Raw genomic sequence first — 55,152 nt, forward strand, 5'->3', positions numbered from 1 at the left:
TGGCTTGCATCCTGCTCGCTCTTTTGCGACTTGGCGAAGGTGGTCGGGTTGACCGCCTCGATCACGCGGACTTCTTCCGGCACGCACTGGCGGGTGCCGAAGGTCACGCGGCGCGGATCGACCAGCAGCGTGGCATCTCGCGGCAAGTCGGCCAGCGCCCCGGCGATGGCGCCGTAGGGGGCGACATGGATATCCTGCTCCGCCAGTTGTTTAACCAGCTCGGCGGCGATTTTGCCGTCGGCGACGAACAAGGTCGCACGGGTCGGCGTAATCAGCGCGTGCGCCAGGAAGACCGGATTGAAATTGACGTCCGCGCCGCGCAAATTGAATAGATAGGCGATATCGTCCAAGGTGGAGATCAGGTGCCGGTCTGCGCCCAGCCGTTGCATCGCGTCGCGCAACTCGGCCAGTTTGGCGGTGCGGCTTTTCGACGCGTACGGCGGCTGGTGTTCGTAGACCGGCGTCGCCGGCAGAGCGGGACGATCGGTCCAGATCTCGTCGAGCGGATCGAGATCGGTGCGCAAGGCGACGCCTTTCGCGTCCAGCGCCTGCCGCAGCAGGCGCGCGATCGCCAGGCCCAGTACCGCGCCGTCCACGGCCAGGGTCTGGCCGGCTTGCAGGTTGGCGGCCAGCCAGTCGACATACTGCACGCTGGCGCCGGAGGCGAGCTTCATCAGCCCGATAGCGGTGCCGGCCAGTTCTTGCTCGGCCTGGGTCCAGTAGCGCGCGTCGGTCCAGACGCCGGCAAAATCGGCGGTGACGATGAAGGTGCCGACCGAGCCGGTGAAACCGGACAGCCACTCGCGGCCCTTCCAGCGGGCCGGCAGGTATTCGGACAGGTGGGGATCGGCAGACGGCACCAGCAGCGCGTCGATCCGGTGCCGGCGCATCGCCGCCCGCAACAGCGCCAGGCGCTCGGGGACGTGGGTGGTATCTGAAATATCCATGGGTAGCTTGAATCCGGTGCGCCGCCGGTGCGGCATAGCTTGTCGCTATGATACCGCGATTGCCTTAGCGCTGGTTTGCCGTCACCGTTGAACCATGTGGGGCGCCACACCGAAATCGGCATTGCCCGTTTTCTCGACCAGAAAGTCGATAAACACCCGCACGCGCTGCGGCATGTGGCGCTGGTTGCGGAAAATCGCGTGGATCTCCTCGGTGTCGCCCGGATTGAAACCAGGTAGCACCTCCACCAACCGTCCAGCCCCGATATCGTGGCCGATGTGGAACAGCGCCAGACGCGCGACGCCCAGGCCGTCGATAGTCAACTGGCGCATCGTCTCGCCGTTATTGGTCAACATGCCGCCGCCGACCTGGCGATATACCGTGTGCCCGTCGATGAGGAACGGCCACTCGTCCAGCGCGCGCCGAAAGTTAAAGTTAAAACAACGATGGAGGGCTAGGTCGTCGGGATGGGCGGGGGTGCCGTGCGCGGCCAGATAGGCCGGCGACGCCACCACCGCCAGCCGGCTCCGCCCCAACGGGCGGGCGCGGAAACTGGCGTCCGCGAGCGGTCCCATGCGAATCGCGACATCGACCCGCTCGCGCTGCAAATCGACCAGGGCGTCCGTCAGCGACAGATCCAGCGTGATATCCGGATAGCGCCGGCTAAATTCCGGGATGACCGGCAACAGCTGATGCGTGCCGAACGGCAGCGACACATTCACGCGCAACAAACCGTGCGCGGCCACCTTGCCCTGGGCGATGCCCTGCTCCGCCTCTTCGATATCATCCAGGATGCGCACGCAACTGTCGTAGAAATGCCTCCCCTCGCTGGTGACGGCGAGCTGCCGGGTTGAGCGCTGCAACAACAGCACGCCGAGGCGCTCCTCGATGCGCGTGACGAGCTTGCTGACCGCCGACGGCGTCAGATTGAGGAGCTTGCCGGCGGCGGAAAAACTACCCGTTTCGACAACTTTGGCAAACACCAGCATCTCACCGCTGCGGCTATCCATGGTCGATCACTTGTGAATTGAATTCACAGATCATATTCCATTATGGTGTCTTATCAAAGCATTCCGCGCTGACCATACTGCATGCATACCAACTAAAGGAATACATCATGCATCTGAATCTGGAAGGTAAAACGGCGCTCGTCAGCGCTTCGACGGCCGGCATCGGCCACGCCATCGCGCTGCAACTACTGCAAGATGGCGCGCGCGTCATCATTAACGGACGCAGCGACAACACGGTCATGCAAACCGTGACGGCTTTAAACCGGCAATTCGGCGATGGTCGCGCATTACCCCTGGTGGCGGATATGAGTGTGGCGGGAAGCGAAAGCACAGCGGCGGCGCATTATCCCGAAATCGATATCCTGGTGAATAACATGGGCACCTACGCGCTGAGCGATTTCTTTTCCACGTCCGACGAGGATTGGCAGCGCATGTTTGAAGTGAATGTCTGGAGTGGCGTCCGCCTGGCCCGCACTTATTTGAAAGGCATGCTGGAACGTGGCAATGGACGGGTCATATTTATTTCCAGCGAAGTCGCATTGACGCCCATGGCATCGATGGCGCATTACAGCGCCAGCAAGGCGACGCAATTATCGATATCGCGCAGTCTGGCTGAATTAACCAAGGGAACGAAAGTAACGGTTAATTCGGTGCTTCCCGGTCCGACTGAAACGGAGAGTTTAAAGGGTTTTATTTCGTCGGTGAATCCAGAACTGTCATATGGGGAAGCCGAGCGCAAGTTCATGGCGGAGAATCGGCCGTCTTCCCTTATTTACCGGCTGGCTAAACCGCATGAAGTCGCCAACGTGGTCACCTTCCTGGCCAGCGAGCGTGCGGCGGTGATCAACGGCGCGGCCATCCGCGCCGAAGGCGGAACGGTGCCGACCATCGCGTAACAGGCATTTGCCACGCAATTGCCCGCTATCCGTGCTAAATATTGGCGTGTATTCGCCAATTTCCGGCACGAGGGCTCAGGCTTCGTAGCGCCGCAGGCCTTCCAGATCGAGTATGCGGATGCCGCCGTAATCGACGCGCAGCAGGCCTTGTTTCTCCAGCAGATGCAAAGCCTGATGCGCGCGCTGGCGCGATGCGCCGGAAAGAAGTCCTAATTCCTCCTGCGATATTTGAATCAGCTTTTCCAGGCCGGGATAAAGGTGGGAATTAAACATCGATGCAAGACATCGTGCCACTCTGGTATCGGGATTGAGCAATCTGTCGTTTTCCACCATGCCGATAAATTGCCCGAGACGCTCGTTCAATTGCATCAGCAGGAATCGGGTAAAAGGCAAACTCGAATCCAGCAACCACATAAATGTGGAAGCCGGCATGCGCGCGATGCGGGCATCGCGCAATGCCATCGCATCATATTTAAGAATCTCGTTCTTTAATATCGAACCCTCGCCGAACCAGCCGCCCGCCGGCACACCGGTAAATGTCACGCTTTTACCGGAGCGCGAGAAGTTATTCATCTTGACCATCCCGTCGATAATACCGAGCCAATTCTCGACCATATCCCCTTTGCGGCAAACATAACCACCCTTGGGGACGAAGGTTTCAAAGGTATCGGCCTCGACGCGCGCCATTTGTTCCGGCGTCAGGCTTTGCGCCCAAATGGCCGTCCGCAGTGCTTCTTTCAGAGAACAATGTTGATCAGGCATTATTGCGTCGCACCATAGAAAAGTCGGTCAATTGTCGTCGAAACGACAACGCAGGTCTTTGTGTCAGGCTAATATCATCACACAAGAAGCTGTACACAAGTACAAGAAAAGCAACCGGAGACAACTGGTGCAAAACAATCAAGAGACTTTTCCTCGCCGCCTGCTCGCGCACGGCCAGGTCAGACCCGGCAAACCCGCGTTCCGCGAAAAATACCTTGGCATCTGGCAAAGCTGGAACTGGGCGCAGGTGAACGACGAAGTTCGCGCGCTCGCCTGCGGGCTGGCCGCGCTGGGGTTCGAACGCGGCATGAACCTGGCCATCATCGGCGACAACCGTCCGCGCCTGTACTGGGCGATGCTGGCCGCGCAGTGCCTCGGCGGCGTGCCGGTGCCGCTGTACCAGGACGCGCCGGCCGCCGACATGGCCTACGTGCTGGAAAACGCCGAGATCCATTACGCCATCGTCGAAGACCAGGAGCAGGTCGACAAGTTAATGGAATTGCAAACGTTGTACCCGCATGTCCGCCACATCGCCTACGACGACGAGCGCGGCATGCGCCACTACCGCCAGCCGGGATTGATGTCCTTCGCCCGCCTGCAGGAGCTGGGGCGCGACTGGGACAAGGCCCATCCCGGCATGTTCGACGCCGCCGTCGATGCCGGCCAGGGCGGCGACAACGCCATCATCCTCTACACCTCGGGCACCACCGGCAAGCCGAAAGGCGTGTGCCAGACCCACGCCGCGCTGATCGCGGCCGGCATCGGCGGCGTCGGTTTCGAGAACCTCACCGACGCGGAGGACATCCTGTCCTATCTGCCGATGGCGTGGGTGGGCGACTGCCTGTTCTCCTTCGCGCAGGCGATGACGGCCGGTTTCACCGTCAACTGCCCCGAATCCGGCGACACCGTCATGACCGACATGCGCGAAATCGGTCCCACTTATTACTTCGCCCCGCCGCGCGTGTTCGAGAACATGCTCACTACCGTGATGATACGGATGGAGGACGCCGGCGCCATCAAACGCGCCATGTTCCATTACTTCATGGCGGTGGCGCGCCGCAGCGGCGCGGCGATTTTGGACGACAAACCGGTGCCGCTTGCCGACCGCCTGTCGTATGCGCTGGGCCGTGTGCTGGTCTACGGGCCGCTGAAAAACGTGCTCGGATTGTCGCGCGTGCGCGTCGCCTACACCGCCGGCGCCGCGATAGGACCCGATCTGTTCCGTTTCTATCGCTCCATCGGCGTCAATCTGAAGCAGTTTTACGGTTCGACCGAAACCTGCGCCTACATTTGCCTGCAACCGGACGGCCAGATCAAATTCGACAGCGTCGGCCTGCCGGCGCCCGGCGTGGAGGTCAAACTGGCCGACAACGGCGAGGTGCTGGTGAAATCGCCAACACTGATGGATTGCTATTACAAGCGCCCCGACGCCACCCGCGAGGCGATCGACGCCCAAGGTTACTTCCACACCGGCGACGCCGGTGTGTTCGACCTGGAAGGCCATCTGAAGATCATCGACCGCGCCGCCGATGTCGGCCGGATGAACGGCGGCGCCATCTTCGCGCCAAATTACATCGAGAACAAACTCAAGTTCTTCCCGTTTATCAAAGAGGCGGTAGCGTTCGGCCATGAACGCGACGAGGTCTGCGCCTTCATCAATATCGACATCGAGGCCGTGGGTAACTGGGCGGAGCGGCGCGGCATCGCCTATTCCGGCTACACCGACCTGGCGGCGCATCCGCAAGTCTATGGTCTGGTCCGCGACTGCATCGAGCAGGTCAACGCCGACCTGGCCGCCGAGCCGATGATGGGCGACACGCAAATCCACCGCTATCTGGTGCTGCACAAGGAGCTCGATCCCGACGACGACGAGTTGACCCGCACGCGCAAGGTGCGGCGCAAATTCATCGCCGAAAAGTACGCGGTGCTGATCGCCGCGCTCTATGGCGGAAAAACGTCGCAATACATCGAGACGCAGGTAAAGTTTGAAGACGGCCGAACGGGCCTGGTGGCGGCGGATCTGAAGATAGAGCGCTGCAAGACCTTCCCCGCGGTCCAAGCAGCGGCATGACGGAGAGCGCGACCATGCAGATGAACGAACCAGACGCCCATTTCGGCGCCGACATCAACAGCGGGCGACGCGTCATCGGCGACGTGATCCTCGACCTGAAAAACATCTCGTTGTCGTTCGGCGGCGTGAAGGCGCTGACCGACATCTCCTTCGATGTGAAGAAGCACGAGATCCGCGCCATCATCGGCCCCAATGGCGCCGGCAAAAGCTCGATGCTGAACGTGATCAACGGCGTCTATCGCCCGCAACAGGGGGAGATCGTTTTTCGCGGCCGGCATAGCAAGAACATGGATTGCCATACCGCGGCCAAGGCGGGCATCGCGCGCACCTTCCAGAATATCGCGCTGTTCAAGGGGATGACGGTCCTCGACAATATCATGACCGGCCGTAACCTGAAGATGAAGTCCAACTTCCTGATGCAGGCGCTGTACTGGGGACCGGCGCGGCGCGAGGAAATCGAGCATCGGGTCAAGGCCGAGGAGATCATCGATTTCCTGGAGATCCAGGCGATCCGCAAAACGCCGGTTGGACGCCTGCCATACGGCCTGCAAAAACGCGTCGAATTGGGCCGGGCGCTGGCCGCCGAGCCTGAGGTCCTGCTGCTGGACGAGCCGATGGCCGGCATGAACGTGGAGGAAAAGCAGGACATGTGCCGCTTCATCCTCGACGTCAACGACCAATTCGGCACCACCATCGTCTTGATCGAGCACGATATGGGTGTGGTGATGGATATCTCGGACCGCGTGGTGGTTCTCGACTACGGCCGCAAGATCGGCGACGGCACGCCGGACGAGGTGCGCGGCAACCAGGATGTGATCAACGCCTACCTCGGAGTCGCGCATTCATGAACATCAACTTCTTCTTCGAGGTGCTGATCGGCGGCCTGCTGTCCGGTGTCATGTACGCGCTGGTGGCGATCGGCTTTGTGCTGATCTACAAGGCTTCCGGCGTGTTCAATTTCGCCCAGGGCGCGATGGTGTTCTTCGCCGCGCTGACCTGCGTCGGCATCATGGATAAATTCGGCGTGTCGCTGTGGGTGGCGATACCGCTGACGATCGTGGTGATGATATTGCTAGGCATCGCGATCGAAAAGGTGGTCCTGCGGCCGCTGGTCAACCAGCCCGAGATCACGCTGTTCATGGCCACCATCGGCCTGGCCTTCTTCATCGAGGGACTGGCGCAGCTGATGTGGGGCAATCAGGTACACAAGCTGGAACTGCCGATCGAGGACGTGCCATCGGAGTACCTGATGGAGAATTTCAACCTGCTGGTGTCGCAGTTCGACATCATGGCGGCGGCGGTGTGCGGCATCCTGGTTACCTCCCTGGCGCTGCTGTTCTCCAGGACCAAGGTGGGCCGCGCGCTGCGCGCCGTCGCCGACGATCACCAGGCCGCGCTGGCCGTGGGTATTCCGCTGCAACGCATCTGGGCGGTGCTGTGGGCGGTGGCCGGCGTGGTCGCGCTGGTGGCCGGTCTGCTGTGGGGCGCGCGAAACGGCGTGCAGTTCGCGCTGACCTTCGTCGCGCTGAAGGCGCTGCCGGTGCTGATCCTCGGCGGCTTCACGTCGATGCCCGGCGCGATCGTCGGCGGCCTGATTATCGGCGCGTCGGAAAAACTGGCGGAGGTGTATATCGGCCCGCTGGTCGGCGGCGGCATCGAGGGCTGGTTCCCGTACGTGCTGGCGCTGATGTTCCTTCTGGTGCGGCCGGAAGGCCTGTTTGGCGAAAAAATCATCCGCAGAATTTAAAAGCGAACCATAAAAGGCGCCCCATGCTCTACCGCGAAGCAGGACAATTCAAGACCAGCTATCAGGCCGACAGCCAGATCTTCCCCATCTTGCAGGACCGCATGGCGATGCTCGCGCTGCTGGTCGTCGCCATCGTGGTGGTGCCGCTGGTGGCGTCGCCCTATGCCCTGTCGGCGATCCTGATTCCGTTTCTGATCTTCTCGCTCGCCGCGCTGGGGCTCAACATCCTGACCGGCTACGCGGGCCAGCTCTCGCTCGGCACCGCCGCCTTCATGGCGGTGGGCGCCTTCGCCTCGTATAACTTCGTCGCCCGCATTCCGGGCATTCCCGTGCTGGTGGCGTTCGTGCTCGGGGGCCTGAGCGCGGCGGCGGTCGGCATCGCCTTCGGCCTGCCGTCGCTGCGGATACGCGGCTTCTACCTGGCCGCGTCGACCCTGGCCACGCAGTTCTTCGTCATCTGGTGCCTGACCAAGATCCCCTACCTGACCAACTACAGCGCCTCCGGCGTCATCACCGCACAGAAAATCGTCATCCTCGGCTACCAGTTCGATACGCCGGACCGCAAATACCTGCTGGTGCTCGGCGTGGTGGCGGTGATGGCGCTGCTGGCCAAGAACATGGTGCGCTCCAACGTCGGCCGCTCCTGGATGGCGGTGCGCGACATGGACGTGGCGGCGGAGGTGATCGGCTTCCGGCTGATGCGCACCAAGCTGCTGGCGTTCGCCGTCAGCTCCTTCTACTGCGGCGTGGCCGGCGCGCTATACGCCTTCGCTTACCTCGGCACCGTGGAACCGGAGGCCTACAACCTCGATCTGTCGTTCCGCATCCTGTTCATGATCATCATCGGCGGCGTCGGCTCGATCCTCGGCTCCTTCCTCGGCGCGGCCTTCATCGTGCTGCTGCCGGTGCTGCTCAATATTTTGGCACACAGCCTGTCGCTGCCGAACAGCGTGGCGTCCAACCTGGAGTTGATGGTGTTTGGCGCCTTGATCATATTTTTCCTGATCGTCGAGCCGCACGGCCTGGCACGTTTGTGGCAAATCGGTAAAGAGAAACTGCGCCTGTGGCCATTCCCGCACTGAGCGTAGTCACACCCAGCGTAGTAAACCAAGAGGAGACAACAATGAAAATCATCGCATCGTTCGCACTTGGAGCCGCCCTTGTCGCAACCATCGCGCCCGCGTTGGCGCAGCAGGCCGCCGGACAGTACGTCGCCCTGCCTTCGTACCGTGTCGGGCCTTATGCGGCGGGCGGTTCCGGTTTCTACGGCGGCATCATCGACTACTTCAACCTGGTCAATCTGTCGGGCGGCGTCAATGGCGTCAAGATCGCCTGGGAGGAATGCGAGACCGAATACAACCCGTCGCGCGGCGTCGAATGCTACGAGCGGCTAAAGACCAAGAACGGCGGCGCCACCCTGGTCGAACCGCTGTCCACCGGCGTCGCCTACGGTGTGCTCGACCGCCTGCCGACCGATAAAATCCCGATGACGATGATCGGCTACGGCCGCTCCGACGCCGCCAACGGCAAGGTCTTCCCCTACGTCTTCCCGCTCATCACAAGCTACTGGAACCAGGCCGCCGGCATGATCAAGTACCTGGGCGACAAAAACGGCGGCATGGACAAACTCAAAGGCAAGAAGATCGTGCATCTGTACCACGACTCGGCCTTCGGCAAGGAGCCCTTGCCGGTGCTGGAGGCGCTGTCCAAACAATACGGCTTTGAACTGATCAAGATCCCCGTCACGCCGCCGGGTAGCGAGCAGCAATCGCAATGGCTGCAGATCCGCCAGGCCAAGCCGGATCACGTGATCCTGTGGGGCTGGGGTTCGATGAACGCAGTGGCGATCAAGACCGCGCAGCGCAACGGCTTCCCGCGCGAGAAAATGCTCGGCGTCTGGTGGGCGGGATCGGAAGAGGACACCGTGCCGGCCGGCGACGCGGCCAAGGGCTACAGCGCGATGACCTTCAACACCCCCGGCAACTACCCGGTGATGGACGACATCAGAAAAAAACTCTACGAAGCCGGCAAGGGCAATCTGGCGGACCGAGACCGCATCGGCTCCGTGTACCATATGCGCGGCGTCAGCGCGGCCATCCTTTGGGTCGAGGCCATGCGCACCGCGCAGGAGAAGTTCGGCAAAGGCAAAGCCATCACCGGCGAGCAAATGCGCTGGGGCCTGGAGAACCTCAACGTCGACGAAGCGCGCCAAAAAGCCATCGGCGCGCTCGGCATGCTACCGGTGGTAAAGACCAGCTGCGACGACCACGAAGGCTCCGGCGCGGTGAAAGTGCAGCAGTGGGATGGCAAAAAATGGAACGCCATCACGCCCAACTGGGTGGTCGGCGACAAGGCGCTGACCCGCAAACTGCTGGAGGAAAGCTCCGCGACCTACGCGGCCGAGAAAAAAATCACGCCGGCCTGCGCAAAATGACGCCCTACCTCTCCGTCAACAACGTGGAAGTGATCTACGACCATGTGATCCTGGTGCTGAAAGGCGTGTCGCTCCAGGTCCCGCAGGGGAAAATCGTCGCGCTGCTGGGGGCCAATGGCGCCGGCAAGTCCACCACCTTGAAGACCATCTCCACCCTGCTGCGCGGAGAGCGTGGCGACGTCACCAAGGGCGACGTCCAGTTCAAGGGCGAACGCATCGACCAGCTCACGCCCAATGAACTGGTCAAGCGCGGCCTGTCGCAGGTGATGGAGGGGCGCCACTGCTTCGGGCACCTGACCATCGAGGAAAACCTGCTGACCGGCGCCTACACGCGCAGCCTGTCGCGGGCGGAGCTCAAGGAATCGCTGGACAAGGTGTACCACTACTTCCCGCGATTGAAGGAGCGCCGCACCAGCCAGGCCGGCTACACATCGGGCGGCGAACAGCAGATGTGCGCGATCGGCCGGGCGCTGATGGCCAAGCCGTCGATGATCTTGCTGGACGAGCCGTCGATGGGCATCGCGCCGCAAATTGTCGACGAGATTTTCGGCATCGTGAAGGACTTGAACGGCAAGGAGAACGTGTCCTTCCTGCTGGCCGAGCAAAACACCAACATCGCGCTGCGCTACGCCGATTTCGGCTACATCCTGGAAAACGGCCGCGTCGTGATGGAAGGCGCGGCCGCCGACCTGGCCAGCAATGAGGACGTCAAGGAGTTCTATCTAGGCGTGTCCGGCGCGGGCCGCAAGAGCTTCCGCGACATGAAGTTTTACCGCCGCCGCAAACGCTGGCTGGCCTGAGGACCCTCGCGCATGCATATCAATCAAGAGATCGGAGGACGGCAATCATGACGGATACCCTGGACAGCCTGGAAGTACGCACGCCCGAACAACGCGAGCGCGAACTGATGGCGCGCCTGCCGCAACTGGTGGCGCGCGCGAAGGCTGCCGCCGGCTGGTCGCGCATCCTGCGGGACGTGAACGCGGCCGACATCACCAGCCGCGCCGCGCTGGCGACTTTGCCGGTGACGCGCAAATCCGAACTGCACGCGCTGCAAAAGATGCAGCCTCCGTTCGGAGGCCTGAATACGACGCCGGTGGGACAATTGGCGCGCCTGTACATGTCGCCCGGCCCGATCTTCGACCCCGAAGGCAAGGGCCAGGACTGGTGGCGCTTCGGCCGTCCCATGTACGCGGCCGGCGTGCGTCCCGGCAGCCTGCTGCAAAACTGCTTCTCCTATCATTTCACGCCGGCGGCTTTCATGGTCGAAGGCGGCGCCGCACGCATCGGCTGCACCGTCATCCCGGCCGGCAGCGGCCAGACCGAGATGCAGGTGCAGGCGATCAGCGAGCTGCGGCCGGACACCTATGTCGGCACGCCCTCCTTTCTGAAGATCATCATCGAGAAGGCGCAGGAGATGGGCGCCGACATCAGTAGCATGACCAAGGCGCTGATGGGCGCCGAGGCGCTGCCCGAATCGCTGCGCGAGTGGTTCGCCAACAACGGCGTGCCGCATGTGCTGCAAACCTACGCCTCGGCCGATATCGGCAGCATCGCCTTCGAAACACGCAGCGGCGACGTGCGCCATCCCGGCATGGTGCTCGATGAAGACGTGATCCTGGAAATCGTCCGTCCCGGCAGCGGCGAGCCGGTGGCGGACGGCGAAATTGGCGAGGTGGTGGTCACCGTTTTCAATCCCGACTATCCGTTGATCCGCTTCGCCACCGGCGACCTGTCGGCGGTGTTGACCGGCGTGCCAGATTCGCCGTGCGGCCGCACCAACACCCGCATCAAGGGCTGGATGGGCCGCGCCGACCAGACCACCAAGGTGCGCGCGATGTTCGTCCATCCATCGCAAGTGCATGAGGTGACGCGCCGCCATCCGGAAATCGTCAAGGCGCGGCTGGTGATCTCCGGCCGGATGGCGCAGGACGTGATGACCTTGCACTGCGAGGTGGCCGATCCCGGCGCCGCCAGCGACGCTGCCATCGTCGAATCGATCCGCGAGCTCACCAAACTGCGTGGCGAGGTGCGTTTCGCCGCCATTGGCAGCCTGCCGAGCGACGGCAAGGTAATCGACGACGTACGGGATTACACGTAGGGCCGCGGCAAATCCTGTGGCGGGATAGCAACGGTGAGCGGCGGGAGGGGATATGGCGGATAATAGCGTTCTTCCACATGTTTTTAAAAGCCGAAGAAGACCATGCAAGACTTCCACCACAACCGCGCCCGCGCCCTGCTGGAGAACGCGGAAGAGCTGTTCAACAAAGAGACCGTCGACGGCGCCGTCACCGCGATGGCCGACACCCTCAACGCCCGTTTCAACCAAGCCGACAGCGAGGAGTTCCCGCTGGTGCTGGGCGTGATGGGCGGCGCGGTGGTCTTCACCGGGAACCTGCTGCCGCAGCTGACCTTCCCGCTCGAATTCGACTACATCCACGTCAGCCGCTACGGCGACGACGACCAGGGCGGACAAGTGGTGTGGAAAGTGGTGCCGCGTTCGAACGTGGCCGGCCGCGTCGTCATCGTGTTGGATGATATCCTCGACGAAGGCGAAACCTTAGCGCACGTCAAACAGCGCCTGCTCGACATGGGCGCGGCCGAAGTGGTGCTGGCCGTCTTCGCCGACAAGGCGATCGGCAAGCCCAAGCCGGTCAAGGCGGACATCGTCGGCATCACGATTCCGAACCGCTTCGTGGTCGGATTCGGCATGGACGCATACGGCTACTGGCGCAATCTGCCGGGACTGTGGGCGATCCAGACCGAGAACCAATAACGAAATCTAGGGCTGCAATCCCCACGTATCGACGAATTTGCGTATGCCGTTGGGATGCGCCTTCTTCCACGCCTCGAACTCGGGGCGGTAGGATTCCTTGTACCGCAATATCAGAAGCCCCGCCTCCAGCTGATCCGCCTTGGCCAGTGTGTGCATGGCGATCAGGCCTGGATCGGTGAGCGCGCCGCCACCATTGGCCGCGATTTCGTCTGCCACGTTCATGGCCGCCTTCCAAACCGCCAGCTCCATCGCGAACGGCGTGGTGGTGGTCTTTTCCTGACGGTCCTTGAGGCGGATATTCGCCTCGCTCACCCCCACCATCAGCCACACCGCGCCATCGGGTTTCTTCTGCTCGGCCGGATCGCTGAATGCCGGATCGAGCCTTACCGTTCCCTTTCCGGTAGCCGGATCAAGCAAGGCGCTGGCCTTACGCACCAGGCCCAAAGGCTGTAGCGGCGTGCCGTTCGCCGCCCGCAGGTGCGCCAGCTTGCCCCAGTTGGGCATCTGGCTCGGTTGCGCGGCGATCCCGTTCAGCAGCGCCTCCTCGGCGGCGGCGCGCTTGCCCTGATATGCCAGCGCATCCGACAAGAAGCGCCATCCCTGGCTATTGAGCGGCTCGATCGTCACGCCCTTGCGGAACAGCTCCTCCGCCTCGGCATATTTTTTCTGCGCGAAGTAGCAATCGCCGGCGTAAATCCAGGCGGTGGAATACAACGGGTCGGCCTGCGCCGACTGCATGTACTTTTCCCGCGCCTCGTCCAGTTTTCCGGCGATGAAAAGCTGCTCGCCTTCGTGCTTCAGATTCAACGCCTGCTCGGTCGGCTCGTGCAGCGGCGCCGGCTTTTCCTCGGACAGCATCCGCAGCACCTCCTGCGCGATCGGATCGCGCGGCGCCAGCTTCAACGCCCGCTGCGCGAACGCCTCCGACTGCGCGCGCCATTCCAATTTTTTCGCGGCGTCGTTCTGCAGGATCGATAAAAAATAGAGCGCGTTGGCCAGCTTCGACAACGGCACCGAGGATGTCGCATCGGCCTTCATCGCCGCCTCATAGCTGCGAATCGCCTCGGCGGGCTTGCGCTGGAAGAGCTGCGTGTCCCCCTCCTGCACCAGCGCGGCGGCGGCGTCGTTGATGGGCACCTGCGCGGAAGCCATGGGAGCAAAGCACAGCAGCGAGAACGACAAAGACAGAGACAGCGACAGCGCGCGCAACTTATTCATCATTCAATCCCATTTTTTGGCAAGGTTGAATTTATTATAAGTGCTTTCGCCAGCAAGACGGGGATCACCAAGACGGGGGTCAGGTCCGACATTCGGACATTTGGGAACTTTTAAGCGTTGAAAAAGTTCCTCATTTTGGCCTTTTGTCCGAATGTCGGACCTGACCCCGGGGTTGTTACAGCGACAGGCGTGCGCGGGCGGCGTCGTATTCGGCTTTCAGGCGCGCGACCATTTCTGCGGTGGTCGGTACGTCGTCCATCAGGCCCACGCCCTGGCCGGCGCCCCAGATGTCGCGCCAGGCCTTGGCGCTGCCGGAGCCGAAGTTCATCGAGCTCTTGTCGGCCTGCGGCAACGCGTCCGGATCGAGGCCGGCGTTGATGATGGATTTCTTCAGGTAGTTGCCGTGCACGCCGGTGAACAGGCTCGAATAGACGATGTCGGCGGCCGACGATTCGACGATGGCGTCGCGGTAGTCGTCGCTGACGTTCGATTCCTTCGTCGCCAGCCAGCGCGAGCCGATGTAGGCGAAGTCGGCGCCCATCGCTTGCGCCGCCAGGATCGCGTCGCCGGTGGCGATCGCGCCGGACAGGGCGATCGGGCCTTTGAAGAACTTCCGCACCTCGCCCACCAGCGCGAACGGCGACAAGGTGCCGGCGTGACCACCGGCGCCGCTGGCGACCAGGATCAGGCCATCGACGCCCGCTTCCAGCGCTTTTTCGGCGTGGCGGATCGATACGATGTCGTGCATGACGATGCCGCCATAGCTGTGGATCGCGTCCAGCATCTCCTTCGGCGGCGCGCGCAGCGACGAGATGATGATCGGGACCTGGTGCTTGACGCAGACTTCGACGTCATGCGCCAGGCGGTCGTTCGATTGGTGGACGATCTGGTTGACGGCGATCGGGCCGACGCGCTTGTCCGGATTGGCCATCTGGTAGTCGGCCAGTTCCTTTTGCAGGTCGGTCAGCCAGACGTCGAGCGTTTCCGCCGGGCGGGCGTTCAGCGCCGGGAACGAGCCGACGATACCCGCCTTGCACTGAGCCGCCACCAGCGCGGGGCCGCTGGCGATGAACATCGGGGAGGCGATTACGGGGAGTGAAAGATTTTGCAACGCTGCAGGCAGGGCCATGGCGAACTCGCTGACGTAAGTTGATCGGGGTGTGACGGTCTCAGACGATTATAAGCCGGAAATAGTACGATCGTGCCAAAAATAGGTGGATTGCTCTAGAGTTTGTACCAGGCCGGCGGCGGCTCGGTGGCCGATTACGCGCTTCGCGCTAATCCGCCCTACGTGGATCGCGTGGTATTCGAGGTCGGGGGGAAAACTACGCACACGGCCACCGGCCGAGAATTCGGCGCGGATACACGTAGGGCGGATTAGCGCAGCGTAATCGGCCAAGTTCCGCCAGCGACTCATGCATTAAGTAAGTACTCACCCTCAATGCGGGCCGCGAGGCTTCTTACCAGCTGTTTTACCGCCCATGCTCCCAGCGCCTCCGGCGTCTCCTTCAAAAACCGCGCGTTGGCGGTCTCGAACACCGGCATCGCCAGCAGCAGCGCCGGCACCTCTCTCAACGCGATCCGCTGCCGCTCCAAAAGCAAAAACTTCAGCAGCACCTTGATCGCGTTCTGGGCGTTGCGCACCGGGTCCGCCTCCAGATACGCCAGCCGCGACCTGGCCCGCGCCAGCGCGCCCGCCACGTCGCTGAACGGCCGTCCGTGCCCCGGAATCACCAAGCGCACATCCAACGCCGCGATCACGTCGAGCGTGGCCCGTTCCTCGGCAAAACCGGATTCGCCATCGAGTTCCGGGAAGATCACGCCGAAGCCGTTCTCCCACAACGCGTCGGCCGACACCAGCACCCGCTCCGCCGGGCAGTAAAAAATCAGCGAATGCGGATCGTGCCCCGGCGCGCCCAGCGCCCGCCACTCCATGCCGCCCAACGCCAGCACCTCGCCCGGGGCGATGGTGGTGTCGAAGGTGAATCGCTCGCAGCGCTGGCCCGTGGCCTTGAAACTGAGCGCGTCGACGTCCCAGTCCCGCACCTTGTCCGCCTCGGCGGCCGGAACGGCGACGCGGCTGCCATAGTGCGCCTGCAGCGTGGCGTTGCCGCCGCAATGGTCGGAGTGTAGATGGGTGTTGAGCACCTGGTCGAGATGCCGCCCTTGCAGCGCGTGCCGCACCAGTTCCAGCGTTTGCGGCGCGTGGGTCAGGTAGCCGGTGTCGATCAGGGCCGTGTCGTCGCGTCCCAACAACAGCACGTTGTTGGAGGACAGCCAGCCCCGCTCGAACACCTGGATCGAGGCCGGCAGCGCGTTCATTGCTGGAAATCGTCGTCGAAATCGACCGTCAGCTCGCGCCGGCGGATCTCGGCCCAGACGCCTCGCTTGTAGTCGTCGTCCGCCTTGGACCAGTTGACGATTTCTTCGATGGTGCGCAGGCATCCCATGCAATAACGGCGCTCGGCATCCATCTTGCACAGGCTGACGCAGGGCGACGGGACGGGGGTGGCGAGCTCCGGAGCCGCGCCCGGGACTGCTAAGTTAGTTGGATCACTCATGGCGACATTATGGACCGAATGCGCTTGACTTGGGGAACGCGAAGCCTATACTACCATCCATGTAGATGGTAACCAGATGGAGACGTATGGCTAAGCAAGAACTAAAACTGAAGACCGCCGAGTCGGAAAAGATCACGATCAACCTCGGTCCCATCGACCTTGGGCAGATCGATTTGCTGGTGCAGGAGGGGTTTTACTCCAATCGCACCGATTTGATCCGGACGGCGATCCGCAATCAGTTAAACGAGCACGCCGAAGTGGTGAAGCAAACGGTGGCGCGCAAAAGTCTGGTGCTCGGAATGCAACATTACACCCGCTCCGATCTTGAAGCGGTGCAGGCGGCCGGCCAGCGGCTGCAGATACAGGTACTTGGTTTGGCCAGTATCGCCAGCGACGTTTCGGTCGAACTGGCGCTGGCGACCATCGATTCGATTTTTGTATTAGGTTCGCTACACGCCAGCGCCGTGATCAAAACCGCGCTGGCCCAACGGATCCACTAAAGGACAGCTATGAAATTACCGTTTATGTCGAGCGTGCGCAGTGCCGCACAAAAGCTCATTAGCAAGGGCGCCACGGCCGCCGTGCAAAAAGCCATGGAGAGCATGCTCGAACTGCAGCAAAAACAGCAGCAACAAAGGGCCGCCGGGCCGCAACCGGCATCGCCGTCGGCGGCCCAACCGTCGGCGCAACCCCATATGCGTGACATTAACCCGCCGCCCGAATACGTGGCGCCGCGTTCCGCGCCCCAGCCGGACGCCGACAGCGCCCGCGTGCACGCCGAATCGACGGCGAAACCGGCCGCGAATCAGAATGCGAAGGCTGCTGCCGAACCGCAGCCGCAGGCCGCGCCGGCGAGCACGCCCAATCCCGCCACCAGTCCGACCGAATACGCGCAGGATATGCTGAACCGGATGGGCATCAAGATCGATCTGCAGTCCAACTTCGGCATGGACATGGGTTCGATCATGAATCCCACCCAGGCCGCGCCGCTGCCGGAAGGCGCGAAGTTCATCAGCGGCAGCTACGCCAACCACGCCGGCAGCCGCAATTACAAGTTGTATGTGCCGTCGACCTACACCGGCCAGGCCATGCCGCTGCTGGTGATGCTGCACGGCTGCACGCAGAACCCCGACGATTTCGCCGCCGGCACGCAGATGAACCAGGTGGCCGAGGAAATGGGCTGCTTCGTCGCCTATCCGGAGCAGACCGCCGGCGCCAACCACTCGAAGTGCTGGAACTGGTTCAACGCCATCGACCAGCAGCACGGCCAGGGCGAGCCGTCGATCATCGCCGGCATCGCGCAGCAGATCATCGACGAGTATCCGGTCAACGAGCGCCAGGTGTATGTGGCCGGGCTGTCGGCCGGCGGCGCGATGGCGGTCATCGTCGGCACCTTGTATCCCGAGCTGTTCGCGGCGGTGGGCGTGCATTCGGGCCTGCCGTTCGCCTCGGCGCAGGATTTGCCGTCGGCGCTGAGCGCCATGAAGCGCGGCGCCAAAAGCTCGCCCAAGGCCGGCAACGGTTCGCAGCCGATCATCGTGTTCCACGGGGACAGCGACACCACGGTCAATCCGCGCAACGGCGAGCAGGTGATCGAGCAGCGCCTGCACAGCCACAAAGGGGCGCCGTCGATCCAGTCTGGCAGCGTGCCGAATGGATATCGCTACACGCAGACGACGCACACCAAGGCCGACGGCTCGCCGCTGGGCGAGCATTGGGTGGTGCACGGGGCGGGCCACGCATGGTCGGGCGGCAGCTCCCACGGCACGTACACCGACGCCAAGGGGCCGGACGCCAGCCGCGAGATGTTGCGGTTTTTCCGGACCGTGAGTTAGTCGGTTGATTGGCCCCCATCGGCCCGGGAATGGTCGGCGATGTGCTGCTTCAGGCACGCCGGGCACCAGCAACTGGCGCCCGGCGCCGACGGCACCGGCAGCGATGCCGGCAGATAGGTGCACCAGCAGGGCTGCGCGGCCGCGGCGGGATCGGCGTCCACCATGGCGCACGAGAATTCAGCGCCGCAGCGCGAGCAGGTACTCATAGGGCGGCAAGTTGACTGGTCATGCGGTTCAGCGTATCGGATGATCTCGGAAAATACAACCGGATAGCCCTATAATGCGTAACTGATCGCAGCGATCGCAGCCGCAGGCTGTAAAATTGCACAAAATTTTTAACCGGACTCGCCATGACCCAACTGACTAACCTTAACTTAGGCATGAATGACGACTTGACCGCGGTATCGCCGCAGATCAAGGCGCAGATCCTGGCTGAGGCCCTGCCCTACATCCGCAATTTCCATGGCAAGACCATTGTCATCAAATACGGCGGCAATGCGATGACCGACGAGCGCCTGAAACACGGCTTCGCACGTGATGTCATTTTGCTCAAATTGGTGGGCATGAATCCGGTCGTGGTGCACGGCGGCGGTCCGCAAATCGACAACGCGCTGAAAAAAATCGGCAAGCAAGGCACCTTCGTGCAGGGCATGCGCATCACCGACGAAGAGACCATGGAAGTGGTGGAGTGGGTGCTCGGCGGCGAGGTCCAGCAGGACATCGTGATGCTGATTAATCACTACGGCGGCCAAGCCGTCGGCCTGACCGGCAAGGACGGAGGCCTGATTCGCGCCAAGAAGATGGCGATGCCGGACAAGGAAAACCCGGGCCAGTTCCTCGACATCGGCTTCGTCGGCGAGATCGACGCGATCAACCCGGCCGTGGTCAAGGCGCTGCAGGACGACGCCTTCATCCCGATCATTTCGCCGATCGGCTTCGGCCAGGATGGCCAGGCTTACAACATCAACGCCGACGTCGTCGCCGGCAAAATCGCGGAAATCCTGAAGGCCGAAAAGCTGATCATGATGACCAACATCGCCGGCGTTCAGGACAAGCAGGGCAATCTGGTGACCGACCTGTCCGCGCGCGAGATCGACGAGATGTTCGCCGACGGGACGATTTCGGGTGGCATGCTGCCTAAAATTTCATCAGCGCTGGACGCCGCGAAGTCCGGTGTCAACACGGTTCACATCATCGATGGGCGAATTGAACACTCTTTGTTGCTCGAGGTGTTGACCGAACAGGCATTTGGAACTATGATCCGGTCTCACTGAAAAAACGGCGATGCACGTTTAGCCGCGTTTTTGAGTGCATCGCCACACCAGTACGCCCTTTTAGCTCAGTGGTAGAGCACTCCCTTGGTAAGGGAGAGGCCACGTGTTCAATCCACGTAAAGGGCACCACTTCCCCGGTTTCACCCCTCCCCCAGCACCCTCCCCCGCTTGTCTTGACTATTTAATAAATCCGCTCCACCGTCATGCCGCGTTGGCGCAGCAGTTCCGGCACGCTCCCCTTGCCGATCAAATGCAGCACGCCGATCGCCGCCACGCTGTTGTTTTCGCGCGCCATCAGCTTGATCATGCTGTCGGCCAGCGCCGGATTGCGTCCGTCCAGCAGCACCTTCTGCACGAAGCGGCCGGAGAAGCTGTCGTCGCGCTCCGCCTGGGCGGCCAGCGCGTCGAGCGCCTTGGCGTCGGCGTTGCGCCAGGCCTCGGCGATCTCGCGCGCCTGCTTGACCTGTTCCTTGTCCTCGATGCCGGCGATGGTCTCCTGCAGGAACAGCAGCTGCTCTGCCGGCGACAGATTGCCGAACAGGCCCATCTGGCCCTCGGGCGATTCCAGCTCGATGACTTTCTGGCCACGGTCGTGCGCCTGTTTGGCCAGGTGCGCGTCGACCGCCTGCGCGGCGTCGTAGCCCTGGCTGGCGAATTCGCTCACCGTCAGCAGGCTGGCGAGCAGCCATGGCTTCATCGCCGCCACGGTCTGCGGCTCGATCTGATACTGCTTGAGCAAAGCGTCGAGCCGGCGCCGCCATTCCGGCGACAATGCCGGCGCCGCCGCGCCGGGGCCCACCAGTCCATACTTCTGCACCGCCCGCGCCAGTTTTTGCGGATCGCCCAACGGATCGATTTCCAGCGCCAGCACGGGGGCCTGCTTCAACACGCCGGCCACGCGCGGCTCGAGCGGGTAGAACTCCTTCGAGCCGACGTGGATGGTGCCGAACAGGTATAGCGCATGTTCGCCGTTGCGCACCTTGAACAGCGCGCCGCGATTGGGCGCCTGCCTCTGGTCCGCCGCCTGGTCCGCCGCCCACGCGGGGCCGAGGGCAAAGCAGAACAAACTGCAGAACATCACTATAATCTGGCGTCGCATGGCTTCCTTTGTTGATTGGTCTCCCGTGAATATTACTCGTAACCCGCCCGTGTGGTTGTTCGATCTCGACAATACACTGCACAACGCCTCCCACGCCATCTTCCCCGCGATCATGGCGAACATGAACGTCTATATCGCCCGCGTGCTGGGCGACGGCGTCACGCCGGCCGGCGAGGACGTGGTCAACGCCGCGCGCACCAAGTACTGGCGCCGCTACGGTGCGACGATACTGGGACTGGTCAAGCACCACGGCGTGATCCCGGCCCATTTTCTGCACGAGACCCACGCGATCGCCGAGCTGACGGAGATGATCCGCGCCGAGCGCGGACTGCGCCAGCTGATGCGCCGCCTGCCCGGGCGCAAAATCCTGCTGACCAACGCGCCTCACCGCTATTCGACGCAGGTGCTGCGCCATCTGGGCCTGCACCGCGAATTCGGCCACCACGTCTCGGTCGAGTCGATGACCGTGCACCGGCAGATGCGTCCCAAGCCGTCCAAGCTGCTGTTGCGCAAACTGATGCGCCGCCACCGCCTGGCGCCGGAGCGCTGCATCCTGGTCGAGGACACGCTGGCCAATCTGCGCAGCGCCCACGCGCTCGGCATGCGCACCGCGTGGATCACCCAGTACCTGACCATCGGCGACACCGCCGGCCTGGCGCATCCCCAAAAAAGGTTAATTCGCCCCGCTTATGTCGATGTCAAAGTAAAATCTGTCAGGAATCTGCCGGCACGCCTGCATCATCTGCGCTGATTCACCTCTTTTTTCGACACCTATCCGCGAGATCACATGGCAAGCACACCGCCGGGCCAGCGCCGCCTTGAAATCCTCCGAGCGCTGGCGGAGATGCTGGAACAGCCCAAGGGCGACAAAATCACCACGGCCGCGCTGGCGCGCAAGCTCGAGTTTTCCGAGGCCGCGCTGTACCGGCATTTCGCCAGCAAGGCGCAGATGTTCGAGGGACTGATCGAATTCATCGAATCCACCGTCTTCGGCCTGATCAACCAGATCGCCGAGCGCCAGGCCGACGGCCTGACGCAGGCGCGCGACATCGTCGGCATGCTGCTGCAATTCGCCAGCCAGAATCCGGGCATGACGCGGGTGCTGATCGGCGAGGCGCTGGTCAACGAGGACGAACGCCTGCAGCTGCGCATGAACCAGTTCTACGACCGCATCGACCTGGCGCTCAAACAGGCGTTGCGGCAGTCGGTGGCGGAGGGCCAGGCGCACGAGAACGAGGTGCAGGCGCGCGCCGGCATGCTGACCAGTTTTGTCATCGGCCGCTGGCACCGTTATGCCAAGAGTGGATTCAAGAACAACCCGTCGCAGGACGCCCCGCTGCAAATCGCGCTGCTGTTATCGTAATGGAAATGAACGCTGGATGTTTCGCACTGCTGGACGACGCCAGTCCCGGCAACGGCCGTGAAGGAGAGGCTGCGCAATCCGCGCCCTCGCGTTCGCGCCTGTACACCGTCCATCTGGGCACGCTGCGCTGCGACGACATCGGCCAGTGGCCGCAAGTGCTCGAACAGATGCGCGCGGCGCTGACGCGCGGCGAGTACGCGGTTGCCTTGTGCGCCTATGAGCTGGGCGCGCAGCTGCTCGATATCGGCACCTCCCCGCCGGCCGGCGCGCCGCTGGCGCCGCTGGCGCAAATACTGCTATTCAAGGATTGCGCATCGCTGACCAACGCCGAAGTGGGCGACTGGCTGGCCGCGCGCTCGTTCCCGATCGACCGGCCGGCCGGCATCGCCGACATCCGCGCCAACATCGACCGCCAGGCCTTCGACGCGGCGCTGGCGCGCATCCACGACTACATCGAGGCGGGCGACACCTACCAGGTCAACTACACCTACCGGCTACGCTTCGACGCCTTCGGCGGCATCCACGCGCTGTACGCGCGCCTGCGCGGACGCCAGCCGGTGCCCTACGGCGCGCTGGTGGGGCTGGAGGACGGCTCGGCCATCCTGTCGCTGTCGCCGGAGCTGTTCGTGCGCCACGAGGACGGCGTGCTGACGGCGCGGCCGATGAAGGGCACCGCGCCGGCCGCGCCGCCGGCGCAGGCGGCCGAGAACATCCTGCGCGCCACCGTGCTGGCGGCCGATCCGAAGAACCGCGCCGAAAACCTGATGATCGTCGACCTGCTGCGCAACGACATCGGCCGCATCGCCCGCACCGGCAGCGTGAAGGTGCCGGCGCTGTTCGAGGTGCACCGCTACAGCAGCGTGCTGCAAATGACGTCGACCGTGACCGCCGAACTGCGCGACGACGCCTCGCTGGCCGACATCTTCGAGGCGCTCTATCCGTGCGGCTCGATCACCGGCGCGCCCAAGCGCCGCACGATGGAGATCATCGGCGAGCTGGAACCGGACCCGCGCGGCATCTACACCGGCGCCATCGGCTGGTTCGATCCCGACAAGGAAGGCAAGGTCGGCGACTTTTGCATGTCGGTGCCGATCCGCACGCTGGCGCTGGGCGCGCCGGACGGCGTCGACGGTGTGCGCCGGGGCGAAATGGGCGTGGGCGCCGGCATCGTCTTCGACAGCGACGCCGCCGGGGAGTACGCCGAGTGCCAGTTGAAGGCGCGCTTCCTCACCGGCCTGAAAAACGACTTCGAAATCTTCGAGACGATGTACGCCACGCCCCAGGGCGGCGTGCGCCACCGCGCGCGCCACCTGAAGCGCCTCGCGGCGTCGGCCGCCTACTTCGGCTACGCGTGGGACGAGGCCGCGGCCAACGCCTATCTGGACACGGCCTGCCACATGCTGGCCGACGACGCCCACCAGCCGCCGGCGGCCGGCACCGCCTATCGACTGCGATTGGCATTGGGTTCATCGGGAGCGTTCTCGGTGCAGCACGCGCCGCTGGCGCCGTTGACGCAGCCGGTGCGCGTGCTGCTGGCCGGCGACGCCACCGCCTCCGGCGACCTGTTCCTGCGTCATAAAACCAGCGTCCGCGCCCGCTACGACGCCGCCTGGCGCGACGCCGAAGCGCAGCGCGGCTTCGACACGCTGTTCTTCAACGAGCGCGGGGAACTGACCGAGGGCGGACGCAGCAGCGTCTTCGTGCGCATCGACGGCCGCTGGCTGACGCCGCCCCTGGCCTGCGGCGTGCTGCCCGGCGTGATGCGCGGCGTGCTGCTCGACGATCCCGAATGGAACGCCAGCGAAGCGGTGATCACGCGGGCCATGCTGGAGCGCGCGCAGGACATCGTCGTCTGCAATGCCCTGCGCGGCGCGATGAAGGCGACGCTTTAGAGATCGACGATCATCTCGAAACCGCCGTAGATCATGCGCTTGCCGTCGAAGGGCATGCTCTTGGGGTCCATGAATTCGGCCAGGCGCGGATCCTTCATGACCTTCTCGTTGATTTCGTCGCGCTTGGCGCGCGACTCGTAGACGATCCAGGAAAACGCCACCACTTCGTTTTCCTTCAGGTCCACGCTCATCGGAAATGAGGTGACCTTGCCGGGCGGGACGTCGTCCCCGATGTTCTCTCGAAATTCCAGCGCGCCGTATTCCTTCCAGACCGCGCCGCAGGCCAACGACATTTTTTTGTACGCTTCGATGTTCTCCTTGGGTACCGGAATCACAAATCCATCGACGTATGCCATGATTGTCTCCTAGTTATTGGGTGAACAATCAGATTAGTCAACTAACCACCAGATGACAAGCGACATAGCTTAGGGTGAATCAATACGGCGATATATATCAGGCGACGTCGACAAACCGCTTCCGATAGGCGCCCGGCGTGGTCGCGGCCAGCCGGCGGAAATGATGCCTCAGGGATTCCTCGGAGCCGAAACCGGCCCGCTCGGCGATCTGCGCCAGCGGCACGTCCGGCACTTCCAGCATCTCCTTGACGATCGCCACCCGCTCGCGGATCAGCCACTCGACCGCGCCCATTCCCGTTGCCTGTTGGAACTGACGCTGCAAGGTGCGCGGACTCATCGCGGCGCGCTCGGCCATGCTGGCGACCGTGTGCGGACGCTCCGGATGGCTGCGCAGCCAGTCCATCAGTTTCGATAGCCTGCCCTGCCCGCCCTGCGCCATCGGCCGCGGCAGGAACTGCGCCTGTCCGCCCTCCCGGTGCGGCGCCACTACCAGCCGCTGCGCCACCAGATTGCCGACGCGGGCGCCGTGGTCGCGCCGCACCACGTGCTGCAGCATGTCCAGCCCGGCGGCCGAGCCTGCGGCGGTGATGACCTGGCCGGTGTCGACATACAAATGGTCCGGCTGGACGTCGATGTCCGGATAGCGCTTGGCCAGCTTGTCGGCGTAGCGCCAGTGGGTGGTGGCGCGCCGCCCGTCCAGCACGCCGGCGGCGGCCAGCACGAAGACGCCGGAACAGATCGAGCACAGGCGGGCGCCACGGCGGTGGGCGGCACGGATCAGCTCCAGCAGCGCCGGCGGCGGCGGTTCGTCGGCGTCGCGCCAGCCGGGGATGACGATGGTGTCGGCCAGCGCCAGCAACCCGGGCGCATACGGCGCCTGTACGACGATGCCGCCAGCCGCGCGGATCGGCCCCGGCTCGACGGCGCAAACGGCGAAGTCGTACCAGTCGACGTCCAGCTCGGGGCGCTCGAGGGCGAACAGTTCGACCGTGCAGCCGAACTCGAAGGTGCACAGCCGGTCGTAGGCCAGTGCGACAACGAGATGTTTTTTCATGGCGTGATCTTAACGCAGAATGGCGGATGCGCCACTGACGGCGGTGACAGGGCGGGCGCAGAATGTCGTTGCCGATTCAAATTACCAATGAACCAAGAACTCATTCACCAAGGAGATAACAATGCCAACCAAATCCCTCGTCAGCGCCATCCCGGCCGCCCCCAGCGCCGCCGCCCTGGCCCACTTCGAAGCGAGCTTCAGCTACGAAACCGATTGCTGGGACGTGCACGACGCGCTCGCCGGCGGCAAGCAGGATTTCGTGTTGCTGGATATGCGCGGCACGGAGAAGTACGCGGCCGGCCACGTGCCGGGCGCGCTGGATCTGGCGCACCGCAAGATCATCGGCTCGAAGGTCGCCGAATTCCCGGACGACACGCTGTTTGTCGTCTACTGCGCCGGCCCGCACTGCAATGGCGCGGCGCGCGCCGCCGTGCGGCTGGCGCAATTGGGGCGGCCCGTCAAACTGATGGCGGGCGGCATCACCGGCTGGCTCGACGAAGGCTTCGCCCTCGCCACCGCGCCGGCCGGCGACCCGCACGAGGATTGATTACATCGCCAGCGCTTTTTCGACCGCGCCGACCAGCTGCTTGTCGTCCGGTTTGACTTTGCTGCCGAAGTTATCCACCACCTTGCCGTTGCGGTCGATCAGGTATTTGTGGAAGTTCCAGGCCGGCGCCTTGCCGGTCGCCTTGATCAGGCTGGCGAACAGCGGATTCGGCTCCTTGCCCGACACCACCGACTTGGAGAACATCGGGAACTTCACGCCATAGGTGTTGTAGCAGAAATCGGCGATTTCCTTGCTGCTGCCCGGCTCCTGTTGGCCGAAGTCGTTGGACGGGAAACCCAGCACCACCAGCCCCTTGCCGCCGTACTTGGCGTACATGGCCTCCAGGCCCTCATACTGGTTGGTGAAGCCGCAGTACGACGCGGTGTTGACCACCAGAATCACCTTGCCCGAGTACTGGCACAGGTCTTGCGGCGCCTCGTCCTGCAGACGCTTGAACGTTTGCTTGAGGATGGCCGGGCAATTGGCCGGCGCGGCCGTTGCCGCCGGCGCGGTCCCGGCCGCGACGGCGGGGGCTTGCGCGAACGCCGAGGCGCCCGCCAACAAGGTCAGCGAGGAAACTACGCACAACTGGGCAATGATCTTGGACATGGTCGAGGTCGCTAAGAGTAAAAAAATCATTCTATGCCAATCCGCCGGACCTTGCCTGAAGAGCATGCGAAATCGCAAACATCGCGCAAACATCGGCATTCCTTTGACCGGGATTAAGCGAGCGCGACCCTAGTAACCCACACTGGGTATCCGCTTTAAACTGGGCCGGATAGGAGGTGAACATGCGTACTTTCTGCTTAGCACTGCTGCTATTTGCCGCCGCCCAGGCCATGGGCCCGGCATGGGCGCGGGCGCCCGCGTCCGCACCGTCGGTCGCGTTGCCGTACATGAAAGCGGAACAGGTCACGGTCTCGGGCATCTCCTCCGGCGCCTACATGGCGGTGCAGTTCCAGGTGGCGTTTTCCAGGACGGTCAAAGGGGCCGGCATCATCGCCGCCGGCCCCTATTTCTGCTCGCGCGGCAATGTGCTCACCGCCACCACCGTCTGCAGCTGCACCAACGACGTATTCCCGTGCCGGGTCGCCCCGGGCGCCACCCGCGTGCGCGAACTGATCGCGGTCACCGACTGGTTTTCCGCGCTGCAAGCGATCGATCCGACCAGCGCCATGGCCGGACACCGGATCTGGATGCTGTCGGGCGGCGCCGATACCGTCGTGCCACAGGCGGTCGTCGACGACCTGCAAAGTTTCTACCAGCACTACGTCGCGGCGAATCGTATTTTCTACAAGCGTGATTTGCCTGCCCAGCACGCAATGCCGACGGACAACTTCGGCAATGCCTGCGCCACGCTGGCTTCGCCGTTCATCAACAATTGCGGGTTCGACGCGGCAGGGGAATTGCTGAAGTGGATCTATGGGCCGCTGACGGCGCGCAACACCGGCCGCCCGGCGGGCCGCTTCATCGTTTTCAACCAGGCGGAATTTCTGACGCATCCACGCTTGCACGGCATGGCCGAGAGCGGCTATCTGTATGTGCCGCCGGCCTGCGACAACGCCGGCAACAACGGCTGCCGGCTGCACGTGGCGTTCCACGGTTGCCTGCAGGACCTGGAGGAGATCGGCACCACCTTCGTCGAGCGGGCCGGCTACAACGCCTGGGCCGACAGCAACAAGCTGATGATCCTGTACCCGCAGGCGGCCTCGATCGGGCAGTACAGGAACCCCAACGCCTGCTGGGATTGGTTCGCCTACGACGATCTGCGCTACCCGCAGAAGGGCGGCCGCCAGATGACGGCCGTCAAACGCATGGTCGACCGGTTGACGGGCGGGCCGGCGGCCATGATACCGACGGCGCCGGCGGCGCCGCCCGCTAGATGCCGCCTAGGCAAATGTACTTAACCACCAGGAACTCATCGATGCCGTGGTGCGACCCTTCGCGGCCCAGGCCCGACTGCTTGACGCCGCCGAACGGCGCCACCTCGTTCGAGATCAGCCCGGTATTGACGCCGACGATGCCGCATTCCAGTCCCTCGGCCACGCGCCAGATGCGGCCGATGTCGCGCGAGTAGAAGTAGCTGGCCAGGCCGAACTCGGTGTCGTTGGCCAGCGCGATGACTTCCTCGTCGGTCTTGAAGCGGAACAGCGGCGCCAGGGGGCCGAAGGTCTCCTCGCTGGCGACCAGCATGTCCTTGCCGATGTCGGCGATGACGGTCGGCTGGAAGAAGCTGTGGCCCAGCGCGTGGCGCTTGCCGCCGGTGAGCAGGCGGCCGCCCTTGGACAGCGCGTCGGCCACGTGCTCCTCGACCTTCTGGACGGCCTTCTCGTCGATCAGCGGGCCTTGCGTGACGCCCTCGTCGACGCCGTTGCCGACCTTGAGTTTTTCGACGGCGGCCACCAGTTTTTCGGCGAATTGTTCGTACACCCCGTCCTGCACATACAGGCGGTTGGCACACACGCAGGTCTGGCCGGCGTTGCGGTACTTGGAGGCGATCGCGCCTTCGACGGCGGCATCGAGGTCGGCGTCGTCGAACACGATGAACGGCGCGTTGCCGCCCAATTCCAGCGACAGCTTCTTGATCGTCGGCGCGCTTTGCTCCACCAGCAGCCGGCCGATGGCGGTCGAGCCGGTGAAGGTCAGCTTGCGCACGATCGGATTGGAGGTCATTTCTCCGCCGATGTCCCTGGAGGCGCCGGTCAGCACGCTGAACACGCCCGGCGGCACGCCCGCGCGTCCGGCCAGTTCGGCCAGCGCCAGCGCGCAGTACGGCGTCGCCTCGGCCGGCTTGAGCACCATCGGGCAGCCCGCCGCCAGCGCGGGGCCGGCCTTGCGGGTGATCATCGCGATCGGGAAGTTCCACGGCGTGATCGCCGCGCACACGCCGATCGGCTCCTTGGTCACCAGCAGGCGGCGGTCCGGCCACGGCGACGCCAGCGTCTCGCCGGCCACGCGCTTGGCTTCCTCGCCGAACCATTCGATGAACGAGGCGCCGTAGGCCACCTCGCCGCGCGACTCGGTCAGCGGCTTGCCCTGCTCCGCCGTCATCAGCAGCGCCAGGTCGTCGGTGTTTTCCAGGATCAGGTCATTCCACTTGCGCAGAATGGCGGCACGCTCCTTGGCGGTCTTTTTGCGCCAGGCCGGCCAGGCGGCGTTGGCGGCGTCGATGGCACGCCTGGTTTCGGCCGCGCCCATGCGCGGCACGGTGCCGATTTGCTCGCCGGTGGCGGGATTGGTCACCGGATGGGTCTCGCCGTTGTCGGCGTCGCTCCAGACGCCGTTGATGTAGGCTTGCTGGCGCAGCAGCGTGGGGTCTTTCAGTTGCAGCATCGGTCGGTCCTCCTCATGCAAAGAATGACTATGCCATAGACCGCGCCGGCGTGATTTACACTACGGTGAACGAGGACAGGTCCGGGTGCGGCGGCGGATAACTCAGATTCATGCCTTCCAGCGTCTCCAGCAGCAGGCTGGCGATCACCAGGTTGCGATGCGTCTTGGAATTGGCCGGCACGATGTACCACGGCGCGTGCGGCTGGTCGGTCTCGCGGATGGCTTGTTCATAGGCGCGCTGGTATTCGTCCCATTTCTTGCGCTGGTCGATGTCGGTGGGGGCGAACTTCCATTGCTTGTCCGGATCGTCCAGCCGCTCCTGCAGGCGCTCGCGCTGCTCCTCCTTGGAGATATGCAGGAACACCTTGACGATGACGGTGCCGGTTTCGGCCAGCATGCGCTCGAAATCGCGGATCTGCGCGTAGCGGCGCTTGCACTCCTTCTCATCGATCATGCCCTGCACCTTGGTGATCAGCACATCCTCGTAGTGGCTGCGGTTGAAGATCGCGATCTGCCCCTTGACCGGCACATGCTGGTGCACGCGCCACAGGTAGTCGTGGGCCAGCTCCTCGTCGGTCGGCGCCTTGAAGGCGGCCGCGCTCACGCCCATCGGGCTGACGCCGCTGAACATCGCGCGTATGGTGCCGTCCTTGCCGGAAGTGTCCATCCCCTGCAGCACCAGCAGCACCTTCTGTTTGCGCTGGGCGTAGAGCATGTTCTGCAGGTCGGAGATGCGTTTGATCAGCGCGTCGGTGCGCTTGATGTCGAGCGCCTTGCCCTTGGACTTGCTCAACTCGGGATTGGCGGCGCGGCTGGAGAAGGCGCTGTCGCCGGCGTCCTCCTCGCGCAGTTTTTGCTTGGCGGAGGCGCGGAAGTGCTGGCGGGCGTTATGTGTCATGGCGTCGATTCGGTTTATATGGTTTAGCTAGAATATCATTTCGCCGCCAGTCCGGCTGCCCGGTAGCCCCACCACGCCGCCTCCTCGAACACCGAGAAGCCCGACAGGTCGGCATGGGCGAACAAAATCGGGCCGTCCACCTCGCGCAAGGCCTTCATGCCGGCGTTGGCGCGGAAGTTGGGCCATGGCGCCGCCATCGCGTGGCCGCGCAAAGTGATATCCACCCGCTCGACGCAGGACGCGAACCGCGCGCCGTAGGCGGTTTTGAGGTCGGCGCTGGCCAGCGCCAGCAATTCCTCCGGCTTGGCGGCCGCCATCCAGTGCCGGGCGCTGCTCGGTTTGCGGTCGGACAGCGCGATGTAGGCGCTGAAGACGGTCTTTTCCGGCGGCCGCACGCGGATATCCTGATGGGTGGAGACGACATAGCCCAATCCCGGCTCGCTGTAGACGACGTTGTCCCACGACAGCGGCGGCGAATGCGGCCCTTCCTGCAGCTCCTGCGGAAAACGCTTGAGCAGGAAGTTGGCGACCATCCACGGCGCGTATTCCGGGATATGTTTGGCCGGATCGAAACCATAGGCGGCGATGTTATCCACAACCCGCGCGGCCACATACACCGGCATCGCGCAGATGGCTTTGCGCGCGCGCACCAGATAGGTGGACGGTTTGCCGTTTTCGAGCTTGAAGCACAGGGCCTCGACGCCGTCCGCCGTTGTTTTCAGCGACACCACGGTGCCGGCCACCCGCTTGATGCCCGAGGCGCGCTCCATGCCGGTGGCCAGCGGTTGCAGGCCGCCCGGCCACGTCAGCCAGGTGCCATTGCCGGCATTGGCGGCCTGTCCCCAGCGGCTGCAGTAGTAGTGCAGGCCGGCCCAGGCCGAGACCTTGTCGTAGCGGGTGCCGTAGTCGTCGCGGCAGCAGTAGTTCAGATACCAGTGCAAGGTCGGCGAGCGATAACCGCTTTGCTCCAGCCATTGCTTGAGCGTGATGCGGTCCAGCGCCTGCCATGTCGGGTCCTCGGACGACATCACCGTTGGGAACACGAACACCCGCCGGCCATCGGCGCCGTGGGTTTGCCGCAGGCGTTCCACTTCGGCGAAGAAGCGCGTATGCTCGTCGATCTCCCATTGCGGCACGCCCTCGGTCGGCATGAAGCCTTCCTGCCACTGGCCGTTGTATAGCAGCCGCTCCTCCGGCGCGTGCAGGATGAAGCGCTCGTCGTAGTAGGGCTTCTCGCCCATCGGGTCTTTTTGGATGATGCCCAGATCGGCCAGGATCTCGCGCACGTGCACCGATTCGGGCGACGGCAGCGGCAGGTAGTGGGCGCCGGTCGGATATTCGAACTCGCCGAAGGCGCCGCCGGCGGCGTTGCCGTGCGGTTGCGGGCCGTCGACCATCAGCATGTCGGTCTTGCCGAGCTTCTTGAGCTTCCACGCGGCGGTCAGGCCGGCGATGCCGGAACCGAGGATGGCGATATCGGTTTGCAGCACCTGCGACGGCGGCGGCAACGGCTTGCGGTCTCTTAGGAAATGGCCCTCGTCGCGGCCCGGATAGTGCAGCGTGGGCGTGATCTCCTGCCAGCGCTGGAAAGCCGCGACGCTGCCCGCCCCCGCCAGCCCGGTGGCGCCGGCCCACACAAGGAAAGATCGGCGCAGCATCAGCGTATCACCCGTCGCCAGTCCTGCTCGAACTCGTGCACCAGCGATTGCGTATTGAGCCGGTTGGGCTCCATCGGCAGCCGCTTCATATCGGGCGGGAAGATGAACATCTCGCGCGTGGTGTCGGCGTTCAGGTAGCGCATCGGCAAACGGTACTCGGCGGGCGGCGTGTATTGCGCCTGGGGCGTGGCGAGGATGAAGCCCCATTCGCCGAACGACGGCACGTAGGCATGATAGGGATAGGTCTTCATGCCGACTTCGCGCAGGGTGGCGTCGATGGTCCAGTAGGCGTGCGGCGCGAAGAACGGCGACGTCGATTGCACCGTCATCAGGCCGTTGGCCGCCAGGTGCTTGCGCACCATGCCGTAGAACGGCACCGAATACAGCTTGCCCAGCGCGAAGCTGGACGGATCGGGGAAGTCGACAATGATGGCGTCGAACATATCGTCGTTCTCGCGCAGCCACAGGGCCGCGTCGGCGTTGACCACGCGCACCCGCTTGTCGCTGAGCGAGCCGCCATTCAGCTTGACCAGCTCCTCGCGGTTGGTGAAGGCGCCGGTCATCGCCGGATCCAGGTCGACCAAGGTCACATGCTCGATATTCTTGTAGCGCAGGATCTCGCGCAACGCCAGGCCGTCGCCGCCGCCCAGCACCAGCACCCGCCTCGCCCACGGCAAGGGCTGCAGCACCGGATGCACCAGCGCCTCGTGATAGCGGTACTCGTCGCGCGACGAAAACTGCAGATTGCCGTTGATGTACAGACGCAGATCGTCCTTCCAGCGCGTGACCACCAGCCGCTGATACGGCGTGGTGGTGGCGAAGACGATTTCGTCGCCGAACAGGCCATGCTCGCCCCAGTAGGTCAGCTTGTCGGCCGACGCGAAGCCGGCCACCAGCACGAACATCACGGCCGACGCGCGCAGCATGCGGCCGGTGACGTTTTTAAGCTCTGTGCGAAACACGCGAATTGTCCACAGGGCGACGCCGACATTGAGCATCCCGAACAGGAAACCGGTGCGCACCAGGCCGAGGGTCGGCGCCAGCACCAGCGGGAACAGCAGCGACACCGCCAGCGCGCCCAGATAGTCGAAGGTCAGCACCTTGCTGACGATTTCGCTGAAACCGGTCTGGCGCGCGTTCAGCGCGCGCATCACCAACGGCACCTCCATGCCGACGAAGGCGCCGATCAGGAACACCATCACGTACAGCATGGTGCGGAAAGGCGCCGCCATCCACGAAAACGTCAGGAACAGGATCGCCGCCGACATCCCGCCGACGAGGCCGACCGCCAGTTCGATATCGACAAAGCGCGCCAGCACATCCTCGTCGAGCACATACTTGGAAAAGTGGGCGCCGACGCCCATTGCGAACAGGTAGCATCCGATCACGGTGGAGAACTGCAGGATGGAGTCGCCCAGCAGGTAGCTGGACAGGGCGCCAGCGATTAATTCGTACGCCAGGCCGCAGGAAGCGACCACAAACACGGACAATATAAGAATCTTTTTGTTCATTTGGCTCTTTTGCACTAATATGCTTCAGCGTTAGTAACTTAACCACAAGGTCAACACTTTACCCCACTGAGAGCGCGCCGTGCCCGCCATCCTAAACTATCTGATACACCTTCTACTGGCCGCCGTGCTGCTGGCCGTCTTTTTCGTCGTGTACACGCGCACGACGCCGGCCAACGAGGTGCTGCTGATCCGCCAGGGCAACCAGGCGGCGGCGCTATCGCTGGGCGGCGCGTTGATCGGTTTTTCAATCACCGTCGGTTCGGCGCTGATGCATACTGCGAATTACCAGGAGTTCTTCGCCTGGGCCTTCGGCGCGATGCTGGTGCAGGTGCTGGCCTATGCCATCACGACGCGGGTGCTGAACATGTCCAAGGACCAGATCGAGGCGAACAACACCGCCTTCGGCGGCCTGCTGGGGGCGATCTCCATTTCCATCGGCGTCATCAACGGCGCCTGCATTTCCTAATTTAGTCAAACCAAAGCGAGGACCATCATGGGCATCGGCAGCTTTATCAAGAAGCAGTTTATCGACGTACTGCAGTGGAACGAGGAAGTCGACGGCGTACTGGCCTGGCGCTATCCGATGCAGGATTTCGAGATCCAGAACGGCGGCGTGCTGGTGGTGCGCGAGTCGCAGATGGCGGTGTTCGTCAACGAGGGCCAGGTGGCCGACGTCTTCGGCCCCGGCACCCACAAGCTGACCACGCAAACCTTGCCGATCCTGACCAACCTGAAAAACTGGGACAAGCTGTTCGACTCGCCGTTCAAGTCGGATGTCTATTTTTTCAGCACCCGCGTGCAGACCGGCCGCAAATGGGGCACGCCGCAGCCGATCACGATCCGCGACAAGGACTTCGACATGGTGCGCGTGCGCGCCTTCGGCATGTATTCGTACCGTGTGGCCGATCCGCGCCTGTTCTTCAAGGAGATCAGCGGCACGCGCGAGGCCTACACCCGCGACGAGGTGGAGGAGCAGCTGCGCGGCATCCTGATGGCGACCATGGCCAGCTCGCTGGGCGGCGCCCAGGTGCCGTTCCTCGACATGGCGGCCAACCAGGCGCTGATGGCGCAGCAGGTCAAGGGCGACCTGTCCACCGCATTCGGCCGCTACGGCATCGGACTCGACGAATTCAACGTCGCCAGCGTCAGCCTGCCGGAGGAACTGCAGGCCGCGCTCGACGAGCGCATCTCCGCCGGCATGAAGGGCGGCATGAGCGCCGACAAAATGGCCGGCTTCACGCGCTACCAGGTGGCCAGCGCGATCCCGATGGCGGCGTCCAACGAAGGCGGCCTGGCGGGCATCGGCGCCGGCCTGGGCGCCGGCATGACGGTCGGCCAGATGATGGGACAGGCCATGGGGCAGACGCTCGGCGCGGCTCCGGGGGCTCCCGTGGCGCCGGCGGCGGCGGCGCCGGCCGAGGACTCGATCGAAAACCGGCTGGAAAAGCTCAAAGGACTGCTCGACAAGGGCCTGATCTCGGCCGCCGACTACGACAGCACCAAGGCCGAACTGCTCAAAAAACTGATCGGCTGATAAGGACACATGCAAATCGTTTCCTGTCCCAGCTGCGGCGCGGAGGTCAAATTCCGCTCGCACGCCTCGGTCATGGCCGTCTGCGAATACTGCGGCACCAGCGTGCTCAAAGACGCCGACTCGGTCAAGGACCTGGGCAAGATGTCCTCCGTGCTGGAGGACTATTCGCCGATCCAGATCGGCGCCTCCGGCGTTCTCGGCAAGCGGCAATTCAACGTCGTCGGCCGCATCCAGCTGCGCTATTCGGCCGGCATGTGGAACGAGTGGTATCTGCTGTTCGACGACGGCGCCACCTCGTGGCTGGGCGATTCATCCGGCATGTACACCATCACCGCCGAATACAAGGGCAACGGCATCACGCCGCACGAGATCAACGTGCCGGAGTTCGAGCGCCTGCGCCCCGGCGCCAGCTACGGCATCAACGGCGCGCCGTATATCGCCGCCGAGATCCGCGTGGCCGATTGCATCGGCGGCCAGGGCGAGCTGCCGTTCAAGGTCGGCGAAGGCTATCAGAGCAAGGTCGCCGACTTCCGGCGCGGCACGGAATTCATCACCCTCGATTACTCGGATTCGCCACGCCCGGTCATCTACACCGGCATGGCCGTCACGCTCGACAGCCTGCGCATGCAGCTGTTGCGCGACGACGAGACCATCCATCGCTCCGCCGGCCGCTATCGCGGCAAGCTCGATGCGCTCGATTGCCCCTCCTGCGGCAGCGGCATCAAATACCTGCCGGGCGTGACGACGACGCTGGTCTGCCCCGCCTGCCAGACGCAAATCGACGCGGCCGGCACCGAGGCGACGGTGCTGGCGGCGGGCGAGCGCGTGACCGCCGCGCGGCCCACGCTCGACCTGGGCGCCACGGCCAACATCAACAAACAGGACTTCACCATCATCGGCATGATGCGGCGCGTAGACGACGAGGGCGCCGAGTGGACCGAGTACCTGATGTACGGCGCGCGCGCCGGCTTCTCGTGGCTGGTGGAGACCGACGAGGGCTGGTCCGGCGCGACGGTGATGTCGGAGTGGCCGGTCGTCTACGCGCCCGGGCAGCAAAGCGTGGCGGTGGAAAAAGCGCAGTACGAGCGGCTGTACGACTACGGCTCGCAGGTGACGTTCGCCGCCGGCGCCTTCAACTGGCGCGTGGCCGTTGGCGACCACACGCACGTCGAGGAATTCCAGGCCGGCCAGATCCGGCTGGCCTGCGAGACGAGCGAACAGGAAATGACGTGGTCGCGCTCCGCGCCGGTGGCGGTCGACCAGCTGAAGGCCTGGTTCGGCGCCCAATTCCACGGCAGCGCGGTACCGGTGAAGACAGCGGGCGGCAAGCTGGCGGTCAACAACCGCTACCGCAACGCCGCCAAATACATCATCGGGTTCATGCTGGTGATCAACGCGATACCGCTGCTGACGAATTTTTCAGGCACCTGGTTTTTGAACGCGATCGGCGCCCTGGCGATTTACCTGCCGGCGACATTTTTAGATAGCAACGACAAATCATGACGAAATTTTTCATTTACGCGGTCGTCGTCACCGTTCTCACTTCCTGCAACAGCTGGACACGGCTCGGCGGCGGTGGCGGCGGCGCTTCCCGTGGCAGCACCTGGAGTTCGCACACGGGCGGCGGCGGCGGCAGTTTTGGCGGCGGCTCCGGCGGCGGAGGCCACAAGTGAAACGCGAACCGCTGCCGGACGCGGTCATGGCCGCGTCCGCCGTTCACCGGCCGGCCGGCATCCATGTGCTGGCGGATCTGAACGGAATCGATGCTGAAAAATTATGCAGCTGCGAGGCGCTGGAGCAACTGCTGCGGGCGGCGGCCGAGGCGGCGCAGGCCCACGTGCTGCACAGCCATTTTCACGGATTTGGCGAAGGCCAGGGCGTGACCGGGGTGGTGTTGCTGGCCGAATCGCATATCTCGATCCACACATGGCCGGAATGCGGCTTCGCCGCCGCCGACATCTTCATGTGCGGCAGCGCGCAGCCGGAGTTAGCGCTCACCATCATCGAAAAGGCCTTGACACCTGCGTCCAGCCAGATCAACACGGTACGGCGGGCGCCGCCTGGCTTCGACTGATCAGTTCATCCTGGCCGCGCTTTGGCTGGCCGTCATCGGTTTGAGCGGAATGTCGTTGAAGATGGCGTCTTTGGACGTCACGGTCGCCGTCCGGTTACCCGCGACCGACTCCACCGTCAGCGATTGCTGCCGTTGAACTGTCGACGCGCAGCCCGCAAGCGCCACCACGGCAACTAAAAAAAATGCCTTTTTCATATGTGTCCCCGTTTTGCTGTTTTACCTACTCGCATAACTGAAGTAACAATACCTCAAAGCGCGGCGGGAACTATCGAAAAACGGTTCGAAATGAAAAATAAATTGGAAATTAGCAACGGTATTGCATTGATGCTAATTTTTAAATGGCGCGTGTTTGTCAGCCTGCTTGCGCGGCGGCCATCTCCTCATCCCGTCGCCGGACCGCGACGGCGGCCGGCCGGCCCTGCACGCGGGCGACGTAGTCGGTGATTTCCTGGCGCTTGGGCAGTAGATCGAAGGCGGTCATCCATCCCAGCGCCCCGCCCCACAGCACATCCAGCGCGGTGAACCGCTCGCCCAGCATATATGGTCCCTTGGCCAACTGGTCGACCAGGGTGGTGAAAACGTCGTCGAAATTGCCGTAGCCGGTGGTCTTTTTGTCCTCGACTTCGCGCTTCAGCCAGCGGTCGACCAGCGCCGGCTCGAAGCAGCTGCCGTAGAACGCCATCCAGCGCAGATACGGGCCGCGCTGGGCATCGCCGATCGGCGGCGCCAGCTTCGCTTCGGGGAACAGGTCGGCCAGATACGGATAGATCGCCACCTGTTCGGTAACGATGGCGTCGTCGTGACGGATGGCCGGCACCTTGCCCATCGGATTGACGGACAGATAGGCGGCCTCGCGGTTCTCGCCCTTCCTCATGTTCATCACGTGCAACTGATATGGCGCCTTGAGTTCTTCCAGCAGTGTGATGACGCTGGTGGAGCGGGAATGCGGGCAGTGATACAAGGTGATTTGCGATGCCATGGACGTCTCCTGTCGGGGTGGGGAAAATGCCACGATAGCCGCTGCTATCATGGCAGTCTTGTAAAAACGCGAACACGATATGACGAACAAGCTGATGGTCGACGACCGCTACAAAGGCGTGGTGCATCCGGCGGCGGTGGGCAAGGTCTTCCGCCTGGAGCGCTATCTGCCCGAGCCGGACCTGGCGCCGTTCATCGAATACTTTTGGCTGGTCGCCTGGCAACTGCCGCCAGGTGTGGTCCATGTGCAGCGCACCCTGCCCTCGCCGTGCATCCACGTGGTGTTTGACAGCGGCCGCAGCGGCGTGTTCGGCGTGATGACGGGCGCCTTCGAATACACGCTGCGCGACAGCGGCCGCGTGCTGGGCACACGGTTCCGGCCGGGCGCGTTTCGCGGTTTTCTCGGCCGGCCGGTGCAATCGATCACCGACCAGGAATTGCCGTTATCGTCGCTGTTCCACTGCGACGACGCCGAAGCCGAACGCCGCGTGCTCGACGCGCCCGACGACGCCGGCATGGTGGCCGCCGCCAGCGCCATCCTCCGCGGCGCCCTGCCGCCGCACGATCCGCAGGTCGAACGCATCGGCGCGATATTGCAGACGATTAAAGAGCATCCCGACATCACGCAAGTCCAACAGCTTGCCGATCAACTGGGGATCAGTGTGCGCCGGCTGCAGCTGCTGTTCAAGGAATATGTCGGTGCCAGTCCGAAGTGGGTGATCCGCCGCAACCGCCTGCTCGACGCCGCCGACCAGCTGGCCAACGGCACGGACGTCGACCTCGCCACGCTGGCGCAGGCGCTGGGCTATTACGACCAGGCCCACTTCACGACGGACTTCGAAAAACTGGTGGGCAAACCGCCGGCCGACTACCGCCGCAGCTGCAAAACGCCAACGACCTGAGACCGTTGAGTACTCTGAATCTCCGCCGACAACGCATGAGCTCGTGTAGAAATGGTGGACCTGACCCCGGAGTTATGAGAAAATCAAGTCCCATTCACCCACAGGAGAAACCCATGCGCACTTTTGATCTTGCCCTCCTGTCGGCTGCCTGATTCCCCGGAACTCCCCTGTCATTGTGCTGATCCGCGCGGCAACGCGCAGCTGACTTCCCGTATTCGTTCCTGTCGCGCTCGCGCGAAGGATTCTGCTCGCTTACCGGAAACCACACACCATGATAGAGATCGATTTCGCCTTACTGCGCCGCATCGGCCTGACGCAAACCATCGCGGCCCAACTCCACCAATATCCCGACGATGCCCGCCTGGCGCGCATCACCGAAATCCAGCGCGATTGGCTCACCGTCCATGACGGACTCGGGGAATTTCGCGCCCGCGCGCTGCCGCTGCTGCACGACGAACACCTGGCCGTCGGCGACTGGGTGCTCAGCACCACGCGCGACCATGACGAGCGCTGGCTATGCGCGCTGGTGCCGCCCACCACCCACATCGCCCGGCGCGGCAACGACGGCCGCCATCACCGCCTGGTCAGCAACGTCGACACGGCGCTGCTGGTGATGGGACTCGACCACGACTTCAACCCACGCCGCCTGGAGCGCTACCTCGCCATCGTGCAGACCGCCGGCGTGCAGCCGGTGGTGGTGCTGAGCAAGGCGGATATCGGCGACGACGTGGCGCGACGCGTGGAACAACTGCGCCAGCGCCTGCCCGCCGGCATTCCGCTGCTGGCCGTCGACGGCACCAGCGGCGATGCCGCGCGGCAGTTGGCGCCGTGGCTGGAAGCGGGACAGACGCTGGTGATGCTGGGCACGTCCGGCGCCGGCAAGTCGACCCTGACCAACACCCTCGCGCAAGCCGGCCAGCTGACGGGCGGCGTGCGCAAGGGCGACGGGCGCGGCCGCCATACAACCACCTCGCGCTCGCTGCACCAGTGCGCCGGCGGCGCCTGCATCATCGATACGCCGGGGCTGCGCAGCTGGCAGCCGGATACCGATGAGGCCGGCTTGGCGGCGGCGTTCGAGGACATCGACGCTTTGGCCGCACATTGCCAGTTCCGCGATTGCCGCCATAACGCAGAACCGGGCTGCGCCGTGCAGGGGGCGGTCGACGCCGACCGCCTGCGCAACTATCACAAGCTGCTGCGCGAGGCGCGGCGCGGCCAGCAGACGCCGCTCGACCGCATCGCCGACGTGGCCAAGTGGAAGGTCCTGCAACGCGCCGCCCAGGCGAGGTCGAAAGCACGGCGCGGTTGAGCACGCGGCGGGCGCGCCAGCCCTGCGCGCCCGCCGATACGAACAAGCCAAACGCACGGATTCGGTTACACTGAAGTTCGTCACAGCCACGCGGTCATGCCGCGTCCAAATTCCGAGGTGCCCCCCATAAAACTCGTGCCTCGCTTCACTCGGGAAAGCCACCGTGATATGAGCATCTCCACTTTTATCCGCGACAATATGACGGAAATCCTTGCCGAATGGACGACGTTCGCAGAGAAAGCCGCGCCGCCCGAAGGCGAAATGACCAAACTGGCACTGACCGACCACGCCGAGCAAATTCTGAGCGCGATCGCGCTCGACATCGAAACGCACCAGAGCCAGCAGGAGCAATTCGTTAAGTCCCAGGGCGAGGAGATCGATCTGGGTCCGGAGGAGAGCGCGGCCGCGATCCACGGACGGCTTCGGCACGCCAGCAACTTCTCGTTGCTGCAACTGAGTTCGGAATTTCGCGCGTTGAGGGCGACGGTGCTGCGCCTGTGGCTGCCGCGCGTACCGCAGCTGTCGAGCGATACGATCTATGAAATGGTCCGCTTCAACGAGTCGATCGACCAGGCGCTGGCCGAATCCATCGTTACCTATTCGGAACGGGACGACCGCACGCGGGATCTGTTCCTGGCGGTGCTGGGGCACGACTTGCGCGCGCCGCTGGCGACCATCACGCTGGTTGGCGATCTGCTGGCGCACGCGCAGACGGCGCCGGAGCAAATACCCTCGCTGGCCGAGCGCACCAAACGCAGCGCCAAACTGATGAGCTCAATGGTCACCGACCTGTTGGGATTTGCCCGCCTGCAAATGGGCGCCGGCATGCCGACCGAGCGCACGGTGCTCGAAGCGGCGGAGGTGTGCAAAACGGCGATGGCCGACGCGCAGGCCATGTATCCCAACGCCGTCATGGTATTCCACGCCGAGGGCGACCTGCGCGGCGCGTTCGATAACATCCGTTTGCAGCAGCTTGTCACCAATTTGCTGATCAACGCGGCGCAGCACAGCAACAAGGGCACGCCGGTGACGCTGGCCGCCAAGGGGGACGACGACGCCATCACGCTGACGGTCACCAATGTCGGACCGGTCATTCCGGCCGAGTCGCTGCAGACGATTTTCCAGCCGCTGGTGCAATTGGAGCCGGAGCCCGGCCAGGATGCCCGTCCCAAGACCAGCCTGGGCCTCGGCCTGTTCATCGCGCAGGAAATCACCGCCGCGCACGATGGTACGATCAGCGTGACGTCCAACGAGACCGAGGGGACGGTGTTCACCGTGCGCTTTCCCCGCGCTCGCTGATACGCGACCGGGACGCGTCTTTCCAAGGAGGAGATATGGAACAGAAAGCAATACAAAGGGACGCCGAAATTATGGGCGGCATACCAGTTTTTGTGGGCACCAGGGTGCCGCTATCTTTCATGTTTGACTATTTGCGAGCGGGAGAGTCTTTAGATACATTCATTGAGCACTTTCCTTCCGTTCCGAAGAACGTTGCGATTGCAGCTTTGAAGGCAGCTGAGCGACTGGTCACTGAAGATGCGCATTTTGCTTGACGAATCTCTGCCCAATCCCATCAGATCGATGTTGGTGGGGCATGTGGTTCGAACTGTTGTCGACGCCCGGCGGTCTGCTTCCCTCATTCCAACAACTCGTACCCAAGTTACTAGTGGCGCTCAGTCAGCTTAAGCCCCGGAATTTGATCGAACTTCAACTTTAGACCTGCCTGTCGCCACAAGGGCCTGAGCACCTCATACGTCCGGCAGGTCATCCCCGGACAATTTCGCGGCGTGATCCAGCCAGCGCGCGACGACCGCCAATTCTTCCTGGGAAAATCCGGCCGTCAACTGACCGTTCAGGCTTTGCAAGACCACGCTCGACTGCGTGCTGGCGGCTTTGCCGGCCGCTGTCAGGCGCAAGCGCGTCAACCTGCCGTCGGCCGCATCGGCGACGCGCTCGATCAAACCGGCGCCCTGCATACGCTTCGACAAATTGGTGACCGCCGCCGGCGCCACCCGCAACGCCTCGGCGATTTCGCCGACCGAGGCCTCGTCCTTCGATGTCAGGAGGAACAACAGCCCGACCTGCGCCGATGAAATGCCTTCCCATGAATCGGGACTGCCTTCGATCCACTTTTGAATCGCGCGCTGCGCCCGGTTCAGCAGGAAGACCAGGCGCGGCGGCTTCGACGGCGCGCTCATTGGGGCACCGCCGCCAGCAACCAGTGCGCCACCTTGCTCCACAGCTCTTGTTCGAACCGTTTCTTGAAGAAACCCATGTGGCCGACCGCCGGCATGCCCCCGTCCCGGGGATCGAGGTGCCAACGCTCCATTTGGGCGTTTTTCAGCGGAGATACCAACATTTGGACGGCGCGGGCATTGGCCCACGGATCGTCCTCGAAGCTGATGACCAGCAACGGGATGCGCAATTGCGCCATGCGCGCATCGGCCGCCATCGCCGGATCGTCGAAGAAGTAGCGCGGCAAGGTGGTCCACCGGCGCCACTGCGTCATCGCCGTCCCCGGCAAGTCTTCGCCGAAGCCCAGGCGCTTGTTGGGCATATAGCCTTTCAGGGCGACCAATACCGGCGCCAGCACGCGCATGATGAAACGCACGCGCTGGCGCTCGGCCCAACCCTTGATGGTGTGCGAGGCGCCGGCGTGCGAGGCCACCATCACCGCCGCGCGCAGCGCGCCGCTCGACGGCGACAGCGCGATCGCGTGGCCGCCGACGCTATGGCCGACTGCCAGCAGCGGCAACTGCGGGCACCGTGCCTGCGCCCACGCGGTGACGGCCGGAACGTCGTGGTCGATCCAGTCGGACATGCTGACATCGTATCCGCGCAGCGAGGCCGGACGCGAGCGGCCGATGCCGCGATAGTCGTAGGTGAGCACGCTCAGCCCGACGCCTGTCAGATAGCGGGCAAAACTTTCGTAGTAGCGTTGCGGCACGCCTGTGGCTGGATGCAGCAGCACCAACGCGCGTGGTTCGCGAGCCGGCCAGTGGGTTCCGGAGATGGTGCCGGCGTCTGGCACGGTGATGCTGATGGTTTCGCTGTCCACAATGCTGAGAGATAGTTAACGTGTTAACGAATATAGCATCCGCAGCTGCCCGCCGCAAGCACGGGCACCCCGCGCGCGAAAATTGGCTGATCTTTGATACTGCCCTATTCAGCTTTGCTGGGAATTACCACTAGTGAGCTGGCAGATCTGGAGCAGGCACGCAAACCACCTGACGGCGCTGTGCGCACCTTGATCGCCATTGCCCTCAGCCACCCCGAAGCGTTGGTCGCGGTCGCAAAACAAACTCACGAAACATTGACGCCATAAAAAAAGGCAGCCGAGGCTGCCTTTTTGCTGTGCTGCGTGTGCGTTGCTTAGTGCTTGGCGCGCAGTTTGGCGATCGCCGCCAACTGGCCGATCGCGGCCGCCAGTTCGGCTTGCGCTTTCGCGTAGTCGATGCCGGAGGTGTTGTTCGCCAGCGCTTCCTCGGCACGTTTCTTGGCCGCTGCCGCTTTGACTTCGTCCAGATCCTTGCCGCGAATCGCGGTGTCGGCCAGCACCGTCACGGCGCCCGGCTGCACTTCCAGCAGGCCGCCGGCGACGAAGACAAATTCTTCCTCGGCTTGACCTGGCACCTGGATGCGGACCGCGCCCGGACGGATGCGGGTGATCAACGGCGTGTGCTTGGGATAGATCCCCAGCTCGCCCTGTTCGCCCGGCAACGCGACGAATTCGGCTTCGCCGGAGTAGATCAACTCCTCGGCGGAAACCACGTCAACGTGAATAGTATTTGCCATGTGTGTCCTGTCGGGTTAGCTGCGGCCCCGCTTGGGCGGGACCGCGCTCAACGATTAGCTCAACGATTAGTTAAGTTTCTTGGCTTTTTCGATTGCTTCTTCGATCGTGCCAACCATGTAGAACGCTTGTTCCGGCAGGTGATCGAGCTCGCCCGAAGCGATCATTTTGAAGCCCTTGATCGTGTCCTTCAGCGAAACGTATTTACCAGGCGCGCCGGTGAACACTTCAGCGACGTGGAACGGCTGCGACAGGAAACGCTGCATCTTACGTGCACGTGCGACCAGCAGTTTGTCTTCCGGTGCCAGTTCGTCCATACCCAGAATCGCGATAATGTCACGCAGTTCCTTGTAGCGCTGCAGGGTGCCCTGAACAGCGCGCGCGGTATCGTAGTGCTCCTGGCCGACGACCAGCGGATCCAGCTGGCGCGAGGTCGAGTCCAGTGGATCGACCGCAGGGTAGATACCCAGCGAGGCGATGTCACGCGACAGAACGACGGTCGAATCCAGGTGACCGAAGGTGGTCGCTGGCGACGGGTCGGTCAAGTCATCCGCTGGAACGTAGACGGCCTGGATCGAGGTGATCGAGCCGGTCTTGGTCGAGGTGATGCGCTCTTGCAGACGGCCCATCTCTTCGGCCAGGGTCGGCTGGTAACCCACCGCCGAAGGCATACGGCCCAGCAGTGCGGACACTTCGGTACCGGCCAGGGTGAAGCGGTAGATGTTGTCGACGAAGAACAGAACGTCCTTGCCTTCGTCACGGAACGCTTCAGCCATGGTCAGACCTGTCAGCGCGACGCGCAGACGGTTGCCTGGTGGTTCGTTCATCTGACCATAAACCATCGCCACTTTGGAGTTCTCTGGATTTTCCAGATCGACCACTTTGGCATCGGCCATCTCGTGGTAGAAGTCGTTACCTTCGCGGGTACGCTCGCCCACGCCGGCGAACACGGACAGACCCGAGTGCGCTTTGGCGATGTTGTTGATCAGTTCCATCATGTTCACGGTCTTGCCGACGCCGGCGCCACCGAACAGACCGACCTTACCGCCTTTGGCGAACGGGCAGACCAGGTCGATAACCTTGATGCCGGTTTCCAGCAGGTCCTGCGATGGCGACAGTTCGTCGTACGCAGGCGGGGTGCGGTGGATCGAGGCGATCTGGTCGTGCGCGACCGGGCCGCATTCGTCGATCGGGTTGCCCAGCACGTCCATGATGCGACCCAGGGTCGCTTTGCCCACTGGCACCATGATCGGCTTGCCGGTGTTCTGGATCATCATGCCGCGGCGCAGGCCGTCGGACGAACCCAGAGCAATGGTGCGAACCACGCCGTCGCCCAGCTGTTGTTGTACTTCCAGGGTCAGCTCGGAGCCTTCCATTTTCAAGGCATCGAATACCTTAGGCATCGCGTTGCGGGGAAACTCAACGTCCACCACAGCGCCGATACACTGAACGATTTTGCCATCAGCCATGTTCGTTCCTTCAAATATAGTTAAATTCGTTTAAACCGCAGCCGCACCGGCGACGATTTCGGAGAGTTCTTTGGTAATCGCAGCTTGGCGGGTCTTGTTGTAGATCAGCTTCAATTCGCCGATCACACTGCCGGCGTTGTCGCTTGCCGACTTCATCGCCACCATACGCGCCGATTGCTCGGACGCCAGGTTTTCCGCCACCGACTGGTACACCAGCGCTTCGATATAGCGCTCCAGGAGTTCATCGATCACGCTAGCTGCGTCCGGCTCGTAGATGTAATCCCAGTTGTGATTACCCGCGTCGGCTTGCATCTTAGCGGCTGGCAATGGCAGCAACTGCTCCACCACCGGCTCTTGCTTCATCGTGTTGATAAACTTGGTGTAGCACAGGTAGACTGCGTCGACCTCACCGTTCTGGAATTTCTCGAGCATGACCTTGACCGGTCCGATCAGTTTTTCCAGGTGCGGCGTATCGCCGATCTGCGTTACTTGCGCAACGACAGGAACGCCTACGCGATTCAAAAACCCCAACCCTTTGTTACCGATGGCCACCGCGGCAATCTTGTTGCCGGCTGTTTCCAGCTCGCGGGTTTTCGACGTCACCATGCGCAAGATGTTGGTGTTCATACCGCCGCACAGACCTTTGTCCGTGGTGACGATGATGAAACCAACCTTCTTGGCCGTGTCCTTTTGCTCTGTTGCCAGGAACGGGTGCGTGTATTCCGGATTAGCGGTAGCCAGATTAGCGGCGATATTGCGAATCTTCTCACTGTAGGGACGGGCGGCGCGCATACGGTCCTGCGCTTTGCGCATTTTCGATGCGGCAACCATTTCCATCGCCTTGGTGATCTTCTTCGTATTCTCTACGCTCTTGATCTTGCCTCGTATCTCTTTGCCTGCTGCCATGAGTCCTTACTCCTTCTGCGCTGAGGGCGGTCTCAGCCTAAGCTGGACCGCCCGTGCCGCTTAAAATGCGCCGGATTTCTTGAAGTCGGCAACCGCGGCCGACAGCGTTGCTTCGCCGTCTTTGTCCAGTTGCTTCGACGATTCAATCTTCGACAGCAGATCAGCTTGCTTAGTCTTCAGGTAGGCGTGCAGGCCGGCTTCGAACGACAGCACCTTCTTGACCGGCACGTCGTCCAGGTAGCCCTTGTTCACTGCGAACAGCGAAGCGGCCATCAGCGAGATCGACAGTGGCGAGTACTGGGCTTGCTTCAGCAGTTCGGTGACGCGCGCGCCACGGTCCAGCTGTTTGCGGGTCGATTCGTCCAGGTCCGAGGCGAACTGCGCGAACGCGGCCAGCTCACGGTACTGCGCCAAGTCGGTACGGATACCGCCGGACAGGTTTTTGATGACCTTGGTCTGAGCGGCGCCACCGACGCGCGACACCGAGATACCGGCGTTGATCGCAGGACGGATGCCCGAGTTGAACAGCGAAGTTTCCAGGAAGATCTGACCGTCGGTGATCGAAATCACGTTGGTTGGAACGAACGCCGAAACGTCGCCGGCCTGGGTTTCGATGATCGGCAGCGCGGTCAGCGAACCGGTCTTGCCGGTGACGGCGCCGTTGGTGAAGGCGGACACGTAGTCGGCGTTCACGCGGGCCGCGCGTTCCAGCAGACGCGAGTGCAGGTAGAACACGTCGCCTGGGTACGCTTCGCGGCCTGGTGGGCGGCGCAGCAGCAGCGAGATCTGACGGTAGGCGACGGCTTGCTTGGACAAGTCATCGTAGACGATCAGCGCGTCTTCGCCGCGGTCGCGGAAGTATTCGCCCATCGTGCAGCCCGAGTAGGCCGAGATGTATTGCATCGCCGCCGATTCCGACGCGGTCGCAGCGACCACGATGGTGTACTCGAGCGCGCCGTGCGTTTCCAGCGAGCGCACGATGTTTTTGATGGTCGAGGCTTTTTGACCGATGGCGACGTAGATACACGTCACGCCCTGGCCTTTTTGGTTGATGATCGCATCAACGGCCACGGCCGATTTACCGGTTTGACGGTCGCCAATGATCAGCTCGCGCTGGCCACGGCCGATCGGTACCATCGCGTCGATCGATTTCAGACCGGTCTGCATAGGCTGCGAGACGGACTCACGGGCGATAACGCCCGGTGCGATCTTTTCGATCGGTGACGTCAGCTTGGCGTCGATGGCGCCCTTGCCGTCGATCGGCTGGCCCAGCGCGTTGACCACACGGCCGCGCAGTTCAGGACCGACCGGCACTTCCAGGATGCGGCCGGTGCACTTGACCGTGTCGCCTTCGGAGATGTGCTCGTAAGCACCCAGAATCACGGCGCCAACGGAGTCACGCTCCAGGTTCATCGCCAGACCGAAGGTGTTACCTGGGAATTCCAGCATTTCGCCCTGCATCACTTCCGACAGGCCGTGGATGCGGACGATACCGTCGGCGACGGAAATAACCGTGCCTTGGTTGCGTACTTCAGCGCCGCCATCAAGGCCTTGGATACGGCTCTTGATCAGCTCGCTGATTTCAGATGGGTTGAGTTGCATACTAACTCCTAAAAGTGTTTCTCTCAGCTTGCGCGAGGGGAAGAATCTGTTCTAAGCGGGTCCGCCGGCTTGCGCCTTAGGCGGCCAGTGCCATACGCATCTGCGACAGCTTGGCGCGGACCGAAGTGTCCAGCACTTCATCGCCGACCACCACGCGCACGCCACCGATCAACGCCGGATCCACGGTCACGACCGGGTTCAGCTTGCGGCTGAATTTCTTTTCCAGTGTCGCGATCAGTTCGGCGACTTGAGCGGCGTTCAGCTCGAAGGCGCTGGTGATCTCGGCGTCCGCGGCGCCTTCCGTGGCGTTTTTCAACGCCTGGAATTGCGCGCCGATTTCCGGCAGCAGACTGATACGGCCGTTGTCGACCAGCATCGCCAGGAAGTTGTTCGCTTCCGGGGTCAAAGGCGACTTCACCAGGGCCGTAATGGCGGCGCTCACGTCGCTTGCCGAGGTCTTCGGGTTGCGGGCGAATGCTTGCACCTCGGGGTGGGCACCGATCTGGGCCAATTCGGCCACCAGTTCGGACCACGCCGCGAGGTTGAACGATTCCTTACCTGCTTGGGCTACGCGGAACAAAGCTTCCGCGTAGGGACGGGCGACGGTTGCGTTTTCTGCCATGATTACAGCTCGACAGACAGGCGCGACAACAGATCGGCGTGGGCCGAGGCGTTGACTTCGCGCTTCAAGATTTGCTCGGCGCCCTTCACAGCCAGGTCAGCCACCTGAGCGCGCAGCGTGTCGCGCGCCTTGGCCAGTTGCTGATCGGCATCTGCCTTGGCTTGCGCAATGATGCGGTCCGCTTCGGCTTGTGCATTCGCTTTGATTTCTTCAGCCACCAGTTGCGCGCGCTTTTCGGCGTCGGCAACACGTTGCGAAGCTTCTTCGCGTGCACTGGTCAGTGCTTCGGCGGCGCGCTTTTCAGCGACGACCATCGCAGCCTGGCCTTGGTCGGCCGCGGCCAGACCGTCAGCGATACGCTTGGCACGCTCATCCAACGCTGCGTTCAGCGATGGAAATACGAACTTCATCGATACCCAGACCAGCACCGCGAAGGTGATCATCTGACCGATGAGAGACATATTGATGTCCATACCTTTGCTCCTAACTAAAAGTTTCTCCTAGGGTGGAGCGGATTACTGAGCAGCGGACAGAACGGCAGCCAGGAACGGGTTGCTGAAGGTGTACAGCAGAGCAACGCCGACGCCGATCATCGAGATCGCATCCAGCAGACCAGCGATAACGAACAGCTTGGTTTGCAGTTGTGGCATCAGTTCTGGTTGACGGGCCGACGCTTCCAGGAATTTGCCGCCCAGAATTGCGAAACCGAGTGCGGTGCCGATAGCGGCCAGACCGATGATGATTGCTGCGGCCAGAACGGTCATGCTTTGTACTTGTGCGATCAGAGCTTGCATTGAAATTTCTCCTAAGATTTTAAAAAAGACTACAGATACTAAAAAAGATAAAACGATTTGTTGTTAGTGCTTCTCAACCGCAAGGCTCAGATAGACAACCGTCAACGCCATAAACACAAACGCTTGCAGGGTCACCACCAGGATGTGGAAGATAACCCAAGGACCACCCAGCAGCCACTGCGCCCACCATGGCAGCAGAGCGATCAGAATGAACAGCAGCTCGCCGGCGTACATATTGCCGAAGAGTCGCAGCGACAGCGACAGTGGCTTGGCCAGCAACTCGATCATCTGGAAGATGAAGTTGACCGGCGCCAGCACGATGGCCATGAAGCCATGGGCGTGGAACGGGGCGGTCAGCAACTCTTTACCCCAGCCGCCGAGACCCTTGGCTTTGATCGAGAAACCAATAATGCAGAGCATGACGCCGAACGACATGCCGAAAGTGTGGTTGACGTCGGCGGTCGGCACGACGCGCAGATAGTGCACGCCGAAGTAGCCGAGCAGCTTGGGCAGCAGGTCGACCGGCAGGAAGTCCATCGCGTTCATCAGCCAGACCCAGCAGAAGATGGTGATCGCCAGCGGGGCGATGACCTTGCTCTTGGCGTGGAAGGCCGAATTGACCACTTCGTTGACCAGTTCCATCACGGCTTCGACGAAGTTTTGCAGCTTGCCCGGGACGCCGGCGGTCGCTTTACGCGACGCCATGTAAAACACGCCCAGGAAAATCAGTCCCAGAATGGCCGAAACCCAGAACGTGTCCAGGTTGATCGTGCCTTCGGCATTTTTCAGGTGAGTCAGGTGATGCTGGATATACTCAATTGAGGTCGGCGCAGCTTGATGCGCTCCTGCAGCGTTTTCTGTGGTCATAAAAGTTTAGATTTTGGTGATTAAATTGCTAGCAGTGAGAACCAGTACGCCAAGGTTGCCACCGCGAAACCCAAGATCAGCCATAACCAAGAGGCCGACTGAAACAGCGCCAGTGCCACAACAAACAGCACTACCGTGATAAATATTTTCGTTACTTCGGCCTTTACATGCGACCGGAAAACTTTTTTGGGGTCATTTGTTCCGCCCGCAACAATCATCGCGTACATCAGACTCCCGATGACTGCGATTGCTCCGCCATAGGCGGCCGACCAAGCTTTGGTTACTCCGCCCAAGTTCCAGGCGAGCAAGGCGAATCCAGTGACGATGGCCAGCTGGAGGGCGACGACTTTAAACATCGGCTTGGAATTACTCGTCGATTTACTCACTGCCGAGCTCCAAAAAAAGCCGATAAAACCCAAAGACGCGTGATTATATGTGTCTTTCATGTATCACGTCAAACATTGCTGCACCGCAGCAGAGCATTTTGTGCGCGAAAGAGACGCTTTTATAAACATTTCGGATGGCTTTGCACCACTTTGGAGCCAGTTAAACGTTTGGCATTTTGTTGATTTTGGGGCAAAAATTCCGGATGCTTGGGCGTTGTCTGAAACACGTAGGGCGGATTAGCGAAGCGTAATCGGCCATGGTAGCGCCCTCGGCGGCTCGTCGATGGCCGATTACGGCGTTCCGCCTAATCCGCCCTACGTGTTTCCGTGGCGGCTCTGGGTTAGGCGCGCAATCTTGCTAGGACGCCGTCCAGGATGTCAAGGTCGGCGAAGTCGATGATCATCTGGCCGCGCCCCTTCGTTCCCATCTTGAACACCACCGGCGTGGCCAGCTTGTCGGACAGCTCTTCTTCCAGGCGGACGATGTCGCCCGACTTTTCTTTTTGGCGCGCCTCGGTTGGCGACGCCTTTTGCTCTTCCAGGGTCTTGGCCACCAGCTTTTCGGTTTCGCGTACCGACAACCGCTTGGCGATGACCATGTTGGCAAGATTGATCTGCGTGGCGGCATCGACCGACAACAGCGCGCGCGCGTGGCCCATGTCGATGTCGCCGGCCATCAGCATGGTTTGCACCGCCGACGCCAGATTCATCAAACGCAACAGGTTCGACACCGCGCTGCGCGAGCGGCCGACGGCGCTGGCCGCCTGCTCGTGCGTGAAACTGAAATCGGTGATCAGGCGGTGGATGCCCTGCGCCTCTTCCAGCGGATTCAAATCCTCGCGCTGCATGTTCTCGATCAGCGCCATCGCGGCGGCGGCCTGATCGTCCACATCGCGCACCAAAACGGGGAGCACTTCCAGACCGGCGATTTGCGCGGCGCGGAAACGGCGTTCGCCGGCGATGATCTCGTACTTGATCTCGCCGGTCAGTTTGTTGGTGCCGACCGGACGCACCAGGATCGGCTGCATGATGCCCTGGCTCTTGATCGACGCGGCCAGCTCCTGCAAACCGCCCTCGTCCATGCGGGTGCGCGGCTGGTACTTACCGGCCTGCATTTGCGTGACGTTCAGTTCGGACGGGGTGTTGGCGTCCGCCGTGGTCAGATCGCCGTCGCCGCCGAGCAGCGCTTCGAGGCCGCGACCGAGGCCCTTGAGTTTTTTGGTTGCCATGATGTGGGAATCTCTACGTTACATTTTTTTAATGCGCGCGACCATCTCGGCGCCGAAGGCGATATACGCCTGCGCACCCTTGGAGGATGGATCGAACGTGACGCCAGGCAAACCATACGACGGCGCTTCGGCCAGACGCACGTTGCGCGGGATAATGGTTTTAAAGACCTTGTCGCCGAAGTGCTGCTCAAGCTGCGCCGACACCTGCTGCGACAGCGTCATGCGCGGATCGAACATCACGCGCAGCAGGCCGATGATCTTCAGATCGGGATTGAGGTTGGCATGCACCTTCTTGATGGTGTTGACCAGGTCGGACAAGCCTTCGAGCGCGTAGTACTCGCACTGCATCGGGATGATGACGCCGTGCGCGGCACACAGGCCGTTCAGGGTCAGCATCGACAACGCCGGCGGGCAGTCGATCAGGATGAAGTCGTACTCCTTGTCGACGGCGGCCAGCGCGTCCTTCAGGCGGCGCTCGCGGTTGTCCAGCGAGACCATCTCCACCTCCGCGCCGGCCAGCTCGCGGTTGGACGGCAGCACGTCGAACTTGCCCGGCTCCGAACGCTGGCGCGCGGTCGCCACGTCCGATTCGCCCAGCATCACCTCATAGGTCGACGCGGGCAGGCCCGCCTTGTTGATGCCCGCGCCCATCGTCGCGTTGCCTTGCGGGTCCAGGTCCACCAGCAGCACGCGCTGGTTCAGCTTTGCCAATCCGGCGGCCAGGTTGACGGTGGTTGTTGTTTTGCCAACTCCACCTTTTTGATTCGCTACGCAGAAAATTTTTGCCATGTAGTTCTTATCGATCTCTTTTTAGTTTCGGACGCCGCGGTCTCGTTTTTAAAAAATTATTTATACTATTAAAACGGTATAAACGATTTATACTGTTTATACGGTATAAACGATTTATACGATATAAATGATTTATACAATTTCTGCCTCTATGAACACCAGATGGCGTTCCGCCTCCAGCCCCGGCACCGTCAAAGGCTCCAATTTGCGCACTTTCCATGGCTCTGGAAGCCGCTCTCTTTCCTCCTCTGGAGCCGTCCCTTTCAGGGCTATGAACCGCCCGCCCTCTTGCAGCAAGTGGCCCGACCAGTTGACGAAGTCCGACAGGTCCGCGAAGGCGCGCGAGGTGATGACATCGAACTTCGTCTTCACTTCCAGCTGCTCCACGCGCTTGGTGTACACCGTCACGTTGGACAGGCCCAGCTCCGCCTTCACCTGGTTCAGGAACGCGGTCTTCTTGTGCACCGTATCGATCATCGACACCTTCATGTCCGGGCGGCTGATCGCCAGCACCATGCCGGGCAAACCACCACCCGCGCCCACATCCAGCACGTTTTTCGCGCCAGCGAAAGCCGGCACGGCAGCCAGCGAATCGAGCAAATGCAGGGTCACCATCTGCATCGGATCGCGTACCGACGTCAGGTTGTAGACCGAATTCCACTTGTTCAGCAGCGCCAGATAGTCCAGCAGCTTCTCCACTTGATCGTCGCCGAGGTCCAGCTTCAGATCTTTGATGCCTTGTTTTAAAACATCCGCGACAACTACACGGTCAAACACCTTCATTGAACTGCCTCGTCTTTCTGCGCGTTTTTGTCATTCAGGTAGCCGCCGAAACCGGCCTTTTTCAGGTGCACCAGCAGCAGCGAAATCGCCGCCGGCGTCACACCGGAGATGCGCGACGCCTGGCCCAGGGTCTCCGGACGCTGCGCATGCAGCTTCTGGCGCACTTCCACCGACAGCGCGGTGATGTCCAGATAGCTGAAACCTTCCGGCAATTTCAGGTTTTCGTAGTGCTCGTGGCGCTCGACTTCCTTGGTTTGGCGGTCGATGTAGCCCGAATATTTGAGCTGGATTTCCACCTGCTCGCGCACCGCGTCGTCGCTCACGCCGGGACCGGCGAGCTCGCGGCCATCGATGCCGGACAGGCTCATCAGCTTCTCGTACTCGACGCCTGGACGGCGCAGCAGGTCCGCCAGCGAGTATTCGCGTTCGATCGCCTGGCCGATGACGCGCTCGGATTCTGCCGCCTCCAGGATGCGTGGATTCACCCACGTGGAACGCAGGCGCTCCAGTTCCAGCGCCACGGCTTCGCGTTTTTTCTCGAACGCTTCCCACTGTGCGTCGCCGACGCAGCCGAGTTTGCGGCCGATTTCGGTCAGGCGCATGTCGGCGTTATCCTCGCGCAGGCTGAGGCGATACTCGGCGCGGCTGGTGAACATGCGGTACGGTTCCAGCACGCCCTGCGTGACCAGATCGTCGACCAGCACCCCCAGATAAGCCTCAGAACGGGCCGGCGTCCAGGCTTCCTTGCCCTGGGTTTGCAGCGCCGCGTTGAGGCCTGCGAGCATGCCTTGCGCCGCAGCTTCCTCGTAACCGGTGGTGCCGTTGATCTGGCCGGCGAAGTACAGGCCGCTGACAGCCTTGGTTTCCAGCGACGCCTTGAGGCCGCGCGGGTCGAAATAATCGTACTCGATGGCGTAGCCGGGACGCAGGATGTGGGCGTTTTCCATGCCCTTCATCGACCGCACCAGCTCGATCTGGACGTCGAAAGGCAGGCTGGTGGAGATGCCGTTTGGATAGAATTCGTTGGTCGTCAAGCCTTCCGGTTCCAGGAAAATCTGATGCGATTCCTTGGCCGAGAAGCGGTGGATCTTGTCCTCGATCGACGGGCAATAGCGCGGGCCGACGCCTTCGATGACGCCGGTGTACATCGGGCTGCGGTCCAAACCGGCACGGATGATGTCGTGGGTTTTGGCGTTGGTGTGCGTGACCCAGCACGGCATTTGCGCCGGGTGCATGGCGGCGTTGCCCATCACCGAGAACACCGGCACCGGATCGAGGTCGCCCGGCTGCTCGGTCATCAGCGAGAAGTCGATGCTGCGGCCGTCGATGCGAGGCGGCGTGCCGGTCTTTAAACGGCCCTGTGGCAGCTTCAGTTCCTTCAGGCGGGCGGACAGCGAGATCGCCGGCGGATCGCCTGCACGGCCCGCTGAGTAGTTCTGCAAGCCCACATGGATCTTCCCGTCGAGGAAGGTACCGGCGGTCAGCACGACGGCGGGCGCCAGGAACTTCAGGCCGATCTGGGTGACGGCGCCGACCACGCGATCGCCCTCCACCATCAGATCGTCGACAGCCTGCTGGAACAGCCACAGGTTGGGCTGGTTTTCCAGGCGCGAGCGGATGGCGGCCTTGTACAAAATACGGTCGGCCTGCGCGCGCGTGGCGCGTACCGCCGGGCCTTTGGACGAGTTCAGGATACGGAACTGGATGCCCGATTCGTCGGTGGCGATCGCCATGGCGCCGCCCATGGCATCGACTTCCTTGACCAGATGGCCTTTGCCGATACCGCCGATGGAAGGGTTGCACGACATCTGGCCCAGGGTCTCTATGTTGTGCGTCAAGAGCAAAGTCTTCTGCCCCATGCGAGCGGAAGCGAGG

Annotated in this window: 59 protein-coding genes and 1 tRNA gene (2 of these 60 cut by a window edge); 27 read left to right on the plus strand and 33 right to left on the minus strand. The window is 62.7% G+C overall.

Annotated features, from left to right (window positions below; translation table 11 throughout):
- Both MRBLMU1_RS14520 and MRBLMU1_RS14525 read right to left on the minus strand, forming a co-directional pair.
- Positions 1-947, minus strand: the 5' portion of a protein-coding gene (locus MRBLMU1_RS14520) for an aminopeptidase P family protein (RefSeq protein ID WP_363502516.1). 868 nt of this gene lie to the left of the window's left edge; 947 of the gene's 1,815 nt are visible here — the first part of the coding sequence; its start codon is at positions 945-947; its stop codon lies off the left edge, out of view.
- An 81-nt stretch (positions 948-1,028) separates the two neighbouring features.
- Positions 1,029-1,955 (minus strand): LysR family transcriptional regulator, encoded by a 927-nt coding sequence (locus tag MRBLMU1_RS14525; RefSeq protein WP_363502518.1) that lies wholly within the window; start codon positions 1,953-1,955, stop codon positions 1,029-1,031.
- A gap of 107 nt (positions 1,956-2,062) precedes the next feature.
- Between MRBLMU1_RS14525 and MRBLMU1_RS14530 the strand changes: the two genes are divergently transcribed.
- Positions 2,063-2,851, plus strand: coding sequence for an SDR family NAD(P)-dependent oxidoreductase (locus tag MRBLMU1_RS14530; RefSeq protein ID WP_363502520.1), 789 nt, complete (start codon positions 2,063-2,065; stop codon positions 2,849-2,851).
- Positions 2,852-2,926: 75 nt separating this feature from the next.
- Here MRBLMU1_RS14530 and MRBLMU1_RS14535 read toward each other — a convergent pair whose 3' ends face one another.
- Positions 2,927-3,613, minus strand: a complete 687-nt coding sequence (locus MRBLMU1_RS14535; RefSeq protein ID WP_414646077.1) for a Crp/Fnr family transcriptional regulator — start codon at positions 3,611-3,613, stop codon at positions 2,927-2,929.
- Positions 3,614-3,737: 124 nt separating this feature from the next.
- On the opposite strand from MRBLMU1_RS14535, the gene MRBLMU1_RS14540 reads away from it, so the two are divergent.
- From MRBLMU1_RS14540 to MRBLMU1_RS14575, 8 genes are all read left to right on the plus strand, one after another.
- Complete coding sequence (locus MRBLMU1_RS14540) at positions 3,738-5,684, plus strand: AMP-binding protein (protein ID WP_363502626.1); 1,947 nt, start codon at positions 3,738-3,740, stop codon at positions 5,682-5,684.
- 20 nt (positions 5,685-5,704) lie between these two features.
- Positions 5,705-6,532 (plus strand): ABC transporter ATP-binding protein, encoded by an 828-nt coding sequence (locus MRBLMU1_RS14545; protein ID WP_363502628.1) that lies wholly within the window; start codon positions 5,705-5,707, stop codon positions 6,530-6,532.
- Between the two features lie 2 nt (positions 6,533-6,534).
- Entirely contained in the window at positions 6,535-7,431 is an 897-nt protein-coding gene (locus tag MRBLMU1_RS14550) for a branched-chain amino acid ABC transporter permease (protein WP_363502630.1), read from the plus strand.
- Positions 7,432-7,454: 23 nt separating this feature from the next.
- Positions 7,455-8,513: a branched-chain amino acid ABC transporter permease gene (locus tag MRBLMU1_RS14555; protein ID WP_363502522.1), complete on the plus strand. Its 1,059-nt coding sequence runs from the start codon at positions 7,455-7,457 to the stop codon at positions 8,511-8,513.
- Between the two features lie 41 nt (positions 8,514-8,554).
- Complete coding sequence (locus MRBLMU1_RS14560; RefSeq protein ID WP_363502524.1) at positions 8,555-9,865, plus strand: ABC transporter substrate-binding protein; 1,311 nt, start codon at positions 8,555-8,557, stop codon at positions 9,863-9,865.
- Positions 9,862-10,665, plus strand: coding sequence for an ABC transporter ATP-binding protein (locus MRBLMU1_RS14565; protein WP_315221231.1), 804 nt, complete (start codon positions 9,862-9,864; stop codon positions 10,663-10,665). Before MRBLMU1_RS14560 ends, MRBLMU1_RS14565 begins: the two co-directional genes overlap by 4 nt.
- Positions 10,666-10,712: 47 nt before the next feature.
- Complete coding sequence (locus tag MRBLMU1_RS14570; RefSeq protein ID WP_363502526.1) at positions 10,713-11,966, plus strand: phenylacetate--CoA ligase family protein; 1,254 nt, start codon at positions 10,713-10,715, stop codon at positions 11,964-11,966.
- Between the two features lie 102 nt (positions 11,967-12,068).
- Positions 12,069-12,641 carry a hypoxanthine-guanine phosphoribosyltransferase gene (locus MRBLMU1_RS14575; protein ID WP_363502528.1) on the plus strand — a complete coding sequence of 191 codons (573 nt, stop codon included), beginning with the start codon at positions 12,069-12,071 and terminating at the stop codon, positions 12,639-12,641.
- A gap of 6 nt (positions 12,642-12,647) precedes the next feature.
- Here MRBLMU1_RS14575 and MRBLMU1_RS14580 read toward each other — a convergent pair whose 3' ends face one another.
- From MRBLMU1_RS14580 to MRBLMU1_RS14595, 4 genes are all read right to left on the minus strand, one after another.
- The gene (locus MRBLMU1_RS14580) at positions 12,648-13,850 is read right to left on the minus strand and encodes a tetratricopeptide repeat protein (RefSeq protein WP_363502530.1); all 1,203 of its coding nucleotides are present in this window, start codon (positions 13,848-13,850) and stop codon (positions 12,648-12,650) included.
- Between the two features lie 184 nt (positions 13,851-14,034).
- Positions 14,035-14,988, minus strand: a complete 954-nt coding sequence (locus MRBLMU1_RS14585) for an NAD(P)H-dependent flavin oxidoreductase (protein ID WP_363502532.1) — start codon at positions 14,986-14,988, stop codon at positions 14,035-14,037.
- A 284-nt stretch (positions 14,989-15,272) separates the two neighbouring features.
- Positions 15,273-16,181 carry an MBL fold metallo-hydrolase gene (locus MRBLMU1_RS14590; protein WP_363502534.1) on the minus strand — a complete coding sequence of 303 codons (909 nt, stop codon included), beginning with the start codon at positions 16,179-16,181 and terminating at the stop codon, positions 15,273-15,275.
- Positions 16,178-16,420 carry a DUF1289 domain-containing protein gene (locus MRBLMU1_RS14595; RefSeq protein WP_315221241.1) on the minus strand — a complete coding sequence of 81 codons (243 nt, stop codon included), beginning with the start codon at positions 16,418-16,420 and terminating at the stop codon, positions 16,178-16,180. The genes MRBLMU1_RS14590 and MRBLMU1_RS14595 overlap by 4 nt, the downstream gene beginning before the upstream one ends.
- Positions 16,421-16,506: 86 nt before the next feature.
- On the opposite strand from MRBLMU1_RS14595, the gene MRBLMU1_RS14600 reads away from it, so the two are divergent.
- Positions 16,507-16,920 (plus strand): CopG family transcriptional regulator, encoded by a 414-nt coding sequence (locus MRBLMU1_RS14600; RefSeq protein ID WP_090324081.1) that lies wholly within the window; start codon positions 16,507-16,509, stop codon positions 16,918-16,920.
- A 9-nt stretch (positions 16,921-16,929) separates the two neighbouring features.
- Positions 16,930-18,255 (plus strand): alpha/beta hydrolase family esterase, encoded by a 1,326-nt coding sequence (locus tag MRBLMU1_RS14605; RefSeq protein ID WP_363502537.1) that lies wholly within the window; start codon positions 16,930-16,932, stop codon positions 18,253-18,255.
- Here MRBLMU1_RS14605 and MRBLMU1_RS14610 read toward each other — a convergent pair.
- Positions 18,252-18,461, minus strand: coding sequence for a cysteine-rich CWC family protein (locus tag MRBLMU1_RS14610; RefSeq protein ID WP_363502539.1), 210 nt, complete (start codon positions 18,459-18,461; stop codon positions 18,252-18,254). The genes MRBLMU1_RS14605 and MRBLMU1_RS14610 overlap by 4 nt on opposite strands.
- Positions 18,462-18,635: 174 nt before the next feature.
- On the opposite strand from MRBLMU1_RS14610, the gene argB reads away from it, so the two are divergent.
- Entirely contained in the window at positions 18,636-19,529 is an 894-nt protein-coding gene (argB, locus tag MRBLMU1_RS14615) for an acetylglutamate kinase (RefSeq protein ID WP_090324085.1), read from the plus strand.
- A gap of 54 nt (positions 19,530-19,583) precedes the next feature.
- Positions 19,584-19,658, plus strand: a tRNA-Thr gene (locus tag MRBLMU1_RS14620).
- A 52-nt stretch (positions 19,659-19,710) separates the two neighbouring features.
- Here MRBLMU1_RS14620 and MRBLMU1_RS14625 read toward each other — a convergent pair.
- On the minus strand, positions 19,711-20,628 hold the full coding sequence (locus MRBLMU1_RS14625; RefSeq protein WP_363502541.1) for a TraB/GumN family protein: 918 nt from the start codon (positions 20,626-20,628) through the stop codon (positions 19,711-19,713).
- On the opposite strand from MRBLMU1_RS14625, the gene MRBLMU1_RS14630 reads away from it, so the two are divergent.
- From MRBLMU1_RS14630 to MRBLMU1_RS14640, 3 genes are read left to right on the plus strand one after another with little or no spacing between them, the layout of a single operon-like run.
- Positions 20,627-21,379, plus strand: coding sequence for an HAD-IA family hydrolase (locus MRBLMU1_RS14630; protein WP_363502543.1), 753 nt, complete (start codon positions 20,627-20,629; stop codon positions 21,377-21,379). The two genes, MRBLMU1_RS14625 and MRBLMU1_RS14630, sit on opposite strands and share 2 nt — an antisense overlap.
- Positions 21,380-21,415: 36 nt before the next feature.
- Positions 21,416-21,991, plus strand: coding sequence for a nucleoid occlusion factor SlmA (gene slmA, locus MRBLMU1_RS14635; protein WP_363502545.1), 576 nt, complete (start codon positions 21,416-21,418; stop codon positions 21,989-21,991).
- 5 nt (positions 21,992-21,996) lie between these two features.
- A complete protein-coding gene (locus tag MRBLMU1_RS14640) occupies positions 21,997-23,883 on the plus strand; it encodes a chorismate-binding protein (RefSeq protein WP_363502547.1) in 1,887 nt (628 codons plus the stop codon).
- Here the strand turns inward: MRBLMU1_RS14640 and MRBLMU1_RS14645 are convergent.
- The gene (locus MRBLMU1_RS14645) at positions 23,880-24,239 is read right to left on the minus strand and encodes a DUF1428 domain-containing protein (protein WP_363502549.1); all 360 of its coding nucleotides are present in this window, start codon (positions 24,237-24,239) and stop codon (positions 23,880-23,882) included. The genes MRBLMU1_RS14640 and MRBLMU1_RS14645 overlap by 4 nt on opposite strands.
- A gap of 97 nt (positions 24,240-24,336) precedes the next feature.
- Positions 24,337-25,293 (minus strand): transcriptional regulator FtrA, encoded by a 957-nt coding sequence (gene ftrA / locus MRBLMU1_RS14650; RefSeq protein WP_363502551.1) that lies wholly within the window; start codon positions 25,291-25,293, stop codon positions 24,337-24,339.
- A 121-nt stretch (positions 25,294-25,414) separates the two neighbouring features.
- Here ftrA and MRBLMU1_RS14655 point away from each other — a divergent pair, with 121 nt between their 5' ends.
- Positions 25,415-25,840: a rhodanese-like domain-containing protein gene (locus MRBLMU1_RS14655; protein WP_363502553.1), complete on the plus strand. Its 426-nt coding sequence runs from the start codon at positions 25,415-25,417 to the stop codon at positions 25,838-25,840.
- Here the strand turns inward: MRBLMU1_RS14655 and MRBLMU1_RS14660 are convergent, their stop codons facing one another.
- Complete coding sequence (locus MRBLMU1_RS14660) at positions 25,841-26,449, minus strand: glutathione peroxidase (RefSeq protein WP_363502555.1); 609 nt, start codon at positions 26,447-26,449, stop codon at positions 25,841-25,843. It abuts the gene before it with no gap.
- A 182-nt stretch (positions 26,450-26,631) separates the two neighbouring features.
- On the opposite strand from MRBLMU1_RS14660, the gene MRBLMU1_RS14665 reads away from it, so the two are divergent.
- Positions 26,632-27,747 (plus strand): PHB depolymerase family esterase, encoded by a 1,116-nt coding sequence (locus MRBLMU1_RS14665; protein WP_363502557.1) that lies wholly within the window; start codon positions 26,632-26,634, stop codon positions 27,745-27,747.
- On the opposite strand, the gene gabD is transcribed toward MRBLMU1_RS14665, so the two are convergent.
- The 4 genes from gabD to MRBLMU1_RS14685 are packed head-to-tail and all read right to left on the minus strand — an operon-like array spanning position 27,719 to position 33,240.
- A complete protein-coding gene (gene gabD, locus MRBLMU1_RS14670) occupies positions 27,719-29,173 on the minus strand; it encodes an NADP-dependent succinate-semialdehyde dehydrogenase (RefSeq protein ID WP_363502559.1) in 1,455 nt (484 codons plus the stop codon). The two genes, MRBLMU1_RS14665 and gabD, sit on opposite strands and share 29 nt — an antisense overlap.
- Positions 29,174-29,228: 55 nt before the next feature.
- On the minus strand, positions 29,229-30,071 hold the full coding sequence (locus tag MRBLMU1_RS14675; protein WP_363502561.1) for a polyphosphate kinase 2 family protein: 843 nt from the start codon (positions 30,069-30,071) through the stop codon (positions 29,229-29,231).
- Between the two features lie 35 nt (positions 30,072-30,106).
- Positions 30,107-31,729 carry an NAD(P)-binding protein gene (locus MRBLMU1_RS14680; protein WP_363502563.1) on the minus strand — a complete coding sequence of 541 codons (1,623 nt, stop codon included), beginning with the start codon at positions 31,727-31,729 and terminating at the stop codon, positions 30,107-30,109.
- Entirely contained in the window at positions 31,729-33,240 is a 1,512-nt protein-coding gene (locus MRBLMU1_RS14685; protein ID WP_363502565.1) for a polyamine aminopropyltransferase, read from the minus strand. The genes MRBLMU1_RS14680 and MRBLMU1_RS14685 overlap by 1 nt, the downstream gene beginning before the upstream one ends.
- Before the next feature lie 79 nt (positions 33,241-33,319).
- On the opposite strand from MRBLMU1_RS14685, the gene MRBLMU1_RS14690 reads away from it, so the two are divergent.
- From MRBLMU1_RS14690 to speD, 5 genes are read left to right on the plus strand one after another with little or no spacing between them, the layout of a single operon-like run.
- Positions 33,320-33,706, plus strand: coding sequence for a DUF350 domain-containing protein (locus tag MRBLMU1_RS14690; RefSeq protein ID WP_090324111.1), 387 nt, complete (start codon positions 33,320-33,322; stop codon positions 33,704-33,706).
- Positions 33,707-33,733: 27 nt separating this feature from the next.
- Positions 33,734-34,774: an SPFH domain-containing protein gene (locus MRBLMU1_RS14695; RefSeq protein WP_363502567.1), complete on the plus strand. Its 1,041-nt coding sequence runs from the start codon at positions 33,734-33,736 to the stop codon at positions 34,772-34,774.
- Between the two features lie 9 nt (positions 34,775-34,783).
- On the plus strand, positions 34,784-36,277 hold the full coding sequence (locus MRBLMU1_RS14700) for a DUF4178 domain-containing protein (RefSeq protein WP_363502569.1): 1,494 nt from the start codon (positions 34,784-34,786) through the stop codon (positions 36,275-36,277).
- Positions 36,274-36,447 (plus strand): hypothetical protein, encoded by a 174-nt coding sequence (locus tag MRBLMU1_RS14705; RefSeq protein ID WP_363502571.1) that lies wholly within the window; start codon positions 36,274-36,276, stop codon positions 36,445-36,447. The genes MRBLMU1_RS14700 and MRBLMU1_RS14705 overlap by 4 nt, the downstream gene beginning before the upstream one ends.
- 26 nt (positions 36,448-36,473) lie before the next feature.
- Positions 36,474-36,848, plus strand: a complete 375-nt coding sequence (gene speD / locus MRBLMU1_RS14710) for an adenosylmethionine decarboxylase (RefSeq protein WP_414646084.1) — start codon at positions 36,474-36,476, stop codon at positions 36,846-36,848.
- On the opposite strand, the gene MRBLMU1_RS14715 is transcribed toward speD, so the two are convergent.
- Both MRBLMU1_RS14715 and MRBLMU1_RS14720 read right to left on the minus strand, forming a co-directional pair.
- A complete protein-coding gene (locus MRBLMU1_RS14715; RefSeq protein ID WP_363502575.1) occupies positions 36,849-37,043 on the minus strand; it encodes a hypothetical protein in 195 nt (64 codons plus the stop codon).
- Between the two features lie 157 nt (positions 37,044-37,200).
- Complete coding sequence (locus MRBLMU1_RS14720; protein WP_363502577.1) at positions 37,201-37,827, minus strand: glutathione S-transferase family protein; 627 nt, start codon at positions 37,825-37,827, stop codon at positions 37,201-37,203.
- Positions 37,828-37,906: 79 nt separating this feature from the next.
- Between MRBLMU1_RS14720 and MRBLMU1_RS14725 the strand changes: the two genes are divergently transcribed.
- The 4 genes from MRBLMU1_RS14725 to MRBLMU1_RS14740 all read left to right on the plus strand — a co-directional run bounded on the left by MRBLMU1_RS14725 (position 37,907) and on the right by MRBLMU1_RS14740 (position 41,590).
- On the plus strand, positions 37,907-38,728 hold the full coding sequence (locus MRBLMU1_RS14725) for a DUF6597 domain-containing transcriptional factor (RefSeq protein ID WP_363502579.1): 822 nt from the start codon (positions 37,907-37,909) through the stop codon (positions 38,726-38,728).
- 271 nt (positions 38,729-38,999) lie between these two features.
- Positions 39,000-40,037, plus strand: coding sequence for a ribosome small subunit-dependent GTPase A (rsgA, locus tag MRBLMU1_RS14730; protein WP_363502581.1), 1,038 nt, complete (start codon positions 39,000-39,002; stop codon positions 40,035-40,037).
- Positions 40,038-40,205: 168 nt separating this feature from the next.
- Positions 40,206-41,336, plus strand: coding sequence for a sensor histidine kinase (locus tag MRBLMU1_RS14735; RefSeq protein WP_363502583.1), 1,131 nt, complete (start codon positions 40,206-40,208; stop codon positions 41,334-41,336).
- A 35-nt stretch (positions 41,337-41,371) separates the two neighbouring features.
- The gene (locus tag MRBLMU1_RS14740; RefSeq protein WP_363502585.1) at positions 41,372-41,590 is read left to right on the plus strand and encodes a DUF433 domain-containing protein; all 219 of its coding nucleotides are present in this window, start codon (positions 41,372-41,374) and stop codon (positions 41,588-41,590) included.
- Between the two features lie 195 nt (positions 41,591-41,785).
- Here the strand turns inward: MRBLMU1_RS14740 and MRBLMU1_RS14745 are convergent, their stop codons facing one another.
- From MRBLMU1_RS14745 to mnmG, 15 genes are all read right to left on the minus strand, one after another.
- Positions 41,786-42,235, minus strand: coding sequence for a MarR family winged helix-turn-helix transcriptional regulator (locus tag MRBLMU1_RS14745; protein ID WP_363502587.1), 450 nt, complete (start codon positions 42,233-42,235; stop codon positions 41,786-41,788).
- Positions 42,232-43,095, minus strand: a complete 864-nt coding sequence (locus MRBLMU1_RS14750; protein WP_363502589.1) for an alpha/beta fold hydrolase — start codon at positions 43,093-43,095, stop codon at positions 42,232-42,234. Before MRBLMU1_RS14750 ends, MRBLMU1_RS14745 begins: the two co-directional genes overlap by 4 nt.
- A gap of 314 nt (positions 43,096-43,409) precedes the next feature.
- Entirely contained in the window at positions 43,410-43,832 is a 423-nt protein-coding gene (locus MRBLMU1_RS14755) for a F0F1 ATP synthase subunit epsilon (RefSeq protein ID WP_315221295.1), read from the minus strand.
- A gap of 66 nt (positions 43,833-43,898) precedes the next feature.
- Positions 43,899-45,299 carry a F0F1 ATP synthase subunit beta gene (atpD, locus tag MRBLMU1_RS14760; protein WP_090324137.1) on the minus strand — a complete coding sequence of 467 codons (1,401 nt, stop codon included), beginning with the start codon at positions 45,297-45,299 and terminating at the stop codon, positions 43,899-43,901.
- A gap of 30 nt (positions 45,300-45,329) precedes the next feature.
- The gene (atpG, locus tag MRBLMU1_RS14765) at positions 45,330-46,205 is read right to left on the minus strand and encodes a F0F1 ATP synthase subunit gamma (protein ID WP_090324140.1); all 876 of its coding nucleotides are present in this window, start codon (positions 46,203-46,205) and stop codon (positions 45,330-45,332) included.
- 60 nt (positions 46,206-46,265) lie between these two features.
- Entirely contained in the window at positions 46,266-47,807 is a 1,542-nt protein-coding gene (atpA, locus tag MRBLMU1_RS14770) for a F0F1 ATP synthase subunit alpha (protein ID WP_090324142.1), read from the minus strand.
- A gap of 76 nt (positions 47,808-47,883) precedes the next feature.
- A complete protein-coding gene (locus MRBLMU1_RS14775; protein ID WP_363502592.1) occupies positions 47,884-48,429 on the minus strand; it encodes a F0F1 ATP synthase subunit delta in 546 nt (181 codons plus the stop codon).
- A 2-nt stretch (positions 48,430-48,431) separates the two neighbouring features.
- Complete coding sequence (locus tag MRBLMU1_RS14780; protein WP_090324147.1) at positions 48,432-48,902, minus strand: F0F1 ATP synthase subunit B; 471 nt, start codon at positions 48,900-48,902, stop codon at positions 48,432-48,434.
- Between the two features lie 42 nt (positions 48,903-48,944).
- A complete protein-coding gene (gene atpE / locus MRBLMU1_RS14785; protein WP_371857200.1) occupies positions 48,945-49,211 on the minus strand; it encodes a F0F1 ATP synthase subunit C in 267 nt (88 codons plus the stop codon).
- A 75-nt stretch (positions 49,212-49,286) separates the two neighbouring features.
- Positions 49,287-50,090, minus strand: a complete 804-nt coding sequence (gene atpB / locus MRBLMU1_RS14790; RefSeq protein ID WP_363502595.1) for a F0F1 ATP synthase subunit A — start codon at positions 50,088-50,090, stop codon at positions 49,287-49,289.
- A 20-nt stretch (positions 50,091-50,110) separates the two neighbouring features.
- Positions 50,111-50,536: an ATP synthase subunit I gene (locus MRBLMU1_RS14795; RefSeq protein ID WP_363502597.1), complete on the minus strand. Its 426-nt coding sequence runs from the start codon at positions 50,534-50,536 to the stop codon at positions 50,111-50,113.
- Between the two features lie 281 nt (positions 50,537-50,817).
- Positions 50,818-51,705 carry a ParB/RepB/Spo0J family partition protein gene (locus MRBLMU1_RS14800; protein WP_363502599.1) on the minus strand — a complete coding sequence of 296 codons (888 nt, stop codon included), beginning with the start codon at positions 51,703-51,705 and terminating at the stop codon, positions 50,818-50,820.
- Positions 51,706-51,723: 18 nt separating this feature from the next.
- Positions 51,724-52,494 (minus strand): ParA family protein, encoded by a 771-nt coding sequence (locus MRBLMU1_RS14805; protein WP_090324157.1) that lies wholly within the window; start codon positions 52,492-52,494, stop codon positions 51,724-51,726.
- Positions 52,495-52,626: 132 nt separating this feature from the next.
- On the minus strand, positions 52,627-53,277 hold the full coding sequence (rsmG, locus tag MRBLMU1_RS14810) for a 16S rRNA (guanine(527)-N(7))-methyltransferase RsmG (RefSeq protein ID WP_363502601.1): 651 nt from the start codon (positions 53,275-53,277) through the stop codon (positions 52,627-52,629).
- Positions 53,274-55,152, minus strand: the 3' portion of a protein-coding gene (gene mnmG, locus MRBLMU1_RS14815) for a tRNA uridine-5-carboxymethylaminomethyl(34) synthesis enzyme MnmG (RefSeq protein WP_363502603.1). The gene runs 65 nt beyond the window's last position; 1,879 of the gene's 1,944 nt are visible here — the last part of the coding sequence; its start codon lies off the right edge, out of view; its stop codon occupies positions 53,274-53,276. The genes rsmG and mnmG overlap by 4 nt, the downstream gene beginning before the upstream one ends.

Source organism: Burkholderia sp. LMU1-1-1.1, assembly GCF_040675865.1.
GTDB lineage: Bacteria > Pseudomonadota > Gammaproteobacteria > Burkholderiales > Burkholderiaceae_D > Rugamonas.

Excerpts from the sequence above, each read along its gene's own strand:
- MRBLMU1_RS14685 (WP_363502565.1), bottom strand. The coding sequence starts at position 33,240 with ATGAACAAAAAGATTCTTATATTGTCCGTGTTTGTGGTCGCTTCCTGC.
- MRBLMU1_RS14695 (WP_363502567.1), top strand. The coding sequence starts at position 33,734 with ATGGGCATCGGCAGCTTTATCAAGAAGCAGTTTATCGACGTACTGCAG.
- MRBLMU1_RS14525 (WP_363502518.1), bottom strand. The coding sequence starts at position 1,955 with ATGGATAGCCGCAGCGGTGAGATGCTGGTGTTTGCCAAAGTTGTCGAA.
- MRBLMU1_RS14590 (WP_363502534.1), bottom strand. The coding sequence starts at position 16,181 with ATGAACGCGCTGCCGGCCTCGATCCAGGTGTTCGAGCGGGGCTGGCTG.
- MRBLMU1_RS14775 (WP_363502592.1), bottom strand. The coding sequence starts at position 48,429 with ATGGCAGAAAACGCAACCGTCGCCCGTCCCTACGCGGAAGCTTTGTTC.
- MRBLMU1_RS14655 (WP_363502553.1), top strand. The coding sequence starts at position 25,415 with ATGCCAACCAAATCCCTCGTCAGCGCCATCCCGGCCGCCCCCAGCGCC.
- argB (WP_090324085.1), top strand. The coding sequence starts at position 18,636 with ATGAATGACGACTTGACCGCGGTATCGCCGCAGATCAAGGCGCAGATC.
- MRBLMU1_RS14675 (WP_363502561.1), bottom strand. The coding sequence starts at position 30,071 with ATGACACATAACGCCCGCCAGCACTTCCGCGCCTCCGCCAAGCAAAAA.
- atpD (WP_090324137.1), bottom strand. The coding sequence starts at position 45,299 with ATGGCTGATGGCAAAATCGTTCAGTGTATCGGCGCTGTGGTGGACGTT.
- MRBLMU1_RS14630 (WP_363502543.1), top strand. The coding sequence starts at position 20,627 with ATGGCTTCCTTTGTTGATTGGTCTCCCGTGAATATTACTCGTAACCCG.
- atpG (WP_090324140.1), bottom strand. The coding sequence starts at position 46,205 with ATGGCAGCAGGCAAAGAGATACGAGGCAAGATCAAGAGCGTAGAGAAT.
- MRBLMU1_RS14680 (WP_363502563.1), bottom strand. The coding sequence starts at position 31,729 with ATGCTGCGCCGATCTTTCCTTGTGTGGGCCGGCGCCACCGGGCTGGCG.
- slmA (WP_363502545.1), top strand. The coding sequence starts at position 21,416 with ATGGCAAGCACACCGCCGGGCCAGCGCCGCCTTGAAATCCTCCGAGCG.
- MRBLMU1_RS14720 (WP_363502577.1), bottom strand. The coding sequence starts at position 37,827 with ATGGCATCGCAAATCACCTTGTATCACTGCCCGCATTCCCGCTCCACC.
- rsmG (WP_363502601.1), bottom strand. The coding sequence starts at position 53,277 with ATGAAGGTGTTTGACCGTGTAGTTGTCGCGGATGTTTTAAAACAAGGC.
- MRBLMU1_RS14585 (WP_363502532.1), bottom strand. The coding sequence starts at position 14,988 with ATGGCCCTGCCTGCAGCGTTGCAAAATCTTTCACTCCCCGTAATCGCC.
- speD (WP_414646084.1), top strand. The coding sequence starts at position 36,474 with ATGGCCGCGTCCGCCGTTCACCGGCCGGCCGGCATCCATGTGCTGGCG.
- MRBLMU1_RS14740 (WP_363502585.1), top strand. The coding sequence starts at position 41,372 with ATGGAACAGAAAGCAATACAAAGGGACGCCGAAATTATGGGCGGCATA.
- MRBLMU1_RS14715 (WP_363502575.1), bottom strand. The coding sequence starts at position 37,043 with ATGAAAAAGGCATTTTTTTTAGTTGCCGTGGTGGCGCTTGCGGGCTGC.
- MRBLMU1_RS14640 (WP_363502547.1), top strand. The coding sequence starts at position 21,997 with ATGAACGCTGGATGTTTCGCACTGCTGGACGACGCCAGTCCCGGCAAC.
- MRBLMU1_RS14570 (WP_363502526.1), top strand. The coding sequence starts at position 10,713 with ATGACGGATACCCTGGACAGCCTGGAAGTACGCACGCCCGAACAACGC.
- gabD (WP_363502559.1), bottom strand. The coding sequence starts at position 29,173 with ATGCTGCAACTGAAAGACCCCACGCTGCTGCGCCAGCAAGCCTACATC.
- MRBLMU1_RS14535 (WP_414646077.1), bottom strand. The coding sequence starts at position 3,613 with ATGCCTGATCAACATTGTTCTCTGAAAGAAGCACTGCGGACGGCCATT.
- MRBLMU1_RS14605 (WP_363502537.1), top strand. The coding sequence starts at position 16,930 with ATGAAATTACCGTTTATGTCGAGCGTGCGCAGTGCCGCACAAAAGCTC.
- MRBLMU1_RS14800 (WP_363502599.1), bottom strand. The coding sequence starts at position 51,705 with ATGGCAACCAAAAAACTCAAGGGCCTCGGTCGCGGCCTCGAAGCGCTG.
- MRBLMU1_RS14555 (WP_363502522.1), top strand. The coding sequence starts at position 7,455 with ATGCTCTACCGCGAAGCAGGACAATTCAAGACCAGCTATCAGGCCGAC.
- MRBLMU1_RS14805 (WP_090324157.1), bottom strand. The coding sequence starts at position 52,494 with ATGGCAAAAATTTTCTGCGTAGCGAATCAAAAAGGTGGAGTTGGCAAA.
- MRBLMU1_RS14560 (WP_363502524.1), top strand. The coding sequence starts at position 8,555 with ATGAAAATCATCGCATCGTTCGCACTTGGAGCCGCCCTTGTCGCAACC.
- MRBLMU1_RS14565 (WP_315221231.1), top strand. The coding sequence starts at position 9,862 with ATGACGCCCTACCTCTCCGTCAACAACGTGGAAGTGATCTACGACCAT.
- MRBLMU1_RS14595 (WP_315221241.1), bottom strand. The coding sequence starts at position 16,420 with ATGAGTGATCCAACTAACTTAGCAGTCCCGGGCGCGGCTCCGGAGCTC.
- MRBLMU1_RS14725 (WP_363502579.1), top strand. The coding sequence starts at position 37,907 with ATGACGAACAAGCTGATGGTCGACGACCGCTACAAAGGCGTGGTGCAT.
- rsgA (WP_363502581.1), top strand. The coding sequence starts at position 39,000 with ATGATAGAGATCGATTTCGCCTTACTGCGCCGCATCGGCCTGACGCAA.
- MRBLMU1_RS14780 (WP_090324147.1), bottom strand. The coding sequence starts at position 48,902 with ATGGACATCAATATGTCTCTCATCGGTCAGATGATCACCTTCGCGGTG.
- MRBLMU1_RS14610 (WP_363502539.1), bottom strand. The coding sequence starts at position 18,461 with ATGAGTACCTGCTCGCGCTGCGGCGCTGAATTCTCGTGCGCCATGGTG.
- ftrA (WP_363502551.1), bottom strand. The coding sequence starts at position 25,293 with ATGAAAAAACATCTCGTTGTCGCACTGGCCTACGACCGGCTGTGCACC.
- MRBLMU1_RS14660 (WP_363502555.1), bottom strand. The coding sequence starts at position 26,449 with ATGTCCAAGATCATTGCCCAGTTGTGCGTAGTTTCCTCGCTGACCTTG.
- MRBLMU1_RS14755 (WP_315221295.1), bottom strand. The coding sequence starts at position 43,832 with ATGGCAAATACTATTCACGTTGACGTGGTTTCCGCCGAGGAGTTGATC.
- MRBLMU1_RS14745 (WP_363502587.1), bottom strand. The coding sequence starts at position 42,235 with ATGAGCGCGCCGTCGAAGCCGCCGCGCCTGGTCTTCCTGCTGAACCGG.
- MRBLMU1_RS14645 (WP_363502549.1), bottom strand. The coding sequence starts at position 24,239 with ATGGCATACGTCGATGGATTTGTGATTCCGGTACCCAAGGAGAACATC.
- MRBLMU1_RS14705 (WP_363502571.1), top strand. The coding sequence starts at position 36,274 with ATGACGAAATTTTTCATTTACGCGGTCGTCGTCACCGTTCTCACTTCC.
- atpA (WP_090324142.1), bottom strand. The coding sequence starts at position 47,807 with ATGCAACTCAACCCATCTGAAATCAGCGAGCTGATCAAGAGCCGTATC.
- MRBLMU1_RS14735 (WP_363502583.1), top strand. The coding sequence starts at position 40,206 with ATGAGCATCTCCACTTTTATCCGCGACAATATGACGGAAATCCTTGCC.
- MRBLMU1_RS14530 (WP_363502520.1), top strand. The coding sequence starts at position 2,063 with ATGCATCTGAATCTGGAAGGTAAAACGGCGCTCGTCAGCGCTTCGACG.
- MRBLMU1_RS14575 (WP_363502528.1), top strand. The coding sequence starts at position 12,069 with ATGCAAGACTTCCACCACAACCGCGCCCGCGCCCTGCTGGAGAACGCG.
- MRBLMU1_RS14665 (WP_363502557.1), top strand. The coding sequence starts at position 26,632 with ATGCGTACTTTCTGCTTAGCACTGCTGCTATTTGCCGCCGCCCAGGCC.
- MRBLMU1_RS14600 (WP_090324081.1), top strand. The coding sequence starts at position 16,507 with ATGGCTAAGCAAGAACTAAAACTGAAGACCGCCGAGTCGGAAAAGATC.
- MRBLMU1_RS14545 (WP_363502628.1), top strand. The coding sequence starts at position 5,705 with ATGAACGAACCAGACGCCCATTTCGGCGCCGACATCAACAGCGGGCGA.
- MRBLMU1_RS14795 (WP_363502597.1), bottom strand. The coding sequence starts at position 50,536 with ATGAAAGACACATATAATCACGCGTCTTTGGGTTTTATCGGCTTTTTT.
- MRBLMU1_RS14625 (WP_363502541.1), bottom strand. The coding sequence starts at position 20,628 with ATGCGACGCCAGATTATAGTGATGTTCTGCAGTTTGTTCTGCTTTGCC.
- MRBLMU1_RS14700 (WP_363502569.1), top strand. The coding sequence starts at position 34,784 with ATGCAAATCGTTTCCTGTCCCAGCTGCGGCGCGGAGGTCAAATTCCGC.
- atpB (WP_363502595.1), bottom strand. The coding sequence starts at position 50,090 with ATGACCACAGAAAACGCTGCAGGAGCGCATCAAGCTGCGCCGACCTCA.